This is a genomic window from Paenibacillus sp. 1-18 (genome assembly GCF_000520755.1).
Taxonomy (GTDB): Bacteria; Bacillota; Bacilli; order Paenibacillales; family Paenibacillaceae; genus Paenibacillus; species Paenibacillus brasilensis.
In genome coordinates this window covers 1-46,026 of record NZ_ASSB01000136.1, presented here as the reverse complement: position 1 = coordinate 46,026, position 46,026 = coordinate 1, and the positions used below count along the sequence as shown (strand labels likewise).

Below are 46,026 nucleotides of genomic sequence, written 5' to 3'. Positions count from 1 at the left end.
CTTAAAAAAGCTGTCTGATTTACTGTTGACAATCCATACACTCCTCTGCAATATTGATGTCTCTTTATGCAGAAGTATACGGAGCATATCACAAGCCCACTGCCTATACACGGATAAATCTGCGGTTAGACGGATTTTAATTTTAAAATACTTTCTTTATTGCCGACGGCTTCACTCCGTATTCACGGAAAAATTGCTCCGAAAATGCACTCACATTGCTATACCCTGCAGCCATCGCAGCCTCTGTCACATTGCTTTCTTGGCTTCGTAGCAGCTTCATCGCGTAATCCAGACGAATTTGGCGCAAATATTCAAATACAGTAGTTCCAAAGCACGCTTTGAACCCTTTTTTTAATTTAAAGTCGTTAAGGCCAACTTTTCTGGATAATGTGATCAGTGAGGGAGGATCAATCATGCTGGATTCAATGATTTGCCGGGCCCGATGCAGCTTTCTGACATCTTCTTTGGACAACCCTTCAGGCATGGGCGTTAAATCAAATAATTGAATCATATACCTGTTTAAAATCTCTAATGCCGCTGCCTCCATTAATAAAGGGGATCTATTCACACTTTTCATATCCTTGATCAAATGCTCAATCATCACTTTGCTTCTGTGATCCAGTTCAAAACTAAAATGATGAAATGCAGCTCCCTTAATAATTTGATCAAATTCAATGGCTGCCTGCTGACGAGCCATCAGCTGCGAGGCTGCATAATTAAACAATGAGACGGGGATGCCGAGTGCAAATGATGTGTATTGCTCATGAACCGGAGGCTGAAAATATGCTTTAAAATCCTGCAAAAAAATAAGTGCCCCCCGTCCTATCGGGAGCGTATATTCCAGACCATCCACATTGACATGGCGTTGACCGGAAAGCGCAAATTGAAGCTCAATCATTTGTCCACTGGAGGCAAACTGGGTCGGGTATGGATCATAATATTGAATATGTGAATACACAATTTCAATTCCGCTATATGTTGTAACCCGGTAAATATGCCCATGACCCGCTTCCGGTAAAATCATATAGGTATGTTCATTCTGTTGCTTAAACGGAGTTTTTTCCAAATAGCGCTGGTATATTAATGATAATGAACTTGAATTCACAAGCATTCACCTCAAATGTATTCATTCAGCCTGGTCCTATAAATGAGAATCATTATCAATAATCATAGCTGAATATGAGCGATTTGACCAGGTCTCCAGACTGTTTTCATTCCAGGGAAATGCAACAGCGTGTACCCATGGAGCATTGGCACGCGCTGGCTATATTTTTTAAAAAATCCAATTTAATCCAACTACTCTCCATTCGTTTCTATTACGTTCTTATACCAATAGAAACTCTTCTTTCTGGATCGGGCAAGTGTCCCTTTGCCTTCATTATCCTTGTCAACATAAATGAAGCCATAACGTTTTTTCATTTCGCCGGTTCCTGCACTTACCAGATCAATACATCCCCACGGAGTATAGCCTATTAAGTCCACTCCATCAGCAATCGCTTCTTTCATTTGCTCAATGTGTTGTTTCAGATAATCAATTCGATAATCATCGTGAATTGAACCGTCTTCTTCCACTATATCCACGGCGCCCAGACCATTTTCAACAACCATTAACGGGATTTCATATCGGTTATAAATATTATTGAGGGACCATCTTAATCCCTTTGGATCGATCTGCCAATCCCAGGCACTTGCTTTCAAATGAGGATTCTTTAGGCCCATGGATAAATTCCCTCCCACCTTCTCCTGGTTGGGATCGGCGCTGACACAAGTAGATGAATAGTAACTGAAGGTATAGAAATCTACGCAGCCTTCTTTTAAGATGTTTTCATCCTCTTCTTGCATCTTGATCTGAATGTTATGATCGCTAAAATAGCGTTTGGCAAACCCCGGATAAGCTCCTCTTACTTGAACATCTGAGCATAGGAAATTGCTCAAGTTATCCTTTTGTTGAGCTAACAGAACACCATCAGGATGACATGTAAGTGGGTAGGAACACATATAAGCAATCATACAGCCGATTTTAAAGTCCTTGTTGATTTCATGACCCAGCTTTACCGCCTTTGCACTGGCAATAAATTGATGATGCAAAGCTTGATACAGAACCTGCTCATTCTTCACTGTAGCATGGGCAAGCTCCCCATTTCCCTCCGGCATCATAGCTCCAGCCATGAACGCGCCAAATGACAAGGTTAAAATATTGATTTCATTAAAGGTTAACCAGTATTTCACGACATCTTTATATCTGTTAAAAAGCACTTCACAATATCTCACATAAAAATCTACGACCCTGCGATCTGACCAGCCATTATATTTTTGGGCTAAATGAAACGGTGCTTCATAATGTGAGATTGTAACCAACGGCTCAATATTGTACTTTTTCAATTCTGCGAATACACGATCATAGAACTGCAAGCCTTGCTCATTCGGCTCGGCATCATCTCCGTTAGGAAATATTCTTGACCAGGCAATGGACATTCTAAAGACCTTGAATCCCATTTCCGCAAATAAGCGGATATCCTCTTGATAGCGGTGGAAAAAATCAATAGCCTCGTGGCTTGGATAGTTCACTCCTTCTTCCAGTACAGGTGTAATTCTGCGGGAAGTCGTATGCGTTCCGGCTGTAATTACATCAGCGGTGCTTAATCCTTTACCTTCTTTATTATACCCACCTTCAAATTGGTTGGCAGCCGTTGCCCCTCCCCACAAAAATCCTTGCGGAAATTCCAATTTCGTTGTATTCTTCATTGTTTAATTCCTCCTATATATTTAATCAGGATTAGACCACAACGGTCAATAAATCCTCTTGATACTCAATCGACTTCTTCTCTGTTTCAATGACATCCAGGTAATTCGCAGTATTGGCAACGATAACAGGTGTGGTCAGCACATAACCTGCCTCTTTGATAGCTTCCATGTCAAATTCCATGAGCAGTTGGCCTTTTTTAACAGCATCCCCCTGTTTTACTTTGGGATAAAAATGTTTTCCTTTTAATTTAACCGTGTCCTTGCCTACATGGATGAGGACCTCAACACCGTGATCACTTGTAATTCCGATCGCATGACCTGACGAAAATAAGGATGTTAATACACCATCTACAGGTGAAATGACCTTGCCTTCGGAAGGTTCAATGGCAATCCCTTTACCCAGAGCACCTGTCGAAAAGGCTTCATCTGTTACTTCAGATAAAGACTTCACTTCACCTTTTAATGGACTGATCACCGTCTCTTGTTTTACTAAAACTTCTCCTTTAGCTGCTCCTGCTGTGCTGTCTTTTTTAGCTTCTTTCACTTCATCATCCTTAAATCCCCCAAAGAACATAAGCAAAAAGCCTAATACAAAGCTTACCAGGATACCAATAACTGCTCCATAAAATCCGCTGTCCATTCCGGCCGGACTGATATAGCTCGGAATCGCGAAAATACCCAATCCGCCAATGATGTAACCTTTCGTTCCCATCGCTCCTATAATACCGCCGCCTACTGCAGCCGCTATACAGCTTAAAATAAATGGTTTCTTGCGTGGTAATGTAATCCCGTAAATCGCTGGTTCTGTAACACCAAAAATCCCCGAGATAACAGCTGGAATGGAAAGTGATCTTAGTTTTACATTTTTGGTTTTAAGCAGAATCGCCAGTACAACGCCCGTCTGCGCAAAGGAAGCTCCAAGCGTCGCCGCAAGAATCGGATCGAATTTAAGCACTGCCAAGTTGTTCATAGCGATAGGAACAAGACCCCAGTGTAATCCAAAAATAACAAATACTTGCCAGAAAGCGCCCATGATTATGCCTTCAATAATAGGACTTAAGTTATACACAAAGAGGATTGCTGCCCCAAGTAGTTGACCTGCCCAAGTCGAGAGAGGTCCAATCACAATCAAAGCTAAGGGTACAATAACTAACAATGTGAAAAACGGAACCAGAAATGTCCTTACCACGCTAGGGATGACCTTTTTAAAGAAGTTCTCTATTTTTGAGCCTACATAGGTGGAAATGATAATCGGAATAACGGTAGACGCATAGCTCATCAGAATGACCGGAATGCCCAAAAATGTTATATATACTGGTGATTCAAATATAGTACCGCTAAATAGGGTATATAGTGGCTTGCCCGAGGCTGTTATCGTGCTAAATGTCGGATAAACAAGCGATGCCCCTATGGCCATACCTATAAAAATGTTGGCATTGAACTTTTTAGCCGACGTATACCCCAGAAAAATAGGGAAGAAGTAAAATAAACAATCTCCTAAAGCATTGAGAATTTCATAGGTACCTGATGTTTTGGCAAGCAAGCCCAGAGCTAATAATAAAGCGGTGAGTCCCTTGATCATCCCCGTGGCGCTTAACACACCCAGCGTGGGTGTAAATACGCCTGAAATAGTATCAATAAATCTATTAAATAAACTCACCTTTTCATCTGATGCTACTTCTGAAGATCCTGCCTGGAAACCACCTATCGCAGTAACATCAGCATAAACCTCAGGTACATGATTCCCGATAACAACCTGGTATTGTCCACCACTCTTTACCACAGTGACAATACCATCCATATTTTTCAAAACCTCTGTGTTGGCTTTACTTTCATCTTTTAGTTTGAAACGCAAACGCGTAATACAATGAGTTAGACTATTCACATTTTCTTGGCCGCCGACATTCCTGATGATGTCTTTTGCTAATGTCTCATACTTCATCTTAAGTACCCCTTTATTTGTTTTTATAAAAAAAGGCGAAACCAAACAGATCAAAATTCGATCTAGGTTGGTTTCGCCTGCATTACCAGTAACAATCCAAGTGTTATTCAATTTTGTCTTTGGGTCACACGCTGAATATGAATCGTTATATACAGTTTTTCCTCGTCTGACAACACCGTGTTCAAGTATTTCTCGATTTTCAGCATGCAGCCGTAGGCCTTTTTGTACTTTGCTTTCACTTGCCTCCACAAAAAGTCGTCTTGCAGCTCTACCTTTTCTTTTTTATTTAATCGCTGAAAGAAGAATCTTAAATGTGTAATAAATCGCTCATAACTGATCGAGTGTTCATCTATGGTGGTATTATAAGAGTATTTAATAATATTTAAGATATCGTGTATTTTTTGAGTTTGCTGAGCAACATCTGCTACCTTATTGCAGGAGCTGTTTACTTGAGCATTTATTAAATGAAGGGCTATATTACCTGCTTCATCTTCCGACAAGCGTTTGCCTGTTTCGTCTTCAATGAACTCCAGTGCTTTTAATCCAACCCCAAATTCTTTGGGGTAAAATTTTTTGATTTCCCAAATTAACGGATTTGCATTTTTAAGCCCTTCATCAAACATTTTAAATGCATTGTGCATGTGATCCGTAAGCGAAACATATATATAATCGCTCAATTGTGCTTCTAATATGCTTTTTGCATATTCAATGATGTCATAGCATAACGAAACATATTCTGTAGGAACATCCTCTAACAATAATTTAAATTTCTCTGAAGCATCTTTCTGTTTAAGCATAAAGACCTTTTCAATTAGATGTTCTTCTACTTGTTCTCCTGCACTCTTTTTGAATGCAATACCACGACCCATAACAACAAATTCATCCCTTTTTGAATCTTTGGCTATTATGGCGTTATTATTAAATATCTTCGTTATGATCATCTAACTGCCCCCTTATCCCACTAGCATTAAAAAAGGATTTAGATGATGGGCGAAATTTCAGATAGGTCACAAGACGGTAATAGCCGATCAAACCATCGTCGTAAATCAAATTCGAATGTATTGATTTACAATTTCAATTTATGAAAACGCATTCATATCAAGAGACAAAAGCCCTTACGTTTTCTCTGAATGATCTTGAGTGCCCACAAACCGATCTGATATTCCGTTTTGAAACTGGATATAGTCGGTTAACCACGTCCTATGACATCATTTTTCGGATGTCGCTTCGTTGGTTGACGTCATCATCTTTGTTGTTCAGCACTTGTATTATATCACTCACCTTTCTGCGTTAGGACTGAGCCAGATATTCGTAACGTGCGGGATATTGTAAAGCTCGTATTCTAAAAAGAAAAGGCAAAACCCAACACATGGAAATCCAGTTCCATGTCCCGGGTTTTGCCTTTTCAGTAACAATCCCAAGATCATAATAACATCGAATTTAAGATTTGCCAACAAAAATGCTTACGCTTTCTTTTTGGGGGCAACCACATCAAATACAGCACATTTCCATGATATAAAATTCAGCCCCCAATGTAGGACATGTTAATCTTTTTTCTGTTGTTTGCGGTCTGTTCAGTACGTTCATCAGAATACTGGTCTATGCGTTGTTCCCATACTGAAGTAATCGCATCAAGTAGTTCCTGGTCATTCACTCCGTTACGAAGCATCTGGCGTAGATCAAATCCGCCTGAAGCAAACAAACACGTATAAAACCTGCCGTCAGAGGATAAGCGGGCACGCGTACAGGACGAGCAAAACGATTCAGAAACTGAAGTAATAAAGCCAACCTGCGCATCGCTGTCTTTATAACGATAACGTTTTGCCACTTCTCCAAAGTAATTCCCGTCCATCGGCTCCAGCTCATACATATTCTTAAGTCGTTCAACTATTTCTTTTTTGGTTATTACCTTGTTGAAGCTCCATCCGGTGTCGTTCCCTACATCCATAAACTCAATAAAACGAAGAGTTATTCCCTTCTCCTTGAAATAAGCAGCCATCGGCAAAATTTCAGAATCATTAACACCTTTTTGAACCACCATATTGACCTTGATCTCAAAGCCGATTTCTTGTGCATATTCGATCTGCTTCAAAATAAAATCAGGCTTAATCCCACGCCCATTCAACCGCCCAAACAGCTCGGGGTCCAGAGCGTCCACACTGACATTCAGCCGTCGCAGCCCCGCGTCATAGAGAGGCTTAGCCTGCTGTCCTAGCAGCACACCGTTGGTGGTTAAGCCGACATCTTCCACTCCGTTGATGGACAGAATTTGGGAAACAAGGTCGGATAGGTTCGGACGCATTAATGGTTCGCCGCCTGTAAGCCGAATTTTTTTTACCCCCAGGCACACAAAAAGCTTTGCCAGCCGGTAGATCTCTTCAAACGACAGACATTCACTTTTGGGAAGAAAGGCAAAATCGTCGCCGAAGATTTCTTTGGGCATACAGTAGGAACAGCGGAAATTGCAGCGGTCCGTAACAGATATGCGTAAATCACGAATCGGTCGCCGCAATGTGTCCTTCAGCGGATACGAATTCATACGTTTCCTCCTTTCCTCGTGTTTAGGAGCGTTATCATCAGCCGCCGCTGACAGGCGGAATGAGGGCTGCAACGTCTCCATCCTGCAACACATCCGTGGACAACGCATACTCCTCATTTATCGCAATTCGCACAGACTGCATCGGCATATCTGGGTATTGATCTGTTATCCAATTGGATAAATCGCCTACAGTTTGGCCCGCCAAATCTGCCAATTCTTCTGTTGTTCCTGTCACCTCACGGAGTCCCGCAAAATAGTACAGCTTAATCATGACTGATCTCCCTCGGCTTTTTCTTTTGATATCCAACCCACTGCGTTCCATCTTCCCAAATCTCTTGTTTCCAAATGGGAACGATTTCCTTGATTCGCTCGATCGCGTATTCATTCGCCTCATACGCATCCGAACGATGAGGTGAAGAAACGGCGATGACTACGGCGATATCGCCGATTTGAAGCTCACCAATCCGGTGCGCGATGGCCACTCGTGTCCCTTTCCATTTCTGTTCGATTTCGTGACCAATCTCCGCGAGCTTTTTTTGGGCCATGGGTACATAGGCCTCATAAGCGAGGTATAAGGTCCTTACCCCTTGAGTCCACTCGCGTACGTGTCCTGTAAACACAGTCACCGCTCCCGCATCCGGCCTTAGGACATAATCCGCATAAGTCTGCGGGACAATGGGCTCTGTCACGATTTCAAAAATACTCATCTTTTCCACCTTCCAGCCACCTTGCAAACTACTCTCTGATGACAAACTCTATCTAATAACTTCTGCCTCTTATATCTACATTCTCTATTTAGCCGAACAGCTGATGATATAGTTTTTGACCGCAGGCAGTGCTACGGATACCATGAATGAGAAGCCTTCCGTTTTTAAATAAAATCATTCGATGCTTAAAAGCATAAAATTCAACAAAATAAGGGGTTCTTTTTACGCTATCCGCTATAAGGCTACCCATTTTCTCTGCATCGTCAAGCGTAATCGGACGATGGGGGTCTGGAAGAACCTGTACAACATCCCGTCCACACAGCGCAGCATACGCCGAGCGGCGTGGTGCTGACAATGCAGGAAATGTAGGATGTTCTCCACAGGTTGAACAATCATGATTACGGATACGGGAAATCCCTATATCCATCTGCGTGTTCTCCCATAGATCAAATAGATGAACCTTGCGGCGCATCTTATCACGTCTGCCGCTCAGCCACTTCATGGCTTCTGTACATTGGAGGGCTGCTGTCACCTGGACTGCGGGCGAGATGATTCCAGCCGTATCGCAGGTCTGATTGATCGCTGGCAGCGATGGCAGAAGACAGCGAAAACAAGCTGACTCGCCCGGCACGAATGGAAAAACGACGCCTGTGCTTCCAACACAGGCTCCGTAAATCCATGGAATTTCGGCCTTCAGTGCAGCATCGTTTATAAGTAAACGAGTTTCAAAGTTGTCCGTAGCATCCATCAGCAATGTGCTTTTGCCGGCAAGCTCTTGAACAAGCTCGGCATCCAGGTTGTCGAGATATGTGTACAACCGCACGTCTTCTCGTATGGCCTTCAATCTTTTTTCGGCAGCCATGACCTTGGGTAGCATTTCCGCAGCATCCTGCTCCGTAAACAGCTGCTGACGTTGCAGGTTTGACACCTCCACATAATCCCGGTCGATAAGATGAAGCTCCCCAACGCCTGCTCTGACCAGTGTTTCGGCAATGGCCGAACCCAATGCCCCGCAACCAATGATGGTAACGACAGCAGCGGACAGATTACGCTGCCCTTCGCCCCCGATGGGTTTAAATAAGATCTGTCTTGAATAACGTTCATTCATCACAATGTCCTCCTGGCGTTGAAGAACGGCCGACAATTTCAAGTTTTTTTCCGGTGTCTTCCGGATGGATCGCTAAAGGTGCCGTTAAAACACCTCTGCTTTTACTTTTGGAGTTCTTTTCGTATCTCAAGGTTACTTTGCCCCGCCGAATTGAACGCTTCGGTAGCCACATTCAAGCGTGCTTGATAATACAGCCAGCCGACGAGTATCAAACTAGCCAGTGCCACTTGGGAGAGCAGCATAAACCCAATGGAATATTGGCCAGTAGCAGCATGAATCGTCGATAACAAGATCGGAGGGAAAAAGCCGCCGAGACCGCCCATCATGGATACAATTCCGTTAACTATGCCTGCCTGTTTATTAAAGTAAAATGGGACTAGCTTGAAAATGACACCGTTCCCCATTCCAGCACATACAGCGATAGCCAGGCAGCCTACTGTATACAGGGTGATCCCTGGTGAAAAAGCCAAAAGAATCGCAGCGACCGTATAAACGGCAAACGTACCTACCAGCAGGAACAAGGGCTGGAAGCGATCCGCCAGCCAGCCACCAATGGGGCGGAAGAATGTGGCAATCGCGATAAAGCCTGCTGTACGCATCCCTGCATCCACTTTAGCGAGATCAAAATTCGATACAAGGAAATTCGGCAAGTACACCGTAAACGCTACAAATGAGCCAAACGTAATAAAGTAAAAGAGCGAGAAAAACCAAAGCTTTTCATTTTTGTAAACCCCTTTGATCTGCTCCATAATGGGTGTCTTTACTTTAGCTTCATGACGGTCCCCTAAAAAGAAATTCAAAACGATAAAAACAAGCAATAGAATAAGGTACAGCTTGACCGTAAATGCCCACCCTACCTGCGTCGCTACAATTGGAGCAGAGAAGGTAGTTACCGCTGTCCCCAGGTTCCCCACACCATACATCCCGTTTACAAATCCATGCTTTTCCTTTGGATAATACTTCGGCAGCGAAGTCACCCCAACCGAGAACACCGCTCCTCCGATTCCAAGGAACAAGCCACCGATAATTAAATCCATCATCGTAGAAGCTTCACTAATATAGTAAACTGGAAATAAAAGCAAAATAAAGCTAATGAGAAAAACGATTCTTGCTCCGAAGATGTTGGCATAATAGCCTAACGGAATGCGCAGAATCGATCCGAGCACGACCGGAATCGCCGTGACCATGGCCAATTTTCCGGGTGGAATAGCAATATCCTCGGTAATAAACGGCATGAGGGAAGAAATGATAACCCATACCATAAATCCAAGGATCAAGTTCATTGTTTGTAGCGGCAACTGTAACTTTCTAACCATTTAACTCACCTTTTCCAACGTTTTTTCTGTCGAATTATAAATTTAATTTACTGTCCCCATTGTAGCCGCTAGCCGATCTTATCGAATATAGGGGACTCCCCTTTCCCTAACGGTGGAGTCCCTGAAAATAAAAAAAGTCGCCTCTATCAAGAAGCGACTTGGTTTGGTCAAGAGACTTTTTTCATAAAATATCCCTTTTCAACGCCTAAAAATCCAGCATTTTTTTCTTTAATGCATATTGGACCAGCTCCGGCCGACTTCTTAAGTTCAACTTCTCCATAATTTTTGCTTTGTTCGCTTCCACCGTCTTGACAGAGATGAACAGCTTTTCGGCAACTTCCTTGTTACCGTATCCTTTTGCGACCAGAGGCAGAATCTCCAACTCCCGCTTTGACAGGATCTCGTACGGATCTTCTGTCTGTGATGTTGTATCTTTCTTGATGAATTCACGAACAAGAGAAGTGGCCATTTTAGGATGGATATAGGTTCCACCCCCATGGATGGTTCGTATGGCAAGCAATAGCTCCTCATCCGGTGCATTTTTTAAAACATATCCTGAAGCACCATTCTTCAAAATATGAAATAGATATTCTTCATCATCATGCATGGTCAGAATCAGAATTTTAGTATCAGGATGGTCCTCTTTAATCTTGCCTGTGGCGATCAATCCACTCTCGCCTGGCGGCATGCTGAGGTCCATGATTAGAATATCCGGCCGATGTTTAGCTACCATTGTGTATGCTTCAATTCCGTCTGCAGCCGTTCCGACAACCTCCATATCCGGTTGGAAGTTGAGAATCATGGAAAATCCGCTTCGTACAATCGCATGGTCATCTGCCAACACAATTTTGATCAAGTCTCTATTCCTCCTCATGTCCAATCGGAATTTGTAAAAAGACTTTGGTTCCTTGACCAACATTCGAAAGGACGCCAAAACTTCCGCCTACCAGCTCTGCTCGCTCCTGCATACCATATAAACCAAGTCCCGTTCCAATAGGCTTGCTCCCTTTTTCAAAGCCAATCCCATCATCCTCTACAGTTAAACGAAGCGCATGATCATGCTCGGACAAAGAAACTTTGATCGTGTCTACCTGGGCATACTTCAAGGCATTGAGAACGGCCTCCTGACACACACGGTAAATGACGGTTTCCATTTCACTTCCATATCGCTTTCGGGGAAGATCGGATACGAACTCAACCACCAGACCATAGCTTTGCTCAATCCGCTTGAAATGGGAACGGAAGGCTGCTTCAAGCCCAAAATCGTCAAGGGTGGCAGGACGGAGTTCCACAGACAAGTTGCGGATATCATCCAGCAATCGCGTCATGGATGCTTCGGTCTGCTTCATGTTTTTGAGGAGCTGGTCATCATTCGTCATATATTTTAACACTCGTAATTCAACAACCGCGCTCATCAATTCCTGAGCAACACTATCATGCAGCTCCCTGGAAAGCCGCTTGCGCTCACTTTCCTGCGCTTCAATGACATGCTTCATCATTTTGTTTTGATACAATTTTTCTTGCGTCTGAAATTGCGGGGTCAAATCTCTCAGCATCAATACCCGAATTCCATTTTCAGAATCAATCGTGTGAAAAGAAGCGGCAAAGGGAACCATTCCGTTTCGCTTTGTTTCCAAATAGACCTGGAAAGAAGCGAAATTTCTGGATTCGGGCATATTGAAATAACAATCAAGACAGGTGCGGGGCTCTGTGTCGCTTGTATAACCTCTGCACGTTCCGCATAAAGCTTTTTCCTTCCCTTCATAGAGTTGAATGAGGACGTCATCCCTCACGATCTCTTCAGCAGCCGGGTTCATAGCCAGGGTATCCCCTTGTCTATCAAAAAAGAAAATAGCTTCTGTACTGTTCTCAAACAATTTCAACATTAGCGAACTCAAAGAGTCGGTCCCTACAGACAATGTCAATTCATATCACTTCCTTCCCGTTCAGCTCTCCAATTCCTCTCCGCGCCAAGGCTTCCAAATCGCGCATCATGGCTTCGGTCATCAGCTGTTCTTTACGAAATCCACCAAGCAGTACACCCGCGACGCGAGCATCATTCCACAGGGGTACAGCCCCGAGACTCTGGAGCCTCTCGGATTGGACAATAGGATAGTTAAACAGGTTGTCTGCACCCACAAATTGATAAACAGATGGAATGAAAATGGATTTTCCGGTTTTAAACACGACCCCTGCTATGCCCTTTCCGGATTGCAGCACAATCCGTTTAAAGCGATCATTTAAATTCCCGGCCGCATTTTTCCATTTAATTACGTATTGATATTCGGCCGGTTCAACAAGAGCAAGCGCCATGAAATCATAACCGAAATGCTCGCGAATTCGCTCAAGCTCCCTTTGATAATCCATCCTATTATTCATCACTCTCTCCTAATTACAATTAGGAAAGAAGGCAGCGCCCGCTTTCCTAATTCGATTTATGTCTTCTGTACAGAATATAACTTCTGCGTACATAATTCAATGGAACACTCCACACATGAACAAGTCGGGTGAACGGCCAGAATGCAAAAATGGCAAAGCCCATAAGTACATGAAGCTTGAAAGACAACGGTACGTCTCTCATCAGTGACGGGTCGACACGGAATATGAATAAACCGCGGAACCAGATCGAGATGGTTTCCCTATAATCAAATTCAGGCTGTACTGCGTTCGTTACAAGAGTCGCAAACATCCCCATGCATACAAGGGCAAAAAGCATTAAGTTTACAATCAAATCAGAAGCTGAGCTTAAGCGGCGTACATTACGCATTGTAAAACGGCGAAAGGTGAGAATCAACATACCGAGGAAAGTTATGGCTCCAAATATGCCTCCAATATATACTGCTCCAATGTGATACAGATGATCGTTTACACCCAATGCGTGCATCAAGGTTTTTGGAATACCCAGACCGGATATGTGACCGAAAATAACCGGAATAATTCCCAGGTGGAATAAGAGACTGCCAATCATCAATTGTTTCTTTTCAATAAATTCACTTGATTTCGCCGTCCAATTGAACTGGTCCGTTCTGTAGCGAAAAATATGACCAACAATAAAAACAACCAAACACATATAAGGAAAAATAACCCACAAAAACTGCTCTAGCATCATAGCGTGGCTGCCTCCTGTTCTACGCAAGCTTTAAGCGTTTCGCGCAGCCCCTTGACCAGATGAAAATACGGGCTTTCCATTTTTTCCAGCGCTTTAAGCAAATGATAGGTGCCGTCTTCCAAAATCGCGACAGGCATGCGGAAGTTTTCTGTCGTCTTCGGATCTTGTGCCCATTCGGCGGCATACAAAAATTCACACATGAGTGGCAAGTAATCCGGCAGCTCTCCATCCGGCATTTCAAGACCGTACATCTCATACAAAACCTTTAACTTGACCAGCATTTGTCCTCTTTCTTTTGAATCTTCGAACTTGAAGTAAGTCATATATAGTGCGCAATTTTTTTGAAAATCGAAGGTTTCCGTATACATCTCCTGAATCTCTTCCATGCTGAATTCTTGCATAAGAGACCAGTACTTGTTAGCGTGCGTATACGCAGGATGACCCGGATCAAATGATGCTTCCAGAAAAGCCGGATGAAAATCCAGCTTTTCCGGGTACATGAGTTGTTGGGCGAAAAACCCGAATGAAGGCTTGCATTCATACAGCTTCGCTACATTAATCACGCCAAATACCCCCGTAGAAGTTTTCTTCATACATTTGCTTGCCTGTTTTTGAAGGCTCTTCCATTCCCATTGAGCTTTCCATTGAGCTTCCCAGGCTACAGCCGCTACAGCCGTCAGAACCACAAGCTTCCATATTCCCTAGTGTGTCGCCGAAACCAGCAGCTCCCTGGGCGCGGTATGGATTGTCATAACTCTCTTTATGTGATGTCGGAATGACGAAGCGGTCCTCATATTTGGCAATGGCTAATAGTCGGTACATCTGCTCCGCCTGACGTGGTGTCATACCGACGCGCTCAAGACGGCTTTCTTCGAAAGATTGTCCTGTGGACTGGGCACGCATATAGGCGCGCATCATAGCCATCCGTTGCAGGGATTCCTTCACCGTAACCGTGTCGCCCGCCGTCAGCATATTGGCAAGATACTGAACGGGCGTACGCATTTCTTCGATAGCCGGGAAAATCATATCCGGATTCTCGATCGAGTCTTTGCCTTCAAAGTAATTCATGATCGGGCTAAGTGGTGGTACATACCAGACCATAGGTAACGTGCGATATTCCGGGTGAAGCGGGAATGCCAGCTTGTATTCAATAGCAAGCTTGTAGACCGGCGAGTTCTGAGCGGCCTCAATCCAGTCTTGCGAGATACCATCTTTTTTCGCCTGAGCAATTACCTCCGGATCACTTGGGTCCAGGAACAGGTCGCATTGCGCTTTATACAGGTCCTTCTCATCCTCCATAGAAGCAGCCTCCTGCACTCGGTCCGCATCATACAGCAGAACACCGAGGTAGCGAATTCGTCCTGTACATGTCTCGGAGCAGACGGTTGGCAACCCGGCTTCCACACGTGGGAAACAGAAGGTACATTTCTCTGCTTTGTTCGTTTGCCAGTTGAAGTACACTTTCTTGTATGGACAGCCTGTCATGCAATACCGCCAGCCGCGGCAGGCTTCCTGATCCACGAGCACGATTCCGTCCTCGTCCCGTTTGTACATCGCGCCCGAAGGGCAGGATGCGACACAGCTTGGATTCAGGCAATGCTCGCAAAGCCGAGGGAGATACATCATGAACGACTTCTCAAAATTGAATTTGATCTCTTCTTCGATTTTCTGAATATTCGGATCAAGTGGCCCCGTTACATGGGCCCCCGCCAAGTCATCCTCCCAGTTTGGACCCCAATTCAGATCCATTTTTTCGCCCGTTACTGCGGAATGCGCACGCGCTACCGGAGAATGCTTTTGCTCTTTTGCGTTGGTCAAATGCTCATAATTATAAGTCCAAGGCTCATAATAATCTTTCATTTCCGGCATGTCGGGATTGTAGAAAATTTTGCCCAGCGCTATCTTGGATAGCTTGCTCCCTGATTTCAGTTCAAGCTTTCCTTTACGAAGCTGCCAGCCGCCCTTATATTGCTCCTGGTCTTCCCAGCGCTTTGGATAGCCAATGCCGGGTTTGGTCTCCACGTTGTTGAACCACATATATTCCGCGCCTTTGCGGTTTGTCCAAGTTGTTTTGCACGTCACGCTGCACGTATGGCAGCCAATACATTTATCCAGGTTCATGACCATGGCAATTTGAGCTTTAATCTTCAAGCCAGTTAACCTCCTTCATTTTACGTACCGCTACGTACACATCACGCTGGTTCCCGATCGGACCGTAATAATTGAACCCGTAGCTTAGCTGAGCATATCCGCCAACCATCTGGGTTGGTTTGAGATGAATTCTTGTTGGTGCATTATGGCTGCCCCCGCGCGTATCCGTGATTTCGGAGCCCGGCACTTGAATATGCTTGTCCTGAGCATGGTACATGAACATCGTTCCTCTTGGCATCCGGTGGCTGACAACTGCCCGTGCGGTTACGACACCGTTGCGGTTGTACACCTCTAACCAGTCATTGTCGGCAATGCCATGGGCCGCTGCGTCCTCGTTATTGATCCATACCGTAGGACCTCCGCGGAACAGCGTAAGCATATGCTGGTTATCCTGGTAGGTGGAGTGAATATTCCATTTACCGTGTGGAGTCAGATAACGAAGCACAAGTGAATCCTGACCGCCCTTGATTTCCCGATCACGCGCACCGAATACCATTGGCGGCAAAGTCGGTTTATAGACTGGCAATGACTCCCCAAACTGCTGGAAAATCTCATGATCGATGTAAAAATGCTGTCTTCCTGTCAACGTGCGAAACGGAACGAGACGTTCAATATTCGTTGTAAATGGCGAGTAGCGGCGTCCCTGCTTGTTTGATCCAGTAAACACCGGTGTCGGTATAACTTCACGCGGTTGTGCCGTGATGCTTTGGAACGTGATTTTTTCAGCAGCACGGTCGGCCGAGATGTCCATCAGCTTAACACCGTGTTCCTTTTCCGCCTCTTCATAAGCTTTTTGCGAGACACGGCCATTGGTTGCCGACGAAAGATGAAGAATCGTATCGGCCACTTGGCGGGCTGTCTGGATTTTCGGCAGTCCGTCTTTAATGGACTCATCGTAATAGACCCCGTTCAGCTTCTTCAGCTCCTCATATTCCTCCGCCACCGAGAAGCTAACGCCGTGCGCACCTGTCTTCCCGGTAGCCAAATTTGGACCGAGCGAGACATATTTATCGTATATTTTTGTATAATCGCGTTCTACAATGCTGAAATTCGGCATGGTTTTACCGGGAACGGCTTCGACCTCGCCCTTCGTCCAGTCCTTGACAAGACCCATTGGTTGCGAAATTTCACCTATGGAGTCATGTCCAAGCGGTGCAGTCACAACGTCTTTATATATTCCTGGCAGATGCTCTTTGGCCATTTCCGAGAAAGTTTCGGATAGATGACGGTAGATATCCCAGTCCGAGCGGGATTCCCAAAGAGGATTAACCGCCGGATTAAATGGATGCACGAACGGATGCATGTCTGTCGAGGACAAATCTGTCTTCTCGTACCAGGTTGCAGCCGGGAGTACAACATCCGCGTACAATGGGGTTGTTGTCATCCGAAAATCAAGTGAAACCACCAGATCAAGCTTTCCTTCTACATCTTCCCGCCAGACGATTTCCTCGGGTTTCTGCTCTTCGTTCGGCCGGGCCAGCAGCGCATCGGAGGCTCCGAGCAGATGCTTCATGAAATATTCCTGGCCCTTCGCCGAACTGGAAATCAGGTTGGAGCGCCAAATAAAGAGGGAGCGCGGGAAGTTCTCTGCTGCTCCTGGATCTTCAACCGCGAAACGAGTCTTTTGCGATTTAACCTCTTCTACAGCGTGATTAATAATGTCCGCGTTTGATTTCTTGCCCAGCTTCGCCGCCTCTTCGGCAAACAACAGGCTGTTCTTGTTAAACTGCGGATAAGAAGGCATCCACCCCAAACGGGCTGCCAACACATTGTAGTCTGCCGGATGCTGATATTTGACATCTCCGCCCGTCGGTGATTTCAGCGAATCCGTGCCGCTTTCTTCATAGCGCCACTGTTCTGTTGCAAAATAGAAGAATGAAGTGGCATTTTGCAATCGAGCTGGCCCCTGCCAGTCTTTGGCAAAGGCAATCGTGGACCAGCCTTCAATAGGACGGCACTTTTCTTGACCTACATAATGCGCCCAGCCCCCGCCGTTCACACCTTGAGAAGCAGTCAGCATTACCAGGTTCAAAATCGACCGATAGATGGTGTCACTATTGAACCAGTGATTGATCCCCGCTCCCATAATGATCATGGAACGCCCTTGGGTATCGATTGCGTTCTGAGCGAATTCCCGAGCAATCTGCACCACAACCGATGCCTTGACACTTGTGATCTTCTCCTGCCAGGCAGGGGTATAATGTGAATCCGCATCGTAATAATCCTTGGCGTTATGAGGGCTGTCGTTGCGAGCAATACCATACTGACTCATCATCAGATCGTATACGGTCGCTACGAAACGTTCCGAACCATCTGCCAGACGTACTTTTTTAGCCGGAATCACACGTTTGAACGTTCCATTACCCGAGTTATCAAAATAAGGGAATACGATTTCTTCCCATTGCTCGTCATGACCTTCCATCGTGAGCGCGGGCTCAACTCTCGTCCCATCTTCCCGCTCCAGAATCAGATTCCATTTCTTACCCTGCTCCCAGCGCTGTCCCATCGTACCATTCGGAACCAGCATTTCCTTCGTCGCTTCATCGTATATGACCGGTTTCCAGTCGGCATGCGGCGAAGCATCTCCCAGATCACTTGCCCGTAGGAAACGTCCACCTTTCCAGGCCCCCTCATGGGGATCAAGCAGGATCATAAATGGCATATCTGTATATTGCTTGGCATAATTAATGAACATCGGTTCCTGGCGTTCTTTGTAGAACTCATCCAGAATGACATGCGTCATAGCCTGTGCTACAGCAGCATCTGTACCTGGATTAGGGGCAAGCCAATTGTCAGCGAACTTCACATTCTCCGCCAGATCGGGTGCTATCGACACAACCTTCGTCCCTTTATAACGTACTTCCGTCATGAAGTGGGCATCCGGTGTCCGGGTAAGCGGCACATTCGATCCCCACATGATCAGGTAACTCGAGTTGTACCAATCAGAAGATTCAGGTACATCCGTTTGCTCACCCCAAATTTGAGGAGAAGCAGGCGGAAGATCGGCATACCAATCGTAAAAGCTCAACATTTCCCCACCAAGCAATGAAATGAACCGTGCTCCCGAGGCGTAGCTTATCATCGACATCGCCGGAATGGGCGTGAAGCCTGCAATCCTGTCAGGACCGTACTTACGGATGGTATAAATCAATTGCGCCGAGATCAGGCGTAGGACATCGTCCCAAGCCACACGAACATGGCCGCCTTTTCCGCGTGCCGATTTGTAGAGCTTGGCTTTCTCAGGGTCTTCTACAATACTCGCCCATGCGTCTACCGGATTGCTATGCTCCTTTATCGCAGCCAGCCATAGTCGCAACAGCTTGCCGCGCATATAAGGGTATTTCACACGTAACGGACTGTATTCATACCAGGAAAATGAAGCACCACGCGGGCATCCACGCGGCTCAAATTCTGGCATATCTGGACCGCAGGAGGGATAATCAATTTGCTGATTTTCCCAGGTGATAATGCCATTTTTAACAAAAACCTTCCAGCTACAGGAGCCAGTACAGTTAACACCGTGCGTCGTACGAATTACTTTGTCATGAGACCAACGCTGACGGTACACGTTTTCCCATTCTCTATTTTTTTCCTCAAGGATTGACCAGTTTCCGGAATAACTCTCGATCGGCTTAAAAAAATTGAGACTGTATTTCTTTTTCATCGATGATCAACGCTCCTTAGATTCATTCGCTTACTCTCATTATGTAATTCATTCATCTCTGTTCCCATTAGGGAATGTCCTATAGCGCTATAGAAAATCCCTCGTTCTATGAAAAGATACAAAAAAGCTTCCCTCTACTAGAAGGAAGCTTGTATAAAGTGGTTAATCGTTCTTTTGCCCCGTTAACAGGAGCATGATAAAGGAAATGAGTATGATAGAGCATGTCCAGGCCCAAGCCATAGGCAGATGACCAGAATCCACCGCGACATAAATGGCTGTAGGAATCGTTTGTGTTTTACCCGGAATATTTCCGGCAATCATCAACGTAGCACCAAATTCGCCCAGACTGCGGGCAAAACCGAGTATAAAGGCAGCTTTAAAAGAAGGAAAAGTTAAAGGAAAGGTAATATATCGGAAAACCTGCCACTCACTTGCTCCCATCGAGCGTCCCGCATCTTCCAGGTCACGATCAATAGAAGAAAAGCCCATTTTCAGCGTCCGATAAACAAGAGGAAAAGCCACAACTACTGCCGCTACCACCCCAGCCCACCACGAGAATACAATGGGTTCACCCAACCATTGCTCCACCAAATGGCCGAACCCACTTTTTCGTCCAAGTAATATTAACAGTAAAAAGCCAACAACAGTCGGCGGGAGTACCAAGGGCAGCATAAGCATGGTTTCAACGACCGTTTTCCCTGTAAACGCTCCTACCCGCGACATTGACCATGCCACAAACAAGCCAAATAGAATAACCAATACACTGGATAACAGTGCCACCTGCAACGATAACAGGATAGGAGGCCAATATTCATTCCAATCTATTGCTTGCATGCTCACTTCGGTATGGTAAATCCATACTTAGCCATAATATTCAAAGATTCTTGTGATTGAAGATAGGCATAGAAGTCCTCGGCTTCTTGCATGTGCTTTGAAGCTTTGATAATCCCAATCGGGTACTCAACAGATGAATAGGTTTTAGGGTCCACCTTAAAGGCAACTTTCGCCTTTTGCGAAGTCAACGCATCTGTTTTATATACGAAGCCGACATCAGCGTTTCCAGTCTCCACATATTGCAGCACTTGTCTAACGTCTTTTGCCTGAACGAGCTTGTCTTGTAACACGTCCCAAAGCTTCGTGTTTGTCAGCGCCTCCTGTGCATATTTGCCTGCAGGGACACTTTCAGGAATACCAATCGCCACTTTTTTTACTTCTTCCTTGGTTAAATCATTTACACTCGCAATGTTCATCGTTTCGTCTGTAGGAATAACGGCTACCAATTCGTTCGTCAGCCATTTTTTTTGTTTATCGCTCTCTATTAGCTGCTGATCTACGAGAGACTTCATGTTTTTCTTCGAAGCGGACAAAAACAAATCCGATGGCGCTTGACTCCTTAAGTTTAGTCTTTCATCATAAGATGGGTTATATTTTGAGCTGTGCCTGTCTTGTACGCTCGATTAATGTACAATTTTCAAGAAGAATATGATTAAAAATATCTGCTTCCAGATCCTCTAACCGCTTCAATACAAGCCGATGTGTACCACAAGCTTCCTGTGTCGGCTCAAAGCCGTTCGTTATCAAGCGCAGTTCCTTCAGCAGCTCCACTACAGCCTGATGCTCGTCTTGCAGCTTGGATACATGCGGATTCAGCGCGTTTGCCCCCTCAACGGTCGACTCCTGTAAAAACAATTCAATCATCGGAAATATATGCTCTTCCTCATTTTGAATATGATCCGATAAATTCTGTTTAAGTAAGGTATATAGCTCATTCACTCGTTTCAGATGCGGATAACGTTCGCCATGAACCCGCGTTAGCTTGGTTACATACGGTGTAAGCGCCGATAGTTCTTCGCGAAGCCTCGTATGATACGTATCCTGGATATAGGCGATTAGTTCTTTAGTTTCGAGTGAAGAAGGTTGCATTTGCTTATGCTGCGCCTGACTTTCCACCACTTCATGCACCTGCGCCAGCAGTTCACTAGCATTCAGACCTCGGCTGGCTGCCGCTTCCCGGAGTGGTATCTCCCCACCGCAGCAAAAGTCAATCCGCAGTTTACGAAACAAATCTCCCGTTTTGGGAACCTCTCTCACAATGTCTGCCACCCATGTTTCTTCCGTTAACTGGATCATTTCTACTTCCCCTATCTTGCTTTTATTTTATGTTCAGTTTTTAAAAGCTGAGGTCAGCTGTTCAGCCGCTTCTTTCCCTTGAGCGATACAATCTGGAATTCCAACGCCCCCATAACCAGCACCACATAGAAATACATTAGGAAAATACTGCGATAAATCATGTCTGACCTTTGCCATATGCTCTTTGTGTCCAATCGGATATTGCGGCATGGATTGATTACACCGACTAACCTCGGTGAATTCCGGTTCCGCATTCAGGCCCATTAAATCTTTCAAATCTTTGCGTGCGGCATCCACAAGCTCATCATCTGTCATCTGCATCCATTCCTGTGCACCTGCATGTCCGATATATGCTCGTAACAGCGTATATCCTTCAGGAGCCGTATGGCTCCACTTTGTCGAGGACCATGTACATGCTGTAATCCTTTTACCTTCCTTGCGCGGCACCAAAAAACCGGTTCCTTCAAAGGCAAGATTAAGCTCTGTATTTTTATAGGCAAGGGCTATATTGGCTACCGAAACGTAGTTGATCTTATTGAGCAAGCCGGCACTTGCAACACCGGAAAATAATTTAGCAGCCTCAAAGGCTGGAACAGCGCAGATCACTGCATCTGCTGCTATGTTTTGTCCATGATCCAAAATTACCTGATAGCCACCCTCTTTTCTTACTTCAGCCACACCCTGCCCCATAACAAAATGTACGGCATGCAGCCTTTCCTTTAACCGCTCCACGATTGTAGATAAGCCTTGCCGATATGAGAGAATGTTCCATTTGCTTAAATTGAGGAAAGGTTGACATTAAGCTGAGAGAATACGTATCGCCAGCGTAAATTCCAGATAGCAGAGGCTCTGTAATCTGGTTCAAAACTTCTTTGCCGAGGCGCCGCTTGATAAAATCCCCCAGAGATTCGTCCATATCACCTCGCTTGGCGGGAATAATTAAATCCAGGGCTGCGCGCGCTTTTCCCAGCGGAGAGATCAGCCCTGTCCGAATGAAGGGAGTTAGCTTCGTTGGAATGCCTAGAATGAAGCCCATCGGCATGGTGTGCAGCTTGCCCTTATGCAAAATGCAGGCAGACTTGGCCTTCGGGTTTGTCGACACCAGCTCTGCTTCCAGTCCCAATTCCACGGTCAGCTCCAGCATAGCCGTTTTTCTGGCCAGAAAAGCATCCGGTCCTTTTTCGATCATAAAATCATGATGACGAATGGTGTGTAGCTTTCCTCCCAGCCGGTCGCTTTTCTCGACCAGTGTAATCTCTACCTCTATTTGCTTCTCCTTAGCCAGCTTCTGCACATAAAAGGCAGCACTTAAACCGCTTATTCCTCCACCGAGAATAACGACTTTTTTAGGACTTTTTTTCATAAAAGCACTTTTCCTTCCTTAGCCCCAGGTATATACGCACAATAGGGGTCACTCTCCAAATAATCCCCTGTTATTGCAAAAGCCCTTGCTCTGGAGCCTCCGCAAATTGTATTGAATTCGCAGATTCCACATTTCCCTTTAAGCAGAGACTTATCTCTAAGCTTATTCATGACAGGAGAGTGCCGATAAATATGTGCCAGACTATCCTGTCGCACATTTCCGCATGCAAGGGGCAGGAAACCGCTCGGGTATACGTCGCCGATATGACTGATAAAAACAAATCCATCTCCATCATTTACGCCTTTAGGAGCACGCCCTAAAACATCTGCCCTTTTTTGTTCAAACGTCGCACCGTTCTTGCCTGCTCTGTGCTTTTCCTGCAATACAACCCTTCGATAATGTGGGGCTTCTGTAGCCTTTACACCGTAGGGCATCTGTTGTTGTATTTGATACAACCACTTCATTACAGCTTCATGTTCATCAGGCGTAATCATATCCTTCTCCATACCGCGCCCGGTTGGAACAAGGAAAAACAAGCTCCATAACACCGCCTGCATATCCTTTACCTTCTCTGCAATTTGCTCCAGATCGTGAAGATTGTACCGGGACACCGTCGTGTTTACTTGAATAGGAATGTTCATTTCCTTCAAATAACCAATTCCCCGCATGGTGGTATCGTAAGAGCCGACAGTACCCCGAAAATGATCGTGAATGTCTGCGCATGAACCGTCCAGGCTAAAAGCCCACCGTGATAAGCCAACTTGCTTTGCTTTTTCAACCGCTGCCCGGGTCACTTTAGGAGTGGCACTGGGAGTCATTGAAACCGACAGCTTTTTTTCTTCAATTGCATATTGAGCCAACTCAAACAAATCAGGCCGCGATAACGGATCTCCACCTGTGAAAACCACCAGCGGATGATTCATTTCAGCGATTTGATCTATTAGCTGCTTGCCTTCTTCTGATGTCAGCTGACGAGGGTCAGGCTTATACTGGGCTTCCGCTCTGCAGTGGAGGCATTTTAAAGCACATGCTCGCGTTACCTCCCAAATGACGATAAACGGGTTTTCGTGATAATCTCGTGGCATTTCCAAAGATATCATTGATGTCTCTCCTTTTTAGAAATATAAAAACAACACAGCTACATAGAGCATCAATGAAAATCCAATTTCAGCCATGCCGACTTGCTTTGCCTTTAATTCGAATTTAGGAAGCCATATAGCTCGTAATAATAAAATTAAAAAAGGAGCAGCCAAAAACAGCTTGATCCAGGCAGCAAACAGTACAATGATCAGATGATAGATGACTGAAGCATAATAATAACGTTTATTTTTTCTTTCACGGATGATCGTTTTAACATAAAGAGCAGTTCCCGTAAAATAAGACACCAGCAGCAAAAATAGCTCTGTCGATGTTCTCCAATCCCCTCCTTCACCAATATGAACAACAGGGTATATAAACGAACAAAAAACTATAATCGCAGCAATGTCATTAAGCAAGGCACGTTCATTTTTCATTTTGGCAAAGTACATATTAGCCATAAAAAAGAACAGTAACAGAACTCCATACCAGATCAACACAGGCTTTATCCATACCAGTGAAACTAAAAAAGGAAGTAGTATCGCTCCGTATACAACAGCGGGCTTACAGTATCTTTCACGGTTTCCTGTTTTAATCCATTGAAGAACCGGAAAACTGAATAAATAAATAAAAAACCAGCATACGAATAGAGGTATATGAATGAATTCCCTTGGAGAAGCCGCTAAACCGAATAAAAATGGAAGAATGAGCATGGCCCAGGCTCCATGCTGATTAGGTATATATCTACTGATCCCCTTCAAAATCTTGATCCTTTTTTCACAATGTTTATTATCTTTGTCACTTTGGTTAATCGATTCATCATCCATTCCCCCAAGATTAAATTTTTCATCTTCTCTAATTCTAAGTAATCTATTCAATTGAACCAATCAGGGAGTTCCCTTTTTCATATGGGGAAATAGCCTAGCCGGAAAACAACGGTGTTTGCCCAAGACGGAAGAAGTGAAGGAATTACGCAGAAGAAAAATTAAAAGTGGCACGCCAGACGGCATGCCACTTGATCAAAATTGTTCATTTTTTTAACTACGTCGCGTTCATTTTTTTGCCACTTGCAGGTGCAGCTCATGCAGCCTGCTCACAATCTCGTCATGTGTAATGGGTATCGGATCGAACATCAAGCCCTTACTTTTGGCAAATTCAACATCCTCGCCGGACAAAGGCCCTCGCTCCTGCTTCCAGCCGCTGGCGGACCAGTAGGTACTCATGAGTATTTTTCACTTTACAGTTTCCTATAATTCTCAATATATATTAAACTATAAATCAGCAGGCACAAAATAGTTTAAACATGAAATTCAAAACTTCGGAAGGGGAGAACTCATGATGCAAAAGCTTTGGCAAAAAGGGAAGTCTCTGTCCCTGCCTATTATGATGTCCGCATCGCTGATATCCGGGGCGGTGCTGTTAAGTATGCCTGCGGTGAGTGCATCTGCGGCCAAGGAATCGCTTCAGCTATCCGGTCAAACTACTTACTACGGAGAGGTTGAGAACGGACAGCCCAATGGACGTGGTACCATAAAATGGAGTGAAAACAAACAGTATTCGGGCGATTTTGTGAAAGGTAAGCGTACAGGTACCGGAAAATATATGAATCAATACACGGATGCAGATGGGCAAAATCATAAAGTGGTATACAACGGCACATGGAGCAATGACACCATGAGCGGTAAAGGCACGCAGACTGAACAAGTGACTCAAAGTGACGGAACGATCCGCTCGAACGGGATCCAAGTGGGTAATTTTCAGAACAACAGATTACAGAGCGGCTACCAAGTGATCCATGCTCTAGCCGATCCAGACTACAGCTTTACTTATCAAAACGGCATGGAAGTGCTAAATATCCTGCACAGCAATCAGAATCTAGTCCAGCAGTGGCAAAGCGGAGAGCTCTTCTCCGTAATATATAAAAATGGCTCCGTTCAAAAGGAATACTCCATGTTCCCTGAGGAGACAGCTACCAAGGAACGGCAAAGAAAAGCGGCCATCAAGTATCTCAAAGGGATTACCACCAAGGTCACCCCTTACTTGCAGCAGTTTGAAAAGCTGTCCAAGCAAATTCCGCTCAAATAAGCTGTCAGCGCGAAATATACTAGCTTATATGCAGAAAGGCCCCTCTTTCTTATGGAAAGTTCCATTTGAAAGAGGGGCTTTTTGCGTTTTCGATATCCCGATATAAGAATTTTGGATCATAAACACTCCTACCATTCTCCCCTATGCTTTCTCACGAACTCGTACAAACGACTTATTTTTGCTTGAAATCCCCTACTTTCTTTGCTAATGTCCACTGCATTCACTAAAATAAATATTAACAATTTTAATCATCCGAGGTGGAAATCATGGCTAAAATTATGGTTCCTCCTGAGAAACTAGAAGCGGTTTCCAGGCAATTTGCACAGGCACGCGAGTTGGGGGCACAAATTTGCGGACAACTGTCACAGCAGATTCAAATGCTGGAAAATGGCTGGGCAGGAACAACACAACAGCGTTTTTATCAGGATTTTCATCGAGCACGTGGGCAAATGGATGCCTTCACTCAAACTGTCGGTTCTGTCAGCACAGAGTTGCGTTCCATAGCAGTAAAGTTCAAGGAAACAGATACCCAGGCAGACGCAGGTATTAATAAAGGGGATCACAGCGGACAGAGCGGCAGCAGTGAGGGGGCAGCTTCCGAGAAAAAAGGCTCCGATCCCGCAGATATAGCCATTAACAGCCTTTCAGAGGCCAATAGGTGGCGGGGCCAGCTGGGCTTTGCCGGAACAGCTATCTATAGTGGCCTGGCTTCCACACTTGTGCTCACCAAAACAGTAGAATTCAAGAAAAGTCTGAAAAATCCCACTAGAGCGGTCATACATAATGCGGCCTGGGTGAAAGGTAAAGGAAGCAATGCTTTTATGCGTAATTTAGGCAAAAGCCTAAACCGCCAATTCGCCAAGCCAGGTATTGTAATGAAGGGTTTAAAGGGCTTTGACCGTTTAGCCGGAAAGCTTCAAATGGGAAAGCTTGGCTTGGGCTTCAACAAAGCCAATAGCTTTCCTCAGTGGACGCGGAACGTGATCGCCGGGGTGGAGAAAGGGCGTTACGGCATAGCCACCCGCCAAATTCCCGGCATGATCGCCAAGAAGCTGTACCCTATTAATGCCACCATGAATATTGTGGGCGAGGGTATCAGTCTGGCTGGAAAATGGAAAAGCGGGAAGCTTACCGGAACAGACGTGGCTGTGTCTGCTTCCAACGTAGCGATTAAAACCGCCGCAACCTATGGCGGCGCTGTTGCTCTGGGAGCCGTTGGCGGTGCCATCGGCGGTCCGGTTGGTGCAGCCGTCGGTGCTTACGTCGGCGGTACAGTGGGCAGCTGGGCAGGCGGAAAAGTCGCCAAATTCGCCGAAAAGGGCATTCGCTGGGCCAGCAAGCTATTTAAATAAGCATACGACCTAACAGATGAGAAAGGAGCCTGACTATGGACAAACATACGATAATTTTAACGCTTGAGGAACTAGGCTTTGCTTTGACTGCATTGGGCGCAGAAGATATGGCTTCCGGTCTGCTTCGATCTTATTATGGGGAACTGAGCGAAGATCGCTGGGAGCTGCTTTTTCATGCTGCAACCCACAGCCTGATATCCAAGGGACTGATGGAACAACGGGATGACGGACAGCAGCAGCTTGAATTTGATCCGTTCCTTGTTGAAATACTTGCTCAGCTCGTACAAAGCCGTCATATGCTGCGTGGATACAAGGAGCAGTCGGACAAACAGAATATATTGACCATACACAATGGAAATGACCGTTTTTTGTATCATTTCTCCAGCCATAATGAACTTCACTTCTTTCGCTGGTCTTTCCCAGAAGACTGGTATAACGACATTGGACAACTGTTCGGCCTGCTTCCTTCGGACTTTAAAAGTCACAGCCGATACGTCGATCTGACAGAAGAGCAATGGAACGAGTTAACCTCCTCCAACTTCACCATGCAGCGGACATCAGCTTGGAAACTTAGCGAGTCGGATCGGGAAGTGATACAAGTCTGGCATGAGGATTTTCAGTATAATTACAGATGCCTGGATAATTTGAGCCGGATGGTATACACAGATACAGATGAAGATGGGCCTTCCGTTACAGATCTGCTATTTGTTCTCAAAGGAGCAAATGATCTGTGGATCGTAAGAAATACAGAGCAAGATATGCAGGCTGCACCGTGTCTGCGAATGGAGAGTGTTACCGAGGCTGAATGGAGAGAACAGATGACCCATTTCATTCAGGCATTTGTAAACGATGAGGCGGTATTGCGTGGATAAAATTACATATCGCAGATCTTTGGCCTTTTGGAAGGCCATGGGGAGCTTGATGTTTGTACTTATTTGTCTGTTCTTGCTGCTGCTCATTTTTATCGACGAAGATATCACGGCTTTGCAAATCTTCTTCTTTATTACGTCAGCTATGATCGGAATCCCATTTTTCGGGGGTTATCTGGTTGCTTGTTTGAAAAGAACGCTTCGTAAGGATAACTACCTGTTCATCTTTGACGAGCACAGTATTTCCGATGGTATTCGAACTGTTCCATGGTCTGCAATCACAAAAGTCGAATTCGAAGGGGCATCCATCCGCAAATGGCTGCGCCCTCGTTTTCCCGCCTTTATTTTTTATCTTCATGACCGCAGCACCTGGGAAGTCAGTACCGATTATGTGTTGAACGATGCTGAGCTGAACCAAGCCGGGAAACAACTTCGAAATCTCATTAACCAGCATGGCAAGCCGAAAAAAAAGCGTTCCTGAATATCGTTCCTGAATATATCAAAGCTTGGCTCTATCGTATGCGGCTACAAGAGCCACAACCACTGCTGCCGAGTTGGTCGCAGCCAAGTCAAGATTGGAGTTAAATGAACCCGCCGCTTCTGCACCGGCAAGATCAGATAGAGAACGAACAGCCAGAAACGGGACACCAAACTGGTACGCTGTCTGGACGACCGCGGTCCCTTCCATATCTGTTACCCTGGCTTCAGGAAACTGGCTGCGAATAAAATGGGCGCGCTCAGCCTGATAGATAAAGGAGTCTGCCGTCGTAATCAATCCGGTGACGATCTGCCCTTCAATCTTGGTCTCCGCCAGCGCTGCTGTCGCAAAAGCAAGCAGCGCCGGCTCGACCGGATAACTTGCCGGCATCTGCGGCACCTGCCCATAGGCATAGCCGAACGCTGTTCCGTCCACATCGCTGTAAATCAGCTCGGTCGCCACTACGACATCGCCAACATGCAGCGCTGGATCAAGCCCGCCAGCAGACCCGGTATTAATAACAAGCTCCGGGCTAAATCGCTCAATCAGCAGCGCCGTAGTCAAGGCCGCGTTCGCTTTGCCAATTCCCGATTGCAGCAGAACAACTTCCTTGCCCTGAAGATGGCCTGTATAAAAAATCCCGTTCGCAATCCGGGTCACCTTTATCCCTTCGATTTGCGCTTTCAATCCTGCTATCTCCTCTTCCATGGCTCCGATAATCGCTATACTCAAAGTTCGTTTCTCGCTCCCTCCATGAATTTCTTCCATTCGCATTCCAGCTTATACTTTAAAAATACCCGTTGCTGCGATTCGCTGCACCGCCTCCAGCAGCCGTTCTTCGCTGTTCACCAGACTGACCCGCACATGGGAGGCTTCTGCACGACCAAAGCCTTCTCCCGGAGCCACTGCAACATGCGCCTCGTCCAATAAAAAGTCTGCAAAGGAAGCGGATGTATGACCCTCTGGCACCTTGAACCAGGCAAAAAAAGACCCCTGCGGAGGGGCTACATCCCAGCCAATACCTCGTAACGCTGCAATGAGAACATCACGCCGCCGCTCATATAACGCTGCCAGTTCCCGTACCGATTCCTGCGAGCCCAACAATGCCGCTGCTCCAAAAACGGTACTGTAGGCATGCGTATGATAATGCTTGAGCGCACCAATGACGGACGCATTTCCAACCGCAAAGCCGAAGCGCCAACCAGCCATGTTATATGTTTTGGAAGCCGTATACGTCTCGACACCATATTCCTTGCCGCCGGGGATTTGTAATAGACTAATCGGCTTGTGTCCGCCAAAGCCAAGAGCACCGTAAGCAAAATCATTCATAACCGGAAAATGGTGCTCAGCGGCATAATCCAACGTTTTCGTCAGAAAATCCGCAGTAGCCACTGCTCCAGTCGGATTGTTCGGGTAATTAATTATGAGCAACTTGACCTGCTCTGCGATTTCTTCCGGCACGGTTGTATAATCAGGCAAAAAGCCATCCTTCTCATCAAGCGGAATTGCATGAATATGGGCTCTTGCCAGCGCAGCAGCGGAGTAATACTGCGGGTATGCCGGATCGGTGGTCAACAACCAGTCACCGGGATTGAGCAGCGCCTGTGGAATACCCATTACACCTATGGCGGAGCCATTGAATACGGCCACTTCCCGGTCAGGATCAAGCTCCACCTGATACTCCCGTTTATAGAACGCGGCGACAGCTTCCAGTGTGCTTTTTTTCCCATGGAAAGGTGGGTAGCCCTGATTAACCGGTTGATCGACCGCTTCCTTTAAAGCACTGATGATATGCGCCGGTGTCGGCTGATCCGGGTTGCCAGCTGCCAAATTGATTACATCTATTCCTTTGCTTTTATACAGATTCACTTTATCATCCATTGCGCTAAAATAGTTATCAGGCAGACCCTTGACGAGATCAGAGGATGAAAAAATCACGTTCATCTCCACCTTTTATCCATAAGATACAGGCTGACAATGTCAGCCCGCGGAAGATCGTAATCCGATATTATTTGAAATAGCTTGGCAGCTTGTAGCCTTCATAATCGGGATTTGATTTGATGTACTTCTGGAAATCTTTCGAATGATACCCATCAATAATATCTTTGACGAATGGCTTGTCCTTGTTCTTGCTGTCTACAGCCACCACATTCGTAAACGGATCGGTCATATTTTCAAGCTTTAATGCCGAGGTCAGCTTTATACCATTCGATACAGCAAAGTTTCCCTGGATAGCCGCAAAATCAACATCCTCCAATGCACGTGGTCCCTGTGCCGGTTCGGTAGCAACAAATTCCAAATGATGCGGATTAGAGGTAATGTCGTTCACCGAGGTTTGCAGTGGATCAATATTTTCCTTTAATGTGATCCAGCCTATTTCCTTTAAAATATTCAGCGCACGCAGCATATTGACTGGCTCGTTGGGCAGGTTAATTTGGGCCCCGTCGCTAACTTCGTCAAGGCTGGTATGCTTGCTGGAGTACAATCCCATTGGAGGAGTCGGGACCTGTACAGCACCAATCAAATGAATATTCTCCCGTTTATTCATAGACTCCAGATAGAGCGAATGCTGGAATACATTCGCATCAATATCGCCGTTAGCCACGGCTACATTGGGCTGAACACCGTCAGTAAACTCTTTATATGTAATCTTATAGCCCTTCTTCTCCAAATATGGAGCCACACCCTTCTTAAACTGATCGCTATATGGACCCGGATTAAAGCTGATATGCAGTGTTTTCTGTTCTTCACCTGCAGCGCTGCCCGGCGTATTCTTGCTGCCACAACCAGAGATAAAAAGTATGACTGCTCCCAGTAATAGTATGAATGGAATCCATTTTTTCTTCATTTTGATGTCTCCCCCTGATATCATCTGCTTTTTGTGGGCTAGAATGTTGTAGTCCATTCGAATACCAAGTAATTTGATGCGTTTTATAAATATTACAACAATTTTTTATTTACTGTCAACAATATTTAATCACGCATCTTCTGCATACCAAAAAGGGCCGCATTAGGCGGTCCCTTTCTCACCTGTCTGTTTTTATACATTTATTTCTATCAGGGGATTGATTTCATCAAATGTCAGCGTAAATAATTCAGGCATGGCACTTCACAATTTTGTCATATACCTCCGTTTCAACCTGCCGGACTAAAAGAAGCTGAAAACCCAGCCTTTAAAGTTGGCAGCCAAGCGATCATCCGAGCTGACCATATGGCAGGCATGAACGGCGCTACCGCCACAATTGTGGGTGCTTATACGACTACTGCTTATACGGTTTCATACACTCCAACCACTGGAGGGGAAAAAGTGACTAATCATAAGTGGGTTATTCATGAAGAGATTAAAGATGCGGGCAGCAAGCCCTATGCACCGGGCACAGAGGTTATCTTGGCGGCAGATCATATGAAGGGGATGGATGGGGCCAAGGGCACCATTGATTCCGCTGAGCCAACGACCGTTTATATGGTAGATTATACGCCGACTACAGGGGGAGAGCCTGTCAAAAATCATAAATGGGTGACTGAGAGTGAGCTTTCAACCCATTAGAACTCTTACATCACTGGTTGTTTATGTAGAAAAAGGGAGCCTGACATCGGCTCCCTCTATACGGCTTTATTTTGGTTTGGACAAACTACTTTGCTAAATTCAGCTTGGCATCCTTGATATCATACAAGGTTCCTTTGTTGCTATCTACGAGCTTTTTCATTTGCTTGTTGGCCGTTCCATTTGCAGGCACGATCGCATTAAAAATAACAGCATTTTTCTGTAATTGCTCGTTCATTTCATCCACTGAGAAGCGGGCTTTGTCCGGGGCTGTATTTTTATCATGAACCGGTGCATCTGTAATGAATATGATCGTTTTGGAATTTGAATTTTTGGGAAATTTGCTAATAGCAAGCTGGATGGCCTCCAATCCCGATTCCTTCAAATCCCCACCAGCGGAAGGACGCAGCATATTCAAATTACCTTTTAACTTGTTTTTATCTGCCGTAAACTCGAAAAACTCTAAATCCTTATCTGCCTTTAAATTGATATCCCGAAAGGCAACGATAGCAAATTGAGAACCTGCTGGAACGGAATCAACGAAGCCTTTAACCTTCTGTCTCACATAATCCAGCGTTCCTGTCATACTACTCGTCACATCTATAACAAACACAATATCCGTAGATTTAGTGAGGGTAGTGGAAATCTTTTTCAGAATCGTCGGATTGGATTGTGGTTCAGGCTTATCCTCGTTTTCCTCCATTAATTGTTCACTTTCGCTTGTCGTCAAAACCTGCGGCGGGGCAAGAAAAATCACAACGCTCTGTGCTGCAATATTCCACTTTACCTTCGCTCCCAGCGCCTCACTTACAAAGCGAATCGGAACCATCACTTTGCCGTTAATGAGTCTCGGCGCGGCATTGAGTCGCACCAATTTACCATTGATATAGGCATCTCTGGAGCCCACGGTTAACTTGATCGTCGTATTTCCTTTAGTTGCGGTAACGGTCTTGGTAGCTCCATCCCATTTCACCTTCGCGCCAAGCGCCTCAAAAACAGCACGAAACGGCACCAGCATACTTCCGCTAATAGAGGTCGCAGGCTGCTCATATTGTTGCAGCCTTCCATCAATAAACACCACAACCTGCCCAGCTTTGTTGTTGTTTATGGGAACAAATTGCGGAACAGATGCTGCCGAATTTCCCGACTGATCCATCATTTTAATATAAAAGTAGTATCCACCCGTAGACAAGTCCAAGTTACTCAGAGAGTAGTTAAAGGTTGTCTCCGGATTGAACTGAATCCGTTTAACCAATTGCGCATCCGAGTTTTTGACCATAACGTATGAAGTGTATGTCGGTTGAATATTTTTCATCTTCAAACGAACCACAAATGACGTACCTGATGGGTTGATCGTAAATGTACCCGGAAATTGTTCTCCAGATGGGATAGACAAAGGAATCTCTGGGGATTCATCAGCCGCTTGTTCTTCTTTAGATTCCATGACCGGCTGCGTTCCTTGAGGCTCAACGGTAGGTTGAGGAACCTCAGGTTCACGGACGATAGGAGTTTCCTTCGTCTTGGTCTCCACTTCAGGCTGTGTTACTTTCGGCTCCTCAGTGGATGGAGTTACTGTAGTTTCGTCGACTGACTGCATGCTGCTATTATCTAATTTACTATAATAGAAGTATATTTTCGCCCCGTCATGAGGCGCTTCGAGCTTGTTATTAAGTGTTACCGTTTTATTGATATAGTCAACTGTAAAGTATGAAGTTGGAATCGCTATATCATCAATAAAAAGATCGACTTTGGAACCCTTTTTAATGAGGTTTTGGGTTGGTATTTCAAAAATACGGCTTTTACCATCTCCTTCGGAAAGGGCCACGCACAACTTTTCACCCACAGACCATTCCATGGCTGGAGCTATGGGAAACTCCATATGATTTTCGGACCCTAAACTAGGTGCTGGTCGTGAATCCGCAATCGTAATTGTTGAATTTGTATAATCGACTGTGAAGTCACTTGAAGGAATTTCAGTATAGTTTGTATACAGCCGAATTGGCGTATCAGGCTTAAGTGTATTCTGGAGATTGAATTTAAACACTCTGTTTACTCCATTGCCATCATCAAGTATAAGTTTAAGTTGGTCCCTCTCTCTTAACACAACTGAGTTTGAAGTCGCAGCGTGAACACTTTCCGTCCCCACAATTAGCCAACTCGTGAGTATCATTGAAAACATAAGCAGGAACACAGTCTTCTTGAACTTCATTTTTATTCCCCTTTTTGAATCTTCTTTTCGGTAAATCATAGCACAGGGTTTAATAAAGTTCATGTAAACTAATGGCAATTTGGGATATGGAAGGTCACTTTTTCATATTCAATATTCATATGTAACTCCTACTCCGTCGGTCTTTCGTCGCCGAGGCTGGAACTTTTCGGTCTATCCAGTCCTCCTCAAGATCTCTGTAAAAAGCTCCTCAAGCTCTCTGAAAAACGCTTCTCATGCTGGAGTAACCATTCTTTTCTCCATAGCCCCCCTGCGTAGCCGGTTAGTTTCTGATTTGAACCAATAATTCGGTGACAGGGAATAACAATACTGAGTTTATTTTTTCCATTTGCACTGCCTACGGCCCTAATCGCTTTTTCGTTTCCAATAGCAAGGGCAATGTCCTTATATGCCGCCGTTTCGCCATATTCTACTTTCACCAGCGCATTCCATACCCTTTGCTGAAAGTCTGTACCTTCAAAAGCATAGGGAAGCGTAAACTCATAGCGCTCACCTTTAAAATACTCATCAAGCTGACTAGCACATTTCTCTAAAACCCGGGGAGGAGCCTCTTCCATAGTCTTGGTTAAGGGTACATCCTGATCAGAGAACATGATGGAATGGACTGCTTCACTCGTACCCCATATCTCGATCTCCCCAATCGGTGATACATAATTCAACATATATAGCTTGCTCATAAAAGGATAACACCCTCCTTGAACTACTCCTTATTCAGCTTCCTGTACTCACTAGGAGAACATTGGGTCAAGCTGCGAAATGCCTTATAGAAATTTGAAGAGCTTTGGAAGCCTGTTTCATAACAAATCTCAAGATTCGTAAGCTCTGTACTTTTAAGCAGATAGGCTGCCTTATCCACTCTGATTTTTTCCAAATACGTGCGGGGCGTTTCTGAGGTTTCCTGCTTAAAAATGCGCTCCAAATAAAAAGGGCTTACTCCGACATGGTTCGCAATATCCTGCAATACCAGTCTTTCTCTATAATGATGAACCAAGAAGGCGACCACATTTTGGACCAGTCTGATAGAGGGTGAAACATCTGTTTCAGGCTGGCATCTTTTGCAGGCACGAAACCCTGCTTTCTCCACTGCCTGTATTTCATCATAAAACTCAACATTTATTTTTTTCGGCTTTTTGGAGCGACAGGAAGGACGACAGTAAATTCGGGTTGTTTTCACAGCCGTAAAAAACAACCCGTCATATTTACGATCACACGCTATAATTTTCTCCCACATTTCTTCAAAAGAAAGCTTGATGTTAGCCATGATATCGAATGACCTGTCCTTTCTATCGTTCATCCTTAGTTTATCCTCATGAATATAAATGCGAAGTATCTTGAAGGTTGATCAATTGTTCAGCGTTCCTTTGCAAAGCAACTATTATATTATCAGAAAATGCATTACCAAAGCTAAACCGTTTAACTCCCAGCTCCTGAAGCTTACGGACATTTGTCAGACCTGGCAAGGATAAAACATTAAGCGGTGCTTTTACATGCAGCACAACTTCCCTAATCTCATCATCGACCTTCAACCCCGGAACAAAAATACCACTCGCACCGCTCTCCACATACGCTTTGGCCCGTTTAATGGTTTCCGCAAGTGGAGCATCTTTCTGCAAATATGTATCCGTTCTTGCGTTTATAAAAAACTCTCTATACCCATGCGCATCCAGTGCTGCTCTTATGTTGGACAGCAGCTTACTGTGCAATTCCACTTCTCGAAGTCCCTTTTTCGTTTTCAAAGAATCCTCAATATTAATCCCTGCAACTCCTACATCAGCTACCCTTAAAACATGCTCAACAATCGTCGCCGTATCTTCCCCGTACCCTGCTTCAATATCTGCCGATACTGGAATCTGAACATGATCTGCAATCGTTCGAATGATGCTTACATGCTGGTCAAAATCAATAAGCTCACCATCTGCAAAGCCAAGCGTATTGGCAATCCCCCAGCTCGTTGTTCCTATCGCCTTAAAGCCTGCCCTCTCCAGAGCGACGGCAGATAACAGGTCCCAGGCGTTTCCTAAAAATAATAGCTCCTCGGATGTATGCAATGCATTAAATTGCTGTATTCTGTTCATGTTATAGCCTCCTGATATGTGATGTATCTCATTTTAACAAGAGGCTGTTTGGGTTTCGTCCTCATTCTTGCGCTTATGGTCTGTGGAAATCGTTCATAAACACGATCAGCTAGGTCTATTTACTCACATATAGATCATAAAATTTGAAAAAAATGGTTATTCAAGCTCTATTCAGTCATATGATTCTTATCTATACTTTTGCTAAATCCATTCGAGTTAGAAGCAAATCTAAGCTAAGGGTTTAAAGTATGTTCCGTGTTGCTGCTGACACAAAATCATTATTTCTATAGGCAACATTTCTTTTAGCCTAACAGTATAAGCGCTTAAACTATGTGCTTATGAAAGGAGGAACTCTATCACATAAAACATTCTATTTACCTCATATTTTATGTATAACGAGAGTTAACACGCTTATGTTATTTTTCATAATAGGAACAATCCATAAATGATTTTGGTAATTACATTGATCTAGGAGGAATTATATGTATAAGACAAGTGATAAACTCGTTTCAAATAAAACAAAGTTCTTTATGATCTTGCTAAGCTTTACTGTAATCGCTTCATTCTCAAGCTTGTCCGGCCCTTCACCTGCCAAGGCTTTTGCTGAAGAGAACGGAACTACAGTACAGGAAACGGTTGATTTAAATGAGGGTGACAATTCAAATGAAGCAAGTACAGAGTCATTATCCCTTACTAATGAAGAAGCTACTAGCCAGGCAGCGGTTACAGCTACTGATCATGATGCTAATTTCTCACCTTCAACACTTCAGTTTCTAAAGGCTAATACAGGACTCGACGGTGAGCAATGGGATAATATTATGAAGCTAGTGAACAAACCAGAGCAAGATTCTTTGAAATGGACTGAATTCTATGGCTATGCTGAAGATATAGGCGATAATCGCGGATACACAATTGGTATCTTTGGCGCAACGACAGGCGGTTCAAATGATACGGGACCTGATGGTCCGGACTTATTCAAAGCTTTTGATGCTGCTAGTGGAGCTAGCAGCCCTTCCATTGCAGGTGGATTAACACGTGCTGGTCTGAAGGGGAAAATGAGTGGTTCGATTCTAAAACTCAGCGATAGCGATAGTGTAATCAAGAAGAAGATCAAGGCTCTCCAAAACAATGAGGCTTGGAGAGAAGCCATGTGGCGTACGTTCTATGATACCTATATCAAATATAGTGTACAGCAAGCACAGAAACGCGGATTTAATACCGCTCTGACGATTGGATCATTTGTCGACACAGCACTCAACCAAGGCGCTACTGGTGATTCAGGTAGTCTTGAAGGAATCCTCTCACGTTCAGGCAGTAGTACGAATGAGAAGACATTCATGACTAACTTCTATGCTAAGCGTACATTGATTGTCGATACCAACGATTATAACCAGCCTCCTAATGGTAAGAATCGTGTGAAACAATGGAGTTCTCTCTTAGCTTCTGGGGAAACAGATCTTAAGAACGCAGATGCAGCCGTCATTAAAGTAACTAATTGGGAAATGAAGTAAATCACAATATACGTAATAAGGAGGGCATCCGTCTGCCCTCCTTTATCTATTTTCATGAAAATTTAGTTGGTAATGACTGCTGGCTTCGGTACATCTTCAAAATAAGGTGACTCGGAAGGAACAACAACAGTAACGAAAAGAATTCCAGCGAGAATTACTGAAACTGCCGAGAACGCCAGACATACAAATTGTAATGAAAACAGCTCTGCTAAGTAGCAACGTCAATCCAATTCTCCCATACAGTTCCTCTGATCATTCGAGTATGTAGGTCGCGTGAACAAACAGAGAAACTGCCCCGGAAGCCCGAAACTTGCAAGCTCCTGAGACATTCTTGTAAAATGTTTATTAAGTCGAAATGGAGGCAGTTAGATTAGTTGATAACCAGATGGAAGTCTGCCAGTACTGCGGATATTACGGATTTGCTGCTACGTCAAACGTTGGTTGGTTGAAATAATAGATGTTCTACATCATTCCCACGAATCAGATCATCCAGGTCGGCGATGCGGCGATTGCCTCTATACACACGGAAATACCTCTAAACCGCGTGTTAGCAAAGAGTACAAGTGTAGCATCGCTGCTTGTAGAAAAGAAACGCAGACTATCAATGCCGTCGAGAATGTTATCGGTATTGCGAATACCCAGGTTTCCTCTGAATACCCTGCTGGAACCCCGAAATTTCCCTCGTCGTAAACTGTCAGACGTGGATACGTTTGAGAGGCGCAGGCCTTACAGCACCTAACTCAAAATAGTTGTTTGATTGAATAGAAGCGGGATAAACTTGAAAAAGGAACGTATGTTCTGTATAATCTAGCTTAGCAACTTGCGAAATCCTGAACTAACGGAGATGCGGACATGGACCATAAATTTATTGAGGAACTACGCGAAATCAGCAGAAATGACAAGCGTAGACCCGAATTTCTAATCAAGGGCATGAAAGAAACACTTCAGGAAAGAAAAGAAAAAAACTTTATTGAGAGATGGATTTGGCGACAAAAGAATAAGAAGCGTATCGCGCGGAGATTTAAGTCCTGATAGATCTAACAACGGGACTTCTCAATAGCGGGAGGAGACAAAGTCATGATTGAGCAGCTAATCCCTATGTTGTATGCATATTTAAGAAGATATGCTGTGAATTCAATCAAAAGAGGACCCGTAAAACCATCTTTGTGGTCGGGCCCCCTCTTCTAAGCTTTCTATAAAGCTTTATTCCGTAACACCCAATTCCGCTTGAACTGAGGATCGTCGTGAAAGTAAATACACAGCTACAATGGCGATAGCGACACCGGCTGCTCCAAACCAAGTGATGGAAACCAGCGATATCTGACCTATAACAACGCCACCAATCCCAGCTCCGGCCGCCATTGCAAGCTGCATCGTAGACTGGTTGAGACTCAGCATTACACCGGAAGACTCAGGCACAAGAGTGACCAGATTATATTGTTGAGTAGGTCCAGTCGTCCAGGCTGCGAACGACCACAGAATCAGTAAAGCAAACACTGCGCTTAGAGAGTGTGCGGCAAAAGGAAGTAAAAGTAAGGAAATTACGTGCAGCATCATGCCTCCAAATAATGTAAAAGAAACTCCCTTCCTATCTGCGCTGTACCCACCGATTTTTGACCCGATCAGACTGGCGATCCCGAAGGCAAGTAATACTGAACTTAGCATATCCTCCCCTACACCCGATACATTCAGCAAATAGGGTGAAATGTAAGTATACACAAGTGAATAACCGCCTAGCCAAAAAAAGGTGATGGCCAATCCCAAAGCGACCTCAGGCTTTTTCAGAAGAGCAAATTGCTGTAGCAAAGGAACAGGCTGATCTCCTTTTAAGCGTGGAATCGTCATGGCAATAACAATCAGGGCCACAATCCCTGTCAAAGCGATGCCAAGAAATACCGTTTTCCAGCCATATGCAGAGGATATCATTCTTCCAACCGGAATTCCAATAATCAGCGAGGCCGTAAAACCCATAGTGACTGTAGCAATAGAACTAGCCTGCTTGCCGGCTGGAGCGATTTTCGCTGCGATACTTAGGGCCGTAACCACGACCATTCCCGCTCCAAGTGCCATAAGAATACGCGCGGCAATAAACATCCCAAAACCCGGCAAAACAAAGGACAGGACATTGGCAACTGCAAATAATCCGAGTGAGTACAGGAGCAGCTTGCGTCTGTCCCATTTAGCGGTTATTGCCATCAGGATCGGCGTGCCAATCGCATAGGCCAGAGAAAAAACGGTAATCAACTGACCTGCAGCAGACACAGTAATTCCCATCGTTATCGCAATCTGATCCAAAATTCCCGAGATAATATATTCGGATGTACCTACCAAAAAACTGACAATTGCCAAGATATATACTTTCCACGTGCTCTGCATTTCCAGGTAACGCCTCTTTTCTTTATTGTTTTTATATTTTTACAAATATCGAAATTAAGACTAAAAAAATTATTTGATCAAGAACGGGGCATATTTCTCTGCTGCTTCAACATTCAAGCTGTAATAAATAAAAGTGCCCTCCTTCCGAAATGTCAGCAGCCCGGATTCTGCCATTTGCTTCAAGTGATGCGATAAAGTCGAAATAGCAACACTGTTCAGCTTTTCGCCAAGCGTAGAGCAGCATTGGTCACTTTCCTTTTTTAGCAAAAGTGCTATCTTAAGACGAGTCGGTTCTCCAAGTGCTTTATATATTTTCACAGCTTGCTGCATCTCATTAGTATCTTTCACCCTGTTCAATCCCCTTCTGCTTTGAGGCTTAATTTCGATGTTTGTCGAAATAAAATTATCATAAACATCTACAAAAGTAAACCACTTATTTTAAGGCCACAGCAAATTTCCGATCATCTCATAACAAAATAATCCCCCACCCACAAGGGATGGAGGAAATAACGGTCTAAATTCAATCAATCCACGTGCCAACATTATCACAGAATATTCTAGCTCGCTAAACTTGTTTCAATGTATTTGTAGTGCTTCTCGTCATCAAGTAGCTTTGGATCGCGGGACTTGGCGCCATGTTACATGCACACCAGATAATAACCATTGGACATGGCGCTAATTCGGGCTTGCTGTGGGTCTAACAACAATTTCGTTCACATCTACATCTGCAGGCTGCTCCATGGCATACAGAATGGAACGAGCAATGGCATCCGGGGAAATCGAAATACGACGATACTCTTTCATTCCCTGCTGTGCCTCTTCATCTGAAATGCTATCAGCAAGCTCGGATTCGGTTACTCCCGGTGATACCATCGTCACACGAATATCTCCGCCAACCTCCATACGCAATCCTTCAGAAATCGCCCGAACCGCATACTTCGTAGCGCAATATACAGCTGCCGTTGGGGTTACGCTATACGCTCCAATGGAGGCGATATTGATAAACTGACCAAATCCTTGCTTTTTCATGATAGGAAGCCCTGTCGCGATCCCATGCAAAACACCCCGTATATTTACATCAATCATGTGATCCCATTCCTCTACCTTCAGAGCTTCTAATTTTGAAAGAGGCATCACTCCCGCATTGTTCAAAATGACATCCACACGTCCAAATGTTTTTTCCGCGAACTTAATGAACGCTTCCATCTGCTCCCTCTGAGTCACATCCAGTTGCTGATACTCTGCCGATCCACCTTTTGAACGAATCTCAGAGGTAAGAGCTTCCAATCGTTCTGTGCGTCTGGCCCCCAATACCACATGCGCCCCATGGTGAGCAAGTAAGCGGGCAGCAGCTTCACCGATCCCACTGCTTGCCCCCGTAATTGCTACGACTTTCCCTTTAATATTCAACATGCTTATCCTCCTTTAGTTTAAAAACTCACTGAAAATTCATACGGATTTAAACCCGCCTTATGTATTGTGGCACAGGGCAGAAAAGTCGTAATGCTCGCAGAGGAAAGCTACTATTATGGCACATCCGACTACCTTGTGGTTTCGGTGGATTTGCCGATTTCCGGGCAGGTCATACAAGCTTCAGCAGAAGCTCCTTATTTGTGCCTCCGGCTCAATTTTGATCCTCATCAGGTTTTGGACCTGATCAAAGAATCTGCTTTATCCATAAGTTCAATTCCTGATTCCAGACGAGGCTTGTATGTAAACCAAACCAACCCTCTGCTGCTGGATGCCGTGGTAAGGCTAGTGCGGCTTCTGGACAAACCGCAGGATGTTCCGGTGCTTGCCCCATTAGTCATTCGTGAGATACTGTATAGGATTTTACAGGGAAACCAGGGGGAATCCTTAAAACAACTGGTCATGACCGGCAGCCAATCCCACCGGATCGCAGAAGTTATCCAACGGATTAAGCAGGATTATGATAAGCCATTGCGCATTGAGGAGTTATCCAAACTAGCTAGTATGAGCTCTTCGTCGCTACATCGTCATTTTAAAGAGATTACGGCTATGAGCCCATTGCAATTTCAAAAGCAATTACGCTTGCAAGAAGCCCGTCGCCTGTTGTTATCGGAATCAGCGGATGCGGCAGATGTCGGCTTTCAGGTAGGCTACGAGAGTCCCTCGCAATTTAGCCGTGAATATGCCCGATTGTTCGGCCTGCCTCCCATTCGTGATATTAAGCGCTTGCGCATGGATCAGGATCACCCCACAAGTTGAAAAATGATGAGCGAATCCTTGTCTAGCTAAAGATTTTTGGTGATAACAGAAGGTTAAAAATACAGTAAAAAGCCGCCCCTCTTGTAGAGAAGCAGCTGTTATGGGAATTGCCTTTGGAATTGGGTGGCTTCAACTATGCGATAAGGGCTAGTACGGATCATCCAGCTTTACAAGTAAAGCCCGAATGACTTCCTTTTCCGCCGCAGTAAGCTGTTGTCCCGCCCGCCATTGTTGAATCTCTTTCTTAACTTCCTTTGGCTCTCTATAGCTAAGGGCATACCCAATTCTTGCTATGCATTGTACACGAGTGGATTTGTCCGTCTTTGCCAAAGCTCTGGTCATCGCAGTCTTATCCCTTGTGAATAATTCTCCCATAATGGCAGCATAGCTTTCGCTTAAAGCTCCATCCAATCCGTCAGAAGCCCGGATCACATTGGGAAAGCTTTCCGATGAAATAAAGACTCGCTGCTTATACAGATATTCGATGACCTCCAAGCTTTGCTTTCTGCTAACCTTGTTAAACGTGTCCCACTGGATACCTGCCAAATGGTCCGTAATGTGATGTACTTTTGCTTCGTCGCTGAGGGATGAATCATTATAAAAGGACAGCACAAGTTCCTCTTTCCTTTGCTGGGTATGCTCCGTATGGAATGCATTTTCCATTGGCTTCCCGGCACTTGTTCCAGACGACGACGCAGTGTCAGTATTCTGTCCCACTGGATTGGAAGTACACCCTACAGCTACCGCCAGCAATAGCGCAGTACAAGCTATAGAAACGAACACGCGACCTTTTGACATGAGCCCACTCTCCTGTCCGGGCAAGAAATGATAGTTACCATTATTCAAAACCCATCCATATCCTACTGCTCCTACGGCTATTCATCAAGCGTTATAATGATGAGAAGAGTCACCTTAAACTTCTAGGTTCAGTCAAGTCCCACCGTAGGCTTGCGAATCATGGATACGCTTGATTCCCTGACGATCAGGCGGGGCTCAAATTGCACGCGCTCATAATCCCCTGGTGTCTGTTCCTGAATCCGCTTGAGCAGCAGCTCCGTAGCCAATCGTGCCACCTCTTCCCCCATAATGGAAACAGAGCTGATCTGTGGCGTCGTTACCGTTGCCCACAAATTGTTATCAATGCCGACTATAGCAACCTCATCCGGCACTTTGACGCCCAGATCCTTAAAACGGTTGACAATGCCAATCGCCACCATATCGTTAACCGCATAAATAGCATCCGGCATATGCTTCAAGCTATGAAAATAATCGGCTGCACGCAGCCCTGTCTCAAAGGAGAAATCATCGCCAAAATAAACGAGTGAAGGGTCCACATGCTGGAGAGACTGCTCATAAGCAAAGTATCTTTCCTCGATTTTGTCCTTTGCAGCACCTGCGTAAGCGATTCTCGTTCTCCCGATTTTAAGCAAATGCTCCATCACAAGCCGTCCCTCTTGCCGGGCCAGACTGACGATATCCGCTTTGACATTTTCGCCCAGCTTCTTGCCATAATTAATAATGGATACAGGAACGCTGGCCTTGTTGATCAGATCCACCAGCATTTTGGGGTATGCAAGCGGCATTATAATAAGCCCGTCCACATGCAGCTTCTTAACCTCCCGAACCGTTTCAAGCTCCATTCTGGCATTGCCGGCGGTATTAATCTGCACAACACGGTAACCGTGCTGCTTCGCAGCCTGCTCCACGGACCAAGCAATCTCAGGAATGATCGCGTTACGAATATCCGGCACGGCCAGCGCGATTTGGCGTGTCTGACGTACCTTTAAACTCTGAGCTGAGGTATTAGGGGTAAAGCCCATCTCTTCAATCACTTGCAAAATGAATGCCTTTGTTTTTGGGCTGATGCCCTCGCTATCATTAATAGCCCTGGAGACAGTCGCAATACCGACTCCTGCCCGCTTGGCTACATCCTCTATGGTTACTTTCTTTTGCTCTGACACACCCAAAATCCTTTCACGCTCGGAATCGTTTTCTCTCTATGAACATAAACTCTCTAATATAGATATTATACCACAGAATGAGTCTCTAAAAATTGAATTCGTTTTCTTCTAGTCCCTGCTTGACCTGAATAATTCGTGAAATTTCTTTTGTACAAAGCAACGAGTCAAATATAGCGCTGTAGTCACAAGTGATTATATTCACAAAAAAATCAAGTGCTTTTTGTATGAATTTGGTTTGACAATGTGTAAAAATTGTGACATATTATTTTTCGGAAACGTTTCCTTATTCATTCACTTTTATAGAGGCAATGATCATATATTCATCAAGGAGATGACAAGACATGCAAGCATTGAGATGGCATGGAGTAAAAGATTTACGTTTGGAAAACATTGAGCAGCCCGCTGCTCTGGCAGGAAAAGTAAAAATTAAAGTAGAATGGTGCGGCATTTGCGGAAGTGATCTTCATGAATATGTAGCTGGACCGATCTTCATTCCCCAAGATGCTCAGCATCCATTGACTGGTGAAAAAGCTCCGATCGTCATGGGACATGAATTCTCTGGACAAGTGGTCGAAATCGGCGAAGGTGTAACCAAGATCCAGGTTGGCGACCGTGTAGTCGTAGAGCCGGTTTTTGCATGTGGAGAATGTGATGCATGTAAACAAGGCAAATATAACCTTTGCGATAAAATGGGCTTCCTCGGTTTGGCAGGCGGCGGCGGTGGATTTTCTGAATATGTCGCAGCTGACGAGCACATGGTTCACAAAATTCCAGAAAGCGTATCTTTCGAACAAGGAGCTTTGGTAGAGCCTTCGGCCGTTGCTTTGTATGCTGTTCGTCAAAGCCAGCTGAAAGTCGGCGACAAAGCCGTCGTATTTGGCGCTGGTCCTATCGGATTGCTGGTTATTGAAGCGTTGAAAGCTTCGGGTGCATCTGAAATATATGCAGTAGAGCTTTCCGAGGAGCGTAAAGCTAAAGCTGAAGAGCTGGGTGCTATCGTGCTTGATCCTAAGACCTATGATGTTGTGCAAGAACTGCACAAACGGACCAACGGCGGCGTAGATGTAGCCTATGAAGTCACTGGAGTACCGCCTGTGCTGACTCAAGCGATCGAATCTACCAAAATCAGCGGACAAATTATGGTCGTCAGCATTTTTGAAAAGGAAGCTCCGATCAAGCCTAACAATATCGTCATGAAGGAACGTAATCTGACTGGCATTATCGGCTACCGTGATGTATTCCCGGCTGTCATCAGCTTGATGGAAAAAGGATATTTCCCTGCTGACAAGCTGGTGACTAAACGTATTAAGCTCGAAGAAGTGATTGAGCAAGGCTTTGAAGGTCTCCTGAAAGAGAAAAATCAAGTTAAAATCCTGGTATCTCCGCAATCCTAATATAGAAGCAAATTCAGATGTCTGCCCTTATGCAGACATCTCAGGCTGTCGAGAAAGTCTCGACAGCCTATTTT

At 44.9% G+C, this 46,026-nt stretch carries 39 protein-coding genes and 5 pseudogenes; 8 read left to right on the top strand and 36 right to left on the bottom strand.

The window, feature by feature from the left end; translation table 11 throughout:
* Positions 1-142 precede the first annotated feature (142 nt).
* From L693_RS0109110 to L693_RS29865, 23 genes and pseudogenes are all read right to left on the bottom strand, one after another.
* Entirely contained in the window at positions 143-1,105 is a 963-nt protein-coding gene (locus L693_RS0109110) for a helix-turn-helix domain-containing protein (protein WP_025716998.1), read from the bottom strand.
* A 191-nt stretch (positions 1,106-1,296) separates the two neighbouring features.
* The gene (locus tag L693_RS0109105) at positions 1,297-2,745 is read right to left on the bottom strand and encodes a glycoside hydrolase family 1 protein (protein ID WP_049825107.1); all 1,449 of its coding nucleotides are present in this window, start codon (positions 2,743-2,745) and stop codon (positions 1,297-1,299) included.
* Between the two features lie 31 nt (positions 2,746-2,776).
* Positions 2,777-4,687, bottom strand: coding sequence for a beta-glucoside-specific PTS transporter subunit IIABC (locus L693_RS0109100; protein ID WP_025716997.1), 1,911 nt, complete (start codon positions 4,685-4,687; stop codon positions 2,777-2,779).
* 107 nt (positions 4,688-4,794) lie between these two features.
* Complete coding sequence (gene licT / locus L693_RS0109095) at positions 4,795-5,628, bottom strand: BglG family transcription antiterminator LicT (RefSeq protein WP_025716996.1); 834 nt, start codon at positions 5,626-5,628, stop codon at positions 4,795-4,797.
* A gap of 581 nt (positions 5,629-6,209) precedes the next feature.
* Positions 6,210-7,226, bottom strand: coding sequence for a GTP 3',8-cyclase MoaA (gene moaA, locus L693_RS0109090; RefSeq protein ID WP_025716995.1), 1,017 nt, complete (start codon positions 7,224-7,226; stop codon positions 6,210-6,212).
* A gap of 37 nt (positions 7,227-7,263) precedes the next feature.
* Positions 7,264-7,497: a MoaD/ThiS family protein gene (locus L693_RS0109085; protein WP_025716994.1), complete on the bottom strand. Its 234-nt coding sequence runs from the start codon at positions 7,495-7,497 to the stop codon at positions 7,264-7,266.
* Positions 7,490-7,933, bottom strand: a complete 444-nt coding sequence (locus tag L693_RS0109080; protein WP_025716993.1) for a molybdenum cofactor biosynthesis protein MoaE — start codon at positions 7,931-7,933, stop codon at positions 7,490-7,492. The genes L693_RS0109085 and L693_RS0109080 overlap by 8 nt, the downstream gene beginning before the upstream one ends.
* 88 nt (positions 7,934-8,021) lie before the next feature.
* On the bottom strand, positions 8,022-9,041 hold the full coding sequence (locus tag L693_RS0109075; RefSeq protein WP_025716992.1) for a ThiF family adenylyltransferase: 1,020 nt from the start codon (positions 9,039-9,041) through the stop codon (positions 8,022-8,024).
* Between the two features lie 101 nt (positions 9,042-9,142).
* Positions 9,143-10,357: a nitrate/nitrite transporter gene (locus L693_RS0109070; protein ID WP_025716991.1), complete on the bottom strand. Its 1,215-nt coding sequence runs from the start codon at positions 10,355-10,357 to the stop codon at positions 9,143-9,145.
* 205 nt (positions 10,358-10,562) lie between these two features.
* The gene (locus L693_RS0109065) at positions 10,563-11,210 is read right to left on the bottom strand and encodes a response regulator transcription factor (protein WP_043922938.1); all 648 of its coding nucleotides are present in this window, start codon (positions 11,208-11,210) and stop codon (positions 10,563-10,565) included.
* 7 nt (positions 11,211-11,217) lie between these two features.
* Entirely contained in the window at positions 11,218-12,282 is a 1,065-nt protein-coding gene (locus L693_RS0109060) for a sensor histidine kinase (RefSeq protein ID WP_025716990.1), read from the bottom strand.
* Between the two features lies 1 nt (position 12,283).
* Entirely contained in the window at positions 12,284-12,736 is a 453-nt protein-coding gene (locus tag L693_RS0109055) for a GAF domain-containing protein (protein ID WP_025716989.1), read from the bottom strand.
* A gap of 46 nt (positions 12,737-12,782) precedes the next feature.
* On the bottom strand, positions 12,783-13,466 hold the full coding sequence (gene narI, locus L693_RS0109050; RefSeq protein ID WP_025716988.1) for a respiratory nitrate reductase subunit gamma: 684 nt from the start codon (positions 13,464-13,466) through the stop codon (positions 12,783-12,785).
* On the bottom strand, positions 13,463-14,029 hold the full coding sequence (gene narJ / locus L693_RS0109045) for a nitrate reductase molybdenum cofactor assembly chaperone (RefSeq protein WP_025716987.1): 567 nt from the start codon (positions 14,027-14,029) through the stop codon (positions 13,463-13,465). Before narJ ends, narI begins: the two co-directional genes overlap by 4 nt.
* Entirely contained in the window at positions 14,022-15,617 is a 1,596-nt protein-coding gene (gene narH, locus L693_RS0109040) for a nitrate reductase subunit beta (RefSeq protein ID WP_025716986.1), read from the bottom strand. Before narH ends, narJ begins: the two co-directional genes overlap by 8 nt.
* Positions 15,607-19,281, bottom strand: coding sequence for a nitrate reductase subunit alpha (locus L693_RS0109035; protein ID WP_025716985.1), 3,675 nt, complete (start codon positions 19,279-19,281; stop codon positions 15,607-15,609). The genes narH and L693_RS0109035 overlap by 11 nt, the downstream gene beginning before the upstream one ends.
* Before the next feature lie 162 nt (positions 19,282-19,443).
* Complete coding sequence (modB, locus tag L693_RS0109030) at positions 19,444-20,121, bottom strand: molybdate ABC transporter permease subunit (protein ID WP_025716984.1); 678 nt, start codon at positions 20,119-20,121, stop codon at positions 19,444-19,446.
* Positions 20,118-20,666, bottom strand: a pseudogene (gene modA / locus L693_RS0109025) (molybdate ABC transporter substrate-binding protein); the annotation flags it as partial. The pseudogene modA and the gene modB, both read right to left, overlap by 4 nt.
* A 37-nt stretch (positions 20,667-20,703) precedes the next feature.
* The gene (gene ric / locus L693_RS0109020; RefSeq protein WP_025716982.1) at positions 20,704-21,411 is read right to left on the bottom strand and encodes an iron-sulfur cluster repair di-iron protein; all 708 of its coding nucleotides are present in this window, start codon (positions 21,409-21,411) and stop codon (positions 20,704-20,706) included.
* Positions 21,412-21,444: 33 nt separating this feature from the next.
* Positions 21,445-22,774, bottom strand: a pseudogene (hemG, locus tag L693_RS0109015) (protoporphyrinogen oxidase).
* The gene (locus tag L693_RS0109010) at positions 22,771-23,874 is read right to left on the bottom strand and encodes a TIGR04053 family radical SAM/SPASM domain-containing protein (RefSeq protein WP_025716981.1); all 1,104 of its coding nucleotides are present in this window, start codon (positions 23,872-23,874) and stop codon (positions 22,771-22,773) included. The pseudogene hemG and the gene L693_RS0109010 overlap by 4 nt, the downstream one beginning before the upstream one ends.
* A gap of 15 nt (positions 23,875-23,889) precedes the next feature.
* Positions 23,890-24,678 (bottom strand): YwiC-like family protein, encoded by a 789-nt coding sequence (locus L693_RS0109005; RefSeq protein ID WP_025716980.1) that lies wholly within the window; start codon positions 24,676-24,678, stop codon positions 23,890-23,892.
* 225 nt (positions 24,679-24,903) lie between these two features.
* The gene (locus tag L693_RS29865) at positions 24,904-25,074 is read right to left on the bottom strand and encodes a hypothetical protein (RefSeq protein ID WP_155983791.1); all 171 of its coding nucleotides are present in this window, start codon (positions 25,072-25,074) and stop codon (positions 24,904-24,906) included.
* Between the two features lie 115 nt (positions 25,075-25,189).
* Between L693_RS29865 and L693_RS0108995 the strand changes: the two genes are divergently transcribed.
* From L693_RS0108995 to L693_RS0108980, 4 genes are all read left to right on the top strand, one after another.
* Positions 25,190-25,936 (top strand): hypothetical protein, encoded by a 747-nt coding sequence (locus L693_RS0108995; RefSeq protein WP_025716979.1) that lies wholly within the window; start codon positions 25,190-25,192, stop codon positions 25,934-25,936.
* Positions 25,937-26,202: 266 nt separating this feature from the next.
* Positions 26,203-27,288: a WXG100 family type VII secretion target gene (locus L693_RS0108990; protein WP_025716978.1), complete on the top strand. Its 1,086-nt coding sequence runs from the start codon at positions 26,203-26,205 to the stop codon at positions 27,286-27,288.
* A gap of 35 nt (positions 27,289-27,323) precedes the next feature.
* Positions 27,324-28,160, top strand: coding sequence for a hypothetical protein (locus L693_RS0108985; protein WP_025716977.1), 837 nt, complete (start codon positions 27,324-27,326; stop codon positions 28,158-28,160).
* Positions 28,153-28,638 (top strand): DUF5381 family protein, encoded by a 486-nt coding sequence (locus tag L693_RS0108980; protein ID WP_025716976.1) that lies wholly within the window; start codon positions 28,153-28,155, stop codon positions 28,636-28,638. The genes L693_RS0108985 and L693_RS0108980 overlap by 8 nt, the downstream gene beginning before the upstream one ends.
* Positions 28,639-28,656: 18 nt before the next feature.
* Here L693_RS0108980 and L693_RS0108975 read toward each other — a convergent pair whose 3' ends face one another.
* The 3 genes from L693_RS0108975 to L693_RS0108965 all read right to left on the bottom strand — a co-directional run bounded on the left by L693_RS0108975 (position 28,657) and on the right by L693_RS0108965 (position 31,483).
* The gene (locus L693_RS0108975; RefSeq protein ID WP_025716975.1) at positions 28,657-29,367 is read right to left on the bottom strand and encodes a 5'-methylthioadenosine/adenosylhomocysteine nucleosidase; all 711 of its coding nucleotides are present in this window, start codon (positions 29,365-29,367) and stop codon (positions 28,657-28,659) included.
* Positions 29,368-29,415: 48 nt separating this feature from the next.
* Entirely contained in the window at positions 29,416-30,573 is a 1,158-nt protein-coding gene (locus tag L693_RS0108970) for an aminotransferase class I/II-fold pyridoxal phosphate-dependent enzyme (RefSeq protein WP_025716974.1), read from the bottom strand.
* Positions 30,574-30,643: 70 nt separating this feature from the next.
* Entirely contained in the window at positions 30,644-31,483 is an 840-nt protein-coding gene (locus L693_RS0108965; protein ID WP_025716973.1) for a MetQ/NlpA family ABC transporter substrate-binding protein, read from the bottom strand.
* Between the two features lie 291 nt (positions 31,484-31,774).
* On the opposite strand from L693_RS0108965, the pseudogene L693_RS0108960 reads away from it, so the two are divergent.
* Positions 31,775-32,182: pseudogene (locus L693_RS0108960) on the top strand (YdhK family protein); the annotation flags it as partial.
* 85 nt (positions 32,183-32,267) lie between these two features.
* On the opposite strand, the gene L693_RS0108955 reads toward L693_RS0108960, so the two are convergent.
* The 4 genes from L693_RS0108955 to L693_RS0108940 form a co-directional block, all read right to left on the bottom strand.
* The gene (locus tag L693_RS0108955; protein WP_025716971.1) at positions 32,268-34,388 is read right to left on the bottom strand and encodes a stalk domain-containing protein; all 2,121 of its coding nucleotides are present in this window, start codon (positions 34,386-34,388) and stop codon (positions 32,268-32,270) included.
* Between the two features lie 185 nt (positions 34,389-34,573).
* Positions 34,574-35,083, bottom strand: coding sequence for a methylated-DNA--[protein]-cysteine S-methyltransferase (locus L693_RS0108950; protein WP_025716970.1), 510 nt, complete (start codon positions 35,081-35,083; stop codon positions 34,574-34,576).
* A 23-nt stretch (positions 35,084-35,106) separates the two neighbouring features.
* Positions 35,107-35,667, bottom strand: coding sequence for a bifunctional transcriptional activator/DNA repair enzyme AdaA (locus tag L693_RS0108945; protein WP_025716969.1), 561 nt, complete (start codon positions 35,665-35,667; stop codon positions 35,107-35,109).
* Between the two features lie 46 nt (positions 35,668-35,713).
* A complete protein-coding gene (locus L693_RS0108940; protein ID WP_025716968.1) occupies positions 35,714-36,481 on the bottom strand; it encodes an isocitrate lyase/PEP mutase family protein in 768 nt (255 codons plus the stop codon).
* Positions 36,482-36,963: 482 nt separating this feature from the next.
* On the opposite strand from L693_RS0108940, the gene L693_RS0108935 reads away from it, so the two are divergent.
* Positions 36,964-37,992 carry a chitosanase gene (locus L693_RS0108935; protein ID WP_025716967.1) on the top strand — a complete coding sequence of 343 codons (1,029 nt, stop codon included), beginning with the start codon at positions 36,964-36,966 and terminating at the stop codon, positions 37,990-37,992.
* 425 nt (positions 37,993-38,417) lie between these two features.
* Here L693_RS0108935 and L693_RS31225 read toward each other — a convergent pair.
* From L693_RS31225 to L693_RS0108915, 4 genes and pseudogenes are all read right to left on the bottom strand, one after another.
* Positions 38,418-38,690, bottom strand: a pseudogene (locus tag L693_RS31225) (hypothetical protein).
* A gap of 505 nt (positions 38,691-39,195) precedes the next feature.
* Positions 39,196-40,368 (bottom strand): MFS transporter, encoded by a 1,173-nt coding sequence (locus L693_RS0108925; RefSeq protein ID WP_025716965.1) that lies wholly within the window; start codon positions 40,366-40,368, stop codon positions 39,196-39,198.
* 69 nt (positions 40,369-40,437) lie between these two features.
* Complete coding sequence (locus L693_RS0108920) at positions 40,438-40,716, bottom strand: ArsR/SmtB family transcription factor (RefSeq protein ID WP_025716964.1); 279 nt, start codon at positions 40,714-40,716, stop codon at positions 40,438-40,440.
* Between the two features lie 327 nt (positions 40,717-41,043).
* Positions 41,044-41,781: an SDR family oxidoreductase gene (locus L693_RS0108915; RefSeq protein ID WP_025716963.1), complete on the bottom strand. Its 738-nt coding sequence runs from the start codon at positions 41,779-41,781 to the stop codon at positions 41,044-41,046.
* Between the two features lie 48 nt (positions 41,782-41,829).
* Here L693_RS0108915 and L693_RS0108910 point away from each other — a divergent pair.
* Positions 41,830-42,597 (top strand): annotated as a pseudogene (locus tag L693_RS0108910) (AraC family transcriptional regulator N-terminal domain-containing protein); the annotation flags it as partial.
* 147 nt (positions 42,598-42,744) lie between these two features.
* On the opposite strand, the gene L693_RS0108905 reads toward L693_RS0108910, so the two are convergent.
* The gene (locus L693_RS0108905; protein ID WP_025716962.1) at positions 42,745-43,395 is read right to left on the bottom strand and encodes a hypothetical protein; all 651 of its coding nucleotides are present in this window, start codon (positions 43,393-43,395) and stop codon (positions 42,745-42,747) included.
* Positions 43,396-43,523: 128 nt separating this feature from the next.
* Positions 43,524-44,558 carry a LacI family DNA-binding transcriptional regulator gene (locus tag L693_RS0108900; protein WP_025716961.1) on the bottom strand — a complete coding sequence of 345 codons (1,035 nt, stop codon included), beginning with the start codon at positions 44,556-44,558 and terminating at the stop codon, positions 43,524-43,526.
* Positions 44,559-44,899: 341 nt separating this feature from the next.
* On the opposite strand from L693_RS0108900, the gene L693_RS0108895 reads away from it, so the two are divergent.
* Positions 44,900-45,952: a 2,3-butanediol dehydrogenase gene (locus L693_RS0108895; RefSeq protein ID WP_025716960.1), complete on the top strand. Its 1,053-nt coding sequence runs from the start codon at positions 44,900-44,902 to the stop codon at positions 45,950-45,952.
* The last annotated feature ends 74 nt before the right edge of the window (positions 45,953-46,026 follow it).

Coding starts and splice junctions, on each gene's coding strand:
- moaA (WP_025716995.1), bottom strand. CDS start 7,226: ATGAATTCGTATCCGCTGAAGGACACATTGCGGCGACCGATTCGTGAT.
- L693_RS0108905 (WP_025716962.1), bottom strand. CDS start 43,395: ATGTCAAAAGGTCGCGTGTTCGTTTCTATAGCTTGTACTGCGCTATTG.
- L693_RS0109055 (WP_025716989.1), bottom strand. CDS start 12,736: ATGAATAATAGGATGGATTATCAAAGGGAGCTTGAGCGAATTCGCGAG.
- L693_RS0108915 (WP_025716963.1), bottom strand. CDS start 41,781: ATGTTGAATATTAAAGGGAAAGTCGTAGCAATTACGGGGGCAAGCAGT.
- L693_RS0109105 (WP_049825107.1), bottom strand. CDS start 2,745: ATGAAGAATACAACGAAATTGGAATTTCCGCAAGGATTTTTGTGGGGA.
- L693_RS29865 (WP_155983791.1), bottom strand. CDS start 25,074: ATGAGTACCTACTGGTCCGCCAGCGGCTGGAAGCAGGAGCGAGGGCCT.
- L693_RS0109005 (WP_025716980.1), bottom strand. CDS start 24,678: ATGGATGATGAATCGATTAACCAAAGTGACAAAGATAATAAACATTGT.
- ric (WP_025716982.1), bottom strand. CDS start 21,411: ATGATCCAGTTAACGGAAGAAACATGGGTGGCAGACATTGTGAGAGAG.
- L693_RS0108965 (WP_025716973.1), bottom strand. CDS start 31,483: ATGAAGAAAAAATGGATTCCATTCATACTATTACTGGGAGCAGTCATA.
- L693_RS0108940 (WP_025716968.1), bottom strand. CDS start 36,481: ATGAACAGAATACAGCAATTTAATGCATTGCATACATCCGAGGAGCTA.
- L693_RS0109085 (WP_025716994.1), bottom strand. CDS start 7,497: ATGATTAAGCTGTACTATTTTGCGGGACTCCGTGAGGTGACAGGAACA.
- L693_RS0109080 (WP_025716993.1), bottom strand. CDS start 7,933: ATGAGTATTTTTGAAATCGTGACAGAGCCCATTGTCCCGCAGACTTAT.
- L693_RS0108925 (WP_025716965.1), bottom strand. CDS start 40,368: ATGCAGAGCACGTGGAAAGTATATATCTTGGCAATTGTCAGTTTTTTG.
- L693_RS0109100 (WP_025716997.1), bottom strand. CDS start 4,687: ATGAAGTATGAGACATTAGCAAAAGACATCATCAGGAATGTCGGCGGC.
- L693_RS0108935 (WP_025716967.1), top strand. CDS start 36,964: ATGTATAAGACAAGTGATAAACTCGTTTCAAATAAAACAAAGTTCTTT.
- L693_RS0108990 (WP_025716978.1), top strand. CDS start 26,203: ATGGCTAAAATTATGGTTCCTCCTGAGAAACTAGAAGCGGTTTCCAGG.
- licT (WP_025716996.1), bottom strand. CDS start 5,628: ATGATCATAACGAAGATATTTAATAATAACGCCATAATAGCCAAAGAT.
- L693_RS0109035 (WP_025716985.1), bottom strand. CDS start 19,281: ATGAAAAAGAAATACAGTCTCAATTTTTTTAAGCCGATCGAGAGTTAT.
- narI (WP_025716988.1), bottom strand. CDS start 13,466: ATGATGCTAGAGCAGTTTTTGTGGGTTATTTTTCCTTATATGTGTTTG.
- L693_RS0109075 (WP_025716992.1), bottom strand. CDS start 9,041: ATGAATGAACGTTATTCAAGACAGATCTTATTTAAACCCATCGGGGGC.
- L693_RS0108955 (WP_025716971.1), bottom strand. CDS start 34,388: ATGAAGTTCAAGAAGACTGTGTTCCTGCTTATGTTTTCAATGATACTC.
- L693_RS0109070 (WP_025716991.1), bottom strand. CDS start 10,357: ATGGTTAGAAAGTTACAGTTGCCGCTACAAACAATGAACTTGATCCTT.
- L693_RS0108945 (WP_025716969.1), bottom strand. CDS start 35,667: ATGGCTAACATCAAGCTTTCTTTTGAAGAAATGTGGGAGAAAATTATA.
- L693_RS0108985 (WP_025716977.1), top strand. CDS start 27,324: ATGGACAAACATACGATAATTTTAACGCTTGAGGAACTAGGCTTTGCT.
- L693_RS0108995 (WP_025716979.1), top strand. CDS start 25,190: ATGCAAAAGCTTTGGCAAAAAGGGAAGTCTCTGTCCCTGCCTATTATG.
- L693_RS0109010 (WP_025716981.1), bottom strand. CDS start 23,874: ATGATATCTTTGGAAATGCCACGAGATTATCACGAAAACCCGTTTATC.
- L693_RS0108950 (WP_025716970.1), bottom strand. CDS start 35,083: ATGAGCAAGCTATATATGTTGAATTATGTATCACCGATTGGGGAGATC.
- L693_RS0108895 (WP_025716960.1), top strand. CDS start 44,900: ATGCAAGCATTGAGATGGCATGGAGTAAAAGATTTACGTTTGGAAAAC.